This is a genomic window from Pseudomonas sp. B392_1p (assembly GCF_052245235.1).
GTDB classification, from domain to species: domain Bacteria; phylum Pseudomonadota; class Gammaproteobacteria; order Pseudomonadales; family Pseudomonadaceae; genus Serpens; species Serpens gallinarum.
Map to the genome: position 1 here is coordinate 1 of NZ_JBQPXM010000008.1, position 56378 is coordinate 56378.

Below are 56378 nucleotides of genomic sequence, written 5' to 3' on the forward strand. Positions count from 1 at the left end.
CACAAGCCGCTGATGATCACCAAGGTGTTCGACAAGTCCTCGCCGCTGATCTTCAACGCCCTGACCTCCGGCGAGCGCCTGAACAAGTGCCGCCTGGAGTGGTACCGCACCTCGGCCACCGGCACTCAGGAGCACTACTTCACCATCGAGCTGGAAGATGCGGTGATCGTCGACGTGCAGTCGCGCATGCCCAACTGCCAGGACCCGGCCATGTCCCATTTCACCCACTTGGAAGACGTCTACTTCACCTACCGCAAGATCGTCTGGACTCACGAAGTTGCCGGCACCTCCGGTTCCGACGACTGGCGCACAGCGAACGTCGGCTAAAGCCAGGCACCCTTCGGCCCCAGGCCGAAGGGGTTTCACGGACGATTCATTCACGGACGATCACGAGGTACCGCCCATGTTCGCGCCCGCCAATCACGCCCAGTTTCGCCTGAGCCTTCCCGGTGTCGAGCACGACTTCCAGGTGCTGGCCTTCACCGGCTTTGAGGCCATCAGCCAGCCCTATGCCTTCGAGCTGGAACTGGTCAGCGAGCGCGCCGATCTCGACCTGCACAGCCTGCTGCATCAGCCGGCGTTTCTGGCCTTTGCTGCAGACGGCAACGGCATACATGGGCTGATCTATCGCATCGCCCAGGGCGACTCCGGGGAGCGCCTGACCCGTTATCAGCTCGGCTTGCGCCCGCACCTCGCGTACCTGGCCCACAGTTATACACAGCGCATCTTTCAGCAGCTGACGGTGGAGGAGATTATCCGTCAGGTGTTCGATGCCCACAGCATGCAAGCCGACGCGTATCGTTTTCAGCTCGGCGCCACCTATCCCGAGCGTACGTACTGCGTGCAGTACGGTGAATCCGATCTGCACTTCGTGCAGCGCCTGTGTGAGGAGGAGGGCATCCATTACCACTTCCAGCACAGTTCAGGCGGGCATGTTCTGGTCTTCGGCGACGATCAGACGCCCTTTCCGAAACTGGCGCCCACCCTGTACCAACCTGGCAGCGGGCAGGTTGCCGACGAGCCGGCCATAAAACAATTCGGCGTACGTGTGGCGACGCGTACCAACCATGTGATTCGTCGCGATTACGATTTTGAAAAACCTCGCCTGCTGCTGGCCGGCGAGGCCGCCGTTGAGACCGGCCCCGCGCTGGAGGATTACGGTTTTCCCGGTCGTTTCGTTGACCGCGAACGCGGCAGACACCTCAGCCAGCGCGCCTTGGAACGCCATCGCCACGATGCTGAGGTGGCGCAGGGTGAAAGCGATCAGCCGCTACTGGCCAGCGGGCATTTCCTCGCCCTGGCCGATCACCCCCGTACTGACTGGAACGATCTCTGGCTGCTTACCGAGCTGCATCACGAGGGTAAACAGCCCCAGGTTTTGGGCGAAATGGGCAGCGACAGTCCGTCGCTCGATGGTTTTATCCAAGGCTATCGCAACCGCTTCAGCGCCACGCCGTGGGACGCCCCGTATCGGCCCGCGTTGCAGCATCCCAAGCCGCGCGTGCTGGGCAGCCAAAGCGCTGTGGTCACCGGGCCAGAGGGCGAAGAGATCCACTGCGATGCCTATGGCCGCATCAAAGTTCAGTTCCATTGGGATCGCGAAGGCCAAGCCGACGACAAGAGCAGTTGCTGGCTGCGGGTAGCCAGCGGCTGGGCCGGCGACCGCTACGGTGCTTTAAGCATTCCCCGCGTGGGCATGGAAGTGCTGGTCAGCTTCCTGGAAGGCGATCCCGACCAGCCGCTGGTCACTGGCTGCCTGTACCACACCGAAAATCCGGTGCCCTACGAGCTGCCGGCCAATAAAACCCGCACAGTGCTCAAAACCCTCAGCTCCCCCGGAGGCGACGGCTTCAATGAACTGCGCATCGAAGATCGCAAAGATGCCGAGCAAATCTATATCCACGCCCAGCGCGACTGGGAGCAGCACATTCAACATGACCAGGTCGTGCACGTCGGCCACGAGCGCCACGACCGCGTCATCGCCAACAGCTACACCGAACTGAGCGCCGAAGAACACCGCATCACCGAGGGCAACCGCCTGGTTGAACTGAAGGCCGATGATCACCTGACCGTTAACGGCAGCCAGCACGTGAAGATCGCCACCGGGCAGTTCATCGATGCCGGTCAGGAAATTCACCTTTCCAGCGGCATGAAAGTGGTCATGGAAGCCGGCAGCGAACTCACCCTCAAGGCCGGCGGCAGCTTCGTCAAGCTAGATGCCAGCGGTGTAACGCTGGTGGGTGGGCAGGTGAAGATTAATTCGGGGGGGAGTGCGGGGAGTGGTTCGGGGGCCAGGCCTATTGTGCCGATTGTTCCCAAACCAACTGATGCCGCCTCTGTGGGTGAACAAATCGGACAAGCCAACATTAATAATCCACAACGGCCGTTGCCCAACCAGGGCGAGCAAGGGCCACAGGCCCTGATCGTCGATGTCTGGGGTGATCCCGAGCAGGGTGGCCAGTTGCAGTTGATCGACGCGGAGGAGAGGGCATGAGTGGGCTGAAGGATCAGCCAATCGCACAGGGCATGCGCAAACGTGCCGAGTACGACAATGCGCGATGGGAACGTTTGGCGCTGAATATCGAGCGCACTGACGGCGGCATGCTGCAGATCGTCATTGAAACGGAGATGCGCAGCCACGAGGAAGAGCCGGAGATTCAGCAGAATACCTTGCTCGGTGTGGTGCCCATGGCGCGTTTGCCCGGGCATGACCGGCACGATAAACCGCCGAAAGGTGCATTGCCTCGGCCGGGGCGCCTCTACGTATTCCAGAACGGCAAGCTGTGGCGAGAGCTGGCCTGCGATGGTCAGGGCAATCTGGCTGATGTGGATGTAGCCCACTGGCGTGAACAAGCGGCGCAAGGCAAACAAGCGGATAACCGCGAGCCCGTGGGCAAGCCCTTGGCGCTGACGCTGGTGCCCATGCTGCTTAAGGGCCGTTTTGTCGGTGATCAGTACAGCATGGCCTACAGCGAAATGGTCTGGACCTGGGAATACATTGCGTGGCTGGAAACCCATGGCGGCAGGGTCAAAAGTCGTTGCCAGAATGTAGCCCCGGCCTGGTCTGCGGCGGTTGTGGGTGGCGAGCAGTGGAAGCCAACCCAGGCCATGCCCGTCGTCGTGATCGACCAGCAAGTCGAGGGGCTGCGCGCACGCGATTTCAATGTGGAAAGCACACTGGTTGATCCGGCAGTCTTTACACCATCGTTTGCTGTATTCGCCGAAACGGAATGGGTCATCAAGCTGCAGCGCATTCAGGAGCAATTGGCCGCTGTTCAGCAAGGCCAACAACCCCATCCTTTGCCCGGGTTGGAAGCAGGCCAGGACGTGCTGGCGCAAAAGAAGCTGCGTGGCTACCCCAAGCTTGTGGGCTTTATGCTCGATGACCCGTTATTTGCATTGCGTCATGCCACGGCACAAGCCCGGCTGGCCGAGGCCTATCTGCTGTCGTTGAATGCCCTGATTGCCCATCGCCCGAACGGTCGTTACGCGCAGGTGGTTTACAGCACTGTCATGCGTCCAGGCGCCAATCCCCTAGCGAAATTCGAGGATCTGCTCGACCAGCCGAGTCTGCTGGAAACCGTGTTCGAGGAAGAGCGCAGGGCAGCGCGCGGACACCTCGAACGTGTGCTCAAGCGGCTGGTTGAACTACTGGAACGACGGATGGAGGTGGTCGTAGCGGATTGGCTGTTCAGTCATGACGAGCGTTTGCTGGAGCCCTACGCCTGGTTGACCGAGGCTCTGGATGCGCTCAACAAAAATCCAGTGCAGTGTGATGCCCTGTGTCATACGTCAACCAGCCCCGAGCTGGACGCCAGCATTGATCGATTGATGCAGGCGCTGCTGCAAGCCAAACATCCCCTGACCCGCAGAATGCTCGCCAGTGTGGACGGCGAACTGCCCGAGGCGGCCAAGCGCGTGCAGGCGCTGCTGATGCAAACGCGTGAGCCCGACCCCGCACGGATGGGCCTGAGCACGCTGTTGCAGGCGGCCAGCATTGATACGCCTGCCGCCGGCACACTCGCCATCTACAAAAATATGACGGCCTTGGTCGGCGAATTTATGGACCTCTTCGCCATCGCCGTGGGCACCCAGCTCAACCGGCTCAGCGGTAGCCTGGTCAATATCGAGCTGTCTCGCCTGTTCGCCCCTTCTTTTGGCATATTGGAAAATCTGTCGCCCTCTTGGAGGGGGCTCAAGCTGATGACCAAGGGCGATGCCACGGCTCAGGGCTGGGTGATTCTTGGGGTTGAGGGCGCGGGCTTGAGGTATGGCCTGACGGCGGAGGAACGCCGCACATTGACCCGTAAGAACTATCGCTACGCCACCCTGCATGACCAGGCTGGGAACTCGATTGGTTCGAGCAGCTCTCGGCATGCAGGGCGTCAGTTGCCTAATCTCGGTCGCATTACCGTGATCGCCGCCCCGGCGGATCATCCCCAGGTGCACAAGCTCAGCGCCTGGAAGCTGCAGTCCAACCGTACCATCCAGGCAACGCTGGAAACCCCAGCGGCGCCCTTGGTGGCGGTGGTATGCGCGCTGTTCAATTTGCAAGCGCAGATTGTGGGGATGAGGGGGTTAAAGGATGAGGAGGGGGATGGCCGCGCTAGATATGCTCTCGGCTTTATAAGTGCTATCTCTGATACCACTGTTGCACTGGGCAATCTGACCAAGCCGATACTGGGTTCTGAAAATGGTTTGGTGAGTGCCCTTAACAAGCCGCGTTTCGATGTGGCGAAAATCTCCAGCAAATGGGCTGCCAACCTGTATGAGCAGACTGGCAGCACCAAGTTGCCTGTATTGAGGCTTGTTTCAGGCTGGGCAATGGTTTTTACCACAGGCCTTGCGACCTGGGATGCCAAGCGCGCTTGGCACCAGGGTGACCATGATGCCGCTCTGGCCTACGGCGTTGCTGCCGCTGGCGGTGCAGCCTGGACGGCCTACACCTTTGGCATGGCCATCAACCCTTTTGTGCTGGTTGCCGGTGGCGTGTTGTTTGTCGGTGGTGGCATCCTGGCCAACTGGCTGGTCGACAGCGATGTCGAAGCGCTGCTGAAAAACGGCCCGTTCGGTCGCGATCACGGCCAGGTCGGTGTGCTCGACGGCCTATTGGGTGATGATCGATGCTTCGCCCACCTGCAAGACCCGCAGGTCGCCTATACCCAGTTGCTCGGTATTCTGGGCAAGCCAGTAATTCAGGTCGTTCGCCTGGAGGACTGGCGTAAACAGGCACTGCCAGTACAACGGGCACTGCTGCAAGGCATCGAAGCCGAACGCCAGGCCAGCGCCCCCGATAGCCACTGGAGTTGCGTCAACCCGGCCCTCCAGGCCTTTGACGACGAGGATTGGGTGCTTACCATTCACTCGCCGCTGCTGGCCATGTTTCGTGGTGAACACGATTTCCAGTTGTTTGCAGAAGAGCAACTCGGCGTGCTGCCGCGCACGGGGGCGTTCAATGTGGAGCGCATTGAACGCCGAGGCATCGACAAGCCCAAATTGAGTGCTTTACCACTGGACGAGGGCACTGTGCTCTATATCCTGCCCCGCCAGTTCGCCCTTATGCAGCTGTCGCCCTTGCAGCGTCATTACACCAGCGTCACCCATCGGCTCAAGGTCAGCGCCCAGTTTCACCTGTGGCAAGCGGGCAGCACTACCCATGCGCTGGTCTTGCCGCAGCCTACGCCCAAGCGCTGGCAAGCTTATGACCCGGCCTTCAGAAACCGTCCGGCGGCAAAGGCCCAAGCGGATGACGTACCCTATTGGCAGATCGAGATCAGCGAGTTCAAGGCATGAGTGTGCAGGAGCAGAACATCCCCTATGGCCCCGGTGCCTACCGTGCCGACGGCATACCGGACCTGCCGCCGAGCAAGGACGAGCATGCCGGGTTTATGCACAGCGCTCTGCACTGGGGTCACTATGCCGGGCTGGACCCTACCACTGAAGTGGAATATCAACTCAACGCCGAGTTGCATAAAGCGTATGAGCGACAGGAGCAGGAGAAACGCGAACAGCGGATATTTTGCGATGCCCAGCGCTGGCGCTTTGAAAATATCAGCAAGATTCCGCATCTCTTATTCGTAATTAAGTGGTGTTGCTTTGGTTTTCCTTGGGTGTTTTGGTTTGTAAAACTTGAAGAGTGTTTGAATCTGACAGTCACTGTCAGTACTACATTTTTCTCAGGTGTTTTTACGGTTGCCATTGCTTTTGGCTCAATGTTCCTCTTTGGCACCCGCAAACAGCACTATGCCTACTGGTTGATGGCCGTAGGTGTCGTAATCACCGCTGCGGTGATCAGTTGGCATGAAGGTGCGCTCTGGGGCTTCTGGGCCGAGCAGACCGCGTTCTGGTGGGGGATGTTTTTGTTCTTTATGGCCTTGATCGGGGCCGATGCCTTGCTCGGGCTCTATGCCCGTTTTTATGAACATGACGGCAGCGAGTTCAACCGCCAGACAGGCACGCTGACCATTGCCCGGCGCTTGCGTAAACCCTTCGTGGCACCATTCTACGAGTTCGATCCGGTGATGCAGCTGATGGTCACGCCCCACGGTGGTCACGACTACGGCCTGTGGCTGCACCATCGGTATACCGGTGCCAAGGTCTGCCTGGCCGGCCGACTGCATAGCCTGGGCCTGGACAAGGCCAACCTGTTGGCCTTCTGGGACTGCCTGCAGCGCTATATGGATGTACAACAGCCCTTGCCGGATCTGCCGATGCTCGAACAGAACCGCCACCTCGATCCGGTGACCGCCGCCCACGATGCCGCGACCAATCGCCCGCCACGCTATTGGCGTGATATCGATGCCAAGGCCTGGCTGCGCACGGAGGGCAAACGACTGCGCGAGAAACTGGTGGCCTACCCCTGGCAGGAGAAGACCTGCATCCTCCAGGCAAAGATCGATCCCGGTCTGAGCATCGAGACCTACTATCGCAGTCAGGAAGCCCAAGGTATCCAGGCCACGCCCAAGGGGGATGACTTCGACAAAGTCCATCGGAGGTAAGGGGCATTTGGGGTAGTTACGCCAAGCATGCGGCATCACGCTACAGAGCAGCGATTTGCCCGCACCGCCGGCAATGCTAGAGTTCGCCACATGCCTTTCTTCCGCCATCCCCATCCGTTGCTCGCCTGGACGCTGTGCATGGGCGTGCTGCTCAGCCTGCACTTTTGTGGCCTGCACCATGGCCAGGCGAGTGGTTTGGCACTGAGTGGGCTGAAAACGGCGTTTTGTACGGCCAGTGGAGCAGGGCCGAGTGATGGGCGAATGGCGGATGAAGGGGCGGACGATTGGCGATGCCCGCTGTGTCAAACGCCGGCTCTCAGCGATACAGGCCAGAATGCGGGATGGCGACTACTGACAGCCCGCCGCGCACCCGTTATAGCGCGCAGGCTCGGCAAGCGTTCGCCACGTCGGCGCTGGCCGATGAAACATCCTCGAGCCCCGTAAGTGGCAATGAAGACACCGGCCGTCAGGCCTCCTTCCTTCTTGCCACTCCTTGAGGAATTTCCATGTCGCTGAAAAAATGTTTGTTGAGCGTTGTTTTCCTAGTCGCGGGCGGTCTGGCGCAGGCCCACAGCTATGAAGCCGGTGCTATCCATATCGACCATCCCTGGTCGCGAGCCATGCCGCCGACGGCGGCCGCCGCGGCCGCCTATTTCGTCTTGCAGAACGCCGGGGCCGAGGCAGATCGTTTGCTGGGGGCCAGTACACCTGTGGCCGGCAAGGCTGAGCTGCACGAGCACGCCCATGTGGATGGCCTGATGAAGATGCGCCACGTGCCTGTCGTGGATATCGGGCCAGGCGAACAGGTGGATTTTGTACCGGGGGGCTACCATGTGATGCTCTTTGAGCTGTCGCGGCAGATGCAGGCCGGGGAGCGTTTTCCCCTGACGCTGCGTTTTGAGAAAGCAGGCGAGGTAACCGTCGAGGTTGCCGTGCAAGCCGACGCACCGCAGTCCGCTCCCGCGCAGCATGGGATGATGCACCACGCCCATTAAAAACGAGGGCTCCCGTACTCACGGGGGCCCTCTTCGTTTTTGCGTTGTGCAATCGAGCCGTTCCAGCCGCCTAGCCGTAGCGCTTGAAGGCTTCCAAGGCCAGGCCGCTGCCGATACCGCCGAAACTATCGCCATCCACCAGTCGTGCATTGGGCAGCAGGCTGGCGATATTGCCACGCAGAGCCGGCACGCTGCTGGAACCGCCGGTGAAAAACAGCGTGTCGACTTGGCCAGCGTTCACGCCTGCATGAGTCAGCAATTCCTCGATACCCGTACGGATGCGTTGCAGTTGGGCATCAATGGCCTGTTCGAACAGCGGTCGGCTGAGCGTGGCATTTAGGCTAGGCTCGAGGCGTGACAGGTCGATGGATCGTTGATCCCGATGGGTGAGTTCGATCTTGCTGTCTTCCACCTGGATTGCCAGCCAATGCCCGGCGCGTTGTTCGATTAGGCGGAACAGGCGGTCGATGCCGGTAGTGTCGACGATGTCGTAGCGCATGTTCTTCAGTGCCAACTGGTGCTTCTGCGCATACACCGCATTGATGGTGTGCCAGGTGGCCAGGTTCATGTGGGTGCTGGTGGGCATCGGCGCATCGCTCTTCATCCGGCTGCCGTAGCCGAACAGGGGCATTACGCCCTGCAGGCTGAGCTGCTTGTCGAAGTCAGTACCACCGATGTGCACACCGCCAGTGGCGAGAATGTCGTCCTGACGTTCGGCGCTGTGCCGGCGTTGCGGGGACAGACGTACCAGAGAGAAGTCCGAGGTGCCGCCGCCAATGTCGACGATCAGAACCAACTCTTCCTTCTGGATGCCTGACTCGTAGTCGAAGGCTGCAGCGAGCGGTTCGTATTGAAAAGACACGTCCTTGAAGCCGAGCGTGCGGGCAACGGCTACCAGGGTGTCTTCAGCCTCCTGATCGGCCTTGGGGTCGTCATCGACGAAGAACACCGGACGGCCCAATACCACCTGATCGAAGCTGCGGCCAGCGACGATTTCGGTGCGTTTTTTCAACTCGCCAATGAATAGAGCGAGGATCTGTTTGAAGGGCACGGCGCTGCCGAGCACGGTGGTCTCGCTTTTCAGCAGTTTGGAGCCCAGCAGGCTTTTCAGCGAGCGCATCAGACGGCCCTCGTAGCCGTCCAGGTATTCGTGCAGAGCCAGGCGGCCAAACGCGGGACGACGCTCTTCCTGATTGAAGAACACCACCGAGGGCAGCGTGAACTTGCCGTCTTCCAACGCGATCAGGGGCGACTGATCAGGACGTAGCCAGCCGACGGTGGAGTTAGAGGTGCCAAAATCGATGCCGCAGGCACGGGCGGGTAGGGCGAGAGTCATGGATCAACAGTCTGTGCAGTCAAACGGGCGCGCAGTGTAGGCGAGAGTGATGTTCAGACGAAGCGGGCACGCGCTCGATTATTGGTTGTTCTTTTCAGCAGACCCCGAGAGGCTGTCATCCCGCTTCTGATGCCATTGCGACCACTCGAAGCCCAGCACCACCAGCAGCGACAGGGCAAAGGGCAGCAGCAAATAGAAACCGCGGAACACGATCAGCGCGGCCAGGACATCGGTCGTGCTGAACTCGGGCATGGCGGCCAGAAAGGTGACTTCCAGGACGCCCAGACCACCCGGTGCATGGGAAAGAAGAGCCAGCGAGAAGGAAGCAAGGAAGACGCCGAGCACCGTCAGGTAACCGGGATTGGCTTCGCTAGGCAGAGCGAAATAGATGATTGCCGCTGCACAGGCCAGTTCCAGCGGGCCGGCTATCAACTGCTTGCGCACAATGCTCAGTCGCGGGTATTCGATATTGAACTTGCCGATGCGTAGCGGTTTGAGCTGGCGCCAGGCACCAAGCACGTACAAGCCGACCAGCCCGACCAGGCTCAGGCCGATGACAATCGACAACCACGAGTCGACATCTGCGACGCGGTGGATCAATTCCGGGCGGATGATCAGCACCACGCCACCGGCGAAGAGGGCGCCCAGGGTGAAGGTGAAGGAGCAGAACACGATCAGCAGACCGATTTCTTGCGGGCTGAGGTTCTTGGTCCGGTAGGCACGGTAACGCACCAGTGCGCCGGAAAACACCGATGCGCCGATGTTGTGGGCCAGCGCGTAGGTGGTAAACGAGCAGAGGGTGATGAACCACCAGGAAATCTTCTTGCCCAGGTGGGCGATGGCGATGCGGTCGTACCAGGCCAGAGCATAGTAAGCGCCGGCGGTGGCCAGGGCGGCGAGCAACCATTTACTCAGCGGAATGGCCAGTAGGCTATCGGCCAGATCATCCAGGGAGATGTCGCGAATTTCTTGGTAAAGCAAAAAGCAGGACAGGGCTACCGCACCAAGGCCTACGAGGCTCCAGACAACATCGCTCCTCTTTAGCATTGGTTTGGCTCCACGGCATGCAATGGTAACGGACAGGTAGGCCTGTCAAAAGACAGTTGGCAGGAGGAAGACCCCTCGTAGAGTGGGGGATCGCGGCGCAGTATTACCAAGCATGCGCCGATCCTCAACCGTTGATGACGACCGGGACGTAACCACGTGTGTCCTGCGGTCAGACACTTCAATTGAGATGGCACACCATGTACGTAGCGGGAATGCAGTAGCTGGCCAGATGCTCGGCATGGGGTGGGTCCAGCTCAGCGTGTTCGGCATACCCCAGGCGCGACCAGAACGGCTGGGAATCCTGTACCGAGACTAGCGCGGAATAGCGCAGCTGGTGATGTCGCGCTCGTTGCAGGGCTTGTTTGACCAATGCGGGGCCAATGCCACGCCCGACTGCACGAGAAGCCACCGCCAGATCGTGCAGGTATAAGCAGTCGGCATCCGCCGGGCTGTTGAAGTCGCCATCCAATGGGGTGACCTGGCCAACCTGCGACGGGTAGCAGAACAGGTAGGCACATACCCCGCTCGCATCCTCGGCAACCCAGGCCAGCTGTGGACTGCTACTGCGGCGCGCACGGATTACGCTTTCGCTTTCCAGCACGGCGGTCTCGTAGGCTTGCTGTTGGATTTTCATAACCTGGGGCAGGTCGTTTTCGGTCATCAATCGTATCGAGTACATCGTAATCTCGGTCAGCCGGTGTCGTGAGCTGGCGTTGTTTCGCGGGCCAGGCATTCTACGGTGCGCCGTGCGACTTGTCGCATGATCCATGGCAAGCCTTGGGAGTTTGCCTGTGTGAAGACTGGCAATCAGCACCGCGCAGCGCCTATACTTAGCTAGCTAACTATAACCCTGCTTGCTTTCTTCCTGAGTCATTTTCCATGAGTTCTTCGAAAAATCCGTTGATCGGCGTTTTGCTGATTCTCGGTTCTGGCCTCTTGCTGGCCAGCCACGACGGCATTTCCAAGCAAATGAGTTTGTTGTATCCGGTCTTTCTTATCGTCTGGGCGCGGTACTTCGCCCAGTTCTTTCTAATGACGCTGATTTTCGCGCCACGCAAGGGCCTGAATATGGTGCGCACCCAACGCCCTTGGTTGCAGTTGGCCCGCGGTTTGTGCCTAACCGGGGTGAGTGGTTTGCTGCTTACGGGGCTGCGCTACATCCCGCTGGGCGAAGCCACGGCGGTGATGTTTCTATCGCCCTTGGTGGTGACCGTACTGTCGGTGCTACTGCTTAAGGAGACGATCAGTCTTGGCCAATGGGGCGCGGTGCTGCTGGGCTTGGTAGGCGTGTTGATCATCGTGCGTCCCGGTGGTGCGCTGTTTACCCCGGCTATCCTGCTGCCATTGGGCGCCGCCATCTGCTTCGGCGTGTATCAGCTGCTGACCCGACGCTTGAATGCCACCGACAATCCGGTGACCAGCAATTACCTCTCCAGCCTGGTCGGCACACTGTTGTTCGGAGCGACCTTGCCCTTTGTCTGGGAAACCCCGGAGCTCATCCACGGCCTGATGATCCTTTCGCTTGGCGCGTTGGCCATGGTTGCCCACCTGATGTTGAGCGTTGCCTACAACTATGCCAGCGCAGCCACCCTGGCACCCTTTACCTACGGGCAGATCGTCTTCGCCGCACTGGTTGGCCTCGTTACCTTTGGTCATGTTCCTGACCTGGGTGGGCTGATTGGGATGGGGGTAATCATTGCCAGTGGCGTGTTCTCGGTATGGGTCCAGCGTCGCGCCGCGACGGCCTGATCCCTGACTGCGATCCATCGCTGCGCTTGCCAGGCGGGCTGGTTTCGGCCATACCTGCCAAGGCATTGATCGTTGTGGAGGGTGTTATGGCCGGTGGGTGGACCAACGACGGGGCGGTGCAAGAGCAGATCGATAACAGCATCGAGGATGCAATCCAGCGTGCCCGCAGCCAACTGCCACGGGGCGAGAGTCGCCGTGACTGCGAAGAGTGCGGCGCGCCCATTCCCCAGGCGCGACGTGAAGCTATACCTGGCGTGCAGCTGTGCATCGCTTGCCAGAGCGAGCACGACAAAGAGCAAGCGGCGTTCAGCCTGTATAACCGCCGCGCGAGCAAGGACAGTCAGCTGCGCTGAGCGCTGATTGGCGGGCTGGTTCAGGGTGTAAGGCGCGAGCTAGTCTCTACGTGATCACATCACGCTGGAGATGCGCAATGACCATTTTTGAAGCCCTGCGCCAGAGTCACGAAATACAGCGCGCCTTGTGTGCCGAGCTGCTCGCCACGCAGGGCGACAGTCCCGAGCGGCATGTGCTGTTCGGACGGCTCAAGCAGGAACTCGCCGCTCATGCGATGGCCGAAGAGCGTCATTTCTACATTCCTTTGTTACAGGCCGACCTGACCCAGACGCTTTCCCGCCATGCGATTGCCGAACACCATGAAATGGATGAACAGGTCGAGTCGTTGGAACAGACCGACCCGAGCAGTTCCAGTTGGCTGGTTCAGGCGAAAAAGCTCGCGGAGAAGGTTCACCATCACCTGGACGAAGAAGAGCATTCCTTCTTTCAGATGGCCGGCAAGGTGCTCGAGGCGCAGCAGAAACTGCTGCTCGCCGGTGACTACCTGGAGGAATATGGCGCGTACCTCAACCAGGCCTGATCAGCCCAGCAGATAGTTTTTCACCCCGGTGAAGATGATTTGAGCGGCCAGGGCGCACACGAACAGACCCATCAAGCGACTGACTATCTGCAGCCCCTGATCGCCGAGCAGCCGCTCGAACTGGTTCGACAGATAAAGAATCGCGCCGACAGTGAATGCAGACAGGCCCAGGGCAGCGATGGTGATCAGCTTCTGGTCCCAGAGCTGATCACCCGCGCCCATAACCAGCAGAGCACCGATGGTGCCCGGTCCTACAGTCAGCGGAATGGTCAGCGGCACTATGGTCACGTCCTGCTGCACGTTGTCGCTGGTCGCCACAGCCTTGCCCTGGGCCATGCCCAGCGCCGAAATGAACAATACCGTGCCGGCCCCGATGCGGAAGGCATCGATGGTGATGCCGAACAGATCGAAAATGTACCGGCCAAACAGGTACAGCAGTAAGCTTGAAATCAGCACGCCAGCGGCCACGCGCCAGGCCAGGTGCTTGCGTTCCTTGACGGTATAGCCACGGGACAGGCTGATGAAGCAGGACAGCACGAAGAAGGGGCTGTAAAGCACCAGCATCCTCAAGTAAACACTGAACAGCTCGGCGAGCATTGCGAGAGTCTCGGGGGAGGGGGACGGGAAAAAATAGCCGCGATTTTAGCCCAGGAGCTAGACAAAAGCTCGGGCTGTCCATCGTTGCCGTAAAGGTCTGCGCGCTACCGGCAACTCGCGGTTCAAGAGCCATAAGAACTGCCGGAACGGCATCAAGACAGTGCGCTGCGGTGCAGGTTCCGTTCAAGCACCCAGTGCTCGATGGTTTCGCGCAACTGCGAAAGCTCCACAGGCTTGGCCATGTGGCCGTCCATGCCGGCCTGGCGGGCGCGTTCCTTGTGCTCATTGAGGATATGCGCGGTGAGGGCTACCACGGGCGTGCGGGGGCGTTGTTCGCGGCGTTCCCATTCACGCAGTTGTTCGGTGGCGGAAAAACCGTCAAGTACCGGCATTTCGCAGTCCATCAAGACCAAGTCGTAATGACCCTCCTTGATCGCCTGCAGGGCTTCAGCGCCGTTACTGGCGGTATCCGGTTGCAGGTTGAGCTTGCCCAGCATGCCGCGGATCACCTTGGTGGAAATACTGTTGTCTTCCGCCACCAGAATGCGGAAATCCGCAGGCAATGGCAGGGCGTCGCTCGCCTGGGTAAATCCGCGTGCACGATTCCCGCCGTTGCGTCGAATCAGCTCTTCGGCAATGGTGGTTTTCAAGGTGTAGCCGGCCACGGGCTTGGTCAGGACGCGTTTGATGCCGGCGTTGCGAGCGATGATCTTGCTTGGCGCGTTGCTCAGGCCCGTAAGCATGATCAGCAGAATATCGCGGTTGAGGAAAGGATCTTCCTTGATTCGCGCAGCCAGTTGCATGCCCGTCATGCCTGGCATGTCCTGATCGAGCAGCACCACATCGAAATCGTCCTGCAAATGGGCCCGGGTACGCAGCAAGGCCAAGGCCTCGGTGCCGGTGGCCACGGCGCTGACGTTCATGCCCCAGGCGCTGCACTGCTGAACCAGCACCTTGCGGCAGGTTTCGTTGTCGTCCACCACCAGGAGGCGAATGTTCTGCAGGGGTGCTTCCAGGTTGGCGTTCGGCTGCTCCAGATGCTCTTCATCCAGAGGCAAGGACAGCCACAGCGTATTGCCCCGCTCTATGCCGCCCTGGATACCGTATTGGCCTTGCATGAGCTGCACCAACTGACGAGCGATGAGCAGGCCGAAGTGTCCGTCCACCTTATGGGTTGAAAGCAGGTCATGACTCAGCAACGGGGTCGTGAGCAAGTAGTCTTGTTCTTCTGGTGAATAGGGCCGACCGCTGTCCTGTACGGCGATGCGTAGGCGCGGTGTCGGACCGTCATCATCCAGGGCAGCCACCAACAGGACTTCGCCCGTATCGGTTTGTTTGAATGCATTGTGCAGCAAGCTCACCAGCACCTGACGCAATCGGGTGGGGTCGCCGGAGATGACCTGTGGCACGCGTGGCTGCACAAAGCTGATCAGCTCGACTTGCTGCTGTTCAGCCTGGTTGCGGAAGATTGTCAGGCAATCATCGAGTAGGGCATGGAGATCGAATTGCACGTCTTCCAGCTCGATGCTGCCCGTTTCCAGTCGTGTGATGTCCAGAATTTCGTTGATCAGGATGAGCAGCTCATTGCCCGCACTGTGCAGGGTTTGCACATAGTCGCGTTGCCGGGTCGATAGCTGGGTGCCAAGCAGCAGCTCGCTCATACCCAGGACGCCATTCATGGGCGTGCGGATTTCATGGCTGACCTTGGCGAGAAAGTCTGCTTTGGTACGCAGCTCTGCATCGGTGACGGCTGTCCTCGTATGCGCAGTGGCGGCGGTTTGCTCAACCAGCCGCTGTTGTTCTACCAAGGCGTGGTACAGCATGAGATTGCTGAGCGCGGCGACACCATAGATGGCCACGATCAGTACCCCGAAGGGCAGTTGCAGATAGCCAAGAAGCGCAGGAATGAAAAACATCAGCGTGCCGCTGAACAGCAGCATGGCAAAAAACACCAACCGTGCCGGCTGATGGCCCCTGTGCCAGTGTGAAGCACCCAGACTGCACACGCTCAACGAAACCACCAAGAGCAATCCGTGCAGCAGGGATGAGTGCCAGGGCCGGGTCTCGAAACACATGAGCACGGCCAGAGCGAGGCCGATCACCAGTTCTACTTTTAACACCGTGCGCCAGGGACTCCGGCGTGGAGCGAAGGCGGTCAGGGCAAGGCTCAGCAAGCTCAGTGAGCCGACTAATTTGGTAAAGGCATTCACCTGCGTTTGCCAGCCAGTACCGGGAAGCAGGTGTAGCAGGCCCAGATGAGCGGCCAGTCCCAGCAGCAGGCTTGCCTGCAGCGCGACCAGGCAGCCATAGGCGGCCGTGCGGGTACTCAGGCCACGAATCAGGCAGTAGACCAGCAATATGGCCAACGCGCCAAACAAGGCGCCAAACAGCAATAGGGGATGCCCTTGATCACGCACCATAGGCCCGTCCAAAATGTTGAACCAGGCCATCAAGGTGTGCTGGGAGGTGATGCGCAGGTAGATGTCGCGTGGCCTGGAGTCGTCGGGCAAGGAAAAATAATAGGGATGGGTGTCGTATATCTGCCCAGTGCCCGACCGATGCTCACCCGTGCGGATTTCTTGTTGCAGATGACCGCCTTCCAGTAGGTAGAAGTCGACATGCTGCAAATAAGGCGCAAATAACCACAGCCAATGAGGTTGGTTGAGTGGCGGAACGGAGGCGTGCAGCCATACCGCGCTCTTTGTGGGCGGATGGGTCAGGGCTTGCAGTTTTAACGGCCGGAACTGTGAACTTCGCGCAATGACCTGCTCCAGGTCCAGTTCAGCGGTGGCGTCGATGAACAATTCCCAGGTTTCACGGGCAGGTTGCGAAGGCGCCCCAGGCGCATCGCTGAAAGAGGTGCTGGCATTCGCCATGGCTGGCCCTGACAGGCCCAGTGATGCCCAAGCAATTAGCAGCAGGCCGAAGAGAAATGCAGTGGCGGTCCTGAGCCTGGGCACTAAGAGAGTATCCAGCAAAAAATTTGACCGATTATAGCCGCGACAAGAATCGGTGTAACAAGGGAAAGGTAGATATAAATCCGCCTTAAGGGCAGTTTTTAGCGTAGTCGCGCGTATCTTGATACTTACCAACCTAAGGTTAGGTGGAGGAAATACTGCCTGTACGCAGGTGCCTGAGCCGTTTGGTTCGATATTTTCAGCGTTCGCTCGAAGCACGTGTCTGCCAGGCGCTTGCTCGGCACGTTGCACCGTTTGGCTGATTTTTTGAGCTGCCGTCTTTAATGAGAACACAAAGTAGTGTGGCGTTTTTGCCTCGCCTGTTTTCTTGAAACGAGTAGCTTTTTCGGCAAACACTCTTAAAAGACGTCCGGCACAGGGCGATCACGCGCTTGCCCGTTGGCGTCCTGGAGGCACCATGAGCGACGCAACGCTGGAGGCCGATCACCCACCGGCCAGAGCCATGACGGCGGAGGAAAGGAAAGTCATTTTCGCTTCTTCCTTGGGTACCGTTTTTGAATGGTACGACTTCTATCTGTACGGATCGCTCTCAGCGATCATCGCGGCGCAGTTCTTCTCAGGGATCAACCCTACGGCAGCCTTCATCTTCGCACTCGGGGCCTTTGCGGCCGGTTTTGCCGTGCGGCCATTCGGTGCGATCTTCTTCGGTCGGCTAGGCGATCTGGTCGGACGCAAGTACACCTTCCTCATCACCATTACGATCATGGGTCTGTCGACTTTTATCGTCGGTGTGTTGCCCAGTTATGCGACATGGGGTATGGCAGCGCCTGTCATCCTCATTGCCCTTCGTCTGTTTCAGGGGTTGGCGCTCGGCGGGGAATACGGAGGCGCCGCGACCTATGTAGCCGAACACGCACCGCACGGCCGGCGGGGGTTCTATACATCATGGATCCAGACGACCGCGACGCTCGGCTTGTTCCTCTCGCTGCTGATCATCCTTGGCACGCGCACCTGGCTTGGCGAGGAAGAATTTGCGGCCTGGGGCTGGCGTATTCCCTTCCTGCTGTCCATCGTGCTGCTGATTATTTCGGTGTGGATTCGTCTGAGCCTGAGCGAGAGTCCGGCCTTCAAGAAAATGAAGGCCGAGGGCAAGATTTCCAAAGCGCCTCTCACCGAGGCCTTTGGCCGCTGGGAAAACGCCAAGGTGGCGCTGATTGCCCTGTTTGGCGGGACGGCGGGACAGGCAGTGGTGTGGTACACCGGCCAGTTCTATGCTTTGTTCTTCCTGACGCAGACGTTGAAGGTGGACGGTGCGACGGCCAACATCCTGATCGCGCTCTCGCTGCTAATCGGCACGCCCTTCTTTATCGTGTTCGGCTGGCTGTCCGACAAGATCGGCCGCAAGCCGATCATCTTGGGCGGCTGCCTTATCGCGGCGTTGACCTACTTCCCGCTGTTCGGCCTGATCACTCACTATGCCAACCCTGCGCTCGAACAGGCCCAAGCCAGCGCGCCGGTGACGGTGGTGGCGGACCCCCGCGAGTGTTCGTTCCAGTTCAACCCGGTCGGCACCTCGAAGTTCGTGACGTCCTGCGATATCGCCAAGAGCTTTCTGGCCCGCAACTCGGTGAATTATTCCAACGAAGCGGCGCCGGCAGGCACTATCGCGAGCATCACAATCGGCGAGGAAACGATTGCATCGTTTTCTGGAGCCGGCCTACCTGCAGACGAGTTCAAGGCACGAGGCGATGCTTTCAACGCGAGCATGACCGAGACGATTCGCAGCCACGGCTATCCCGCCAAGGCGGATCCGGAGCAGATCAACAAACCGATGCTGGTTGTGCTGCTGACGGTTCTGGTGCTGTTTGTGACGATGGTCTACGGTCCCATCGCGGCTATGCTGGTCGAGTTGTTCCCCACGCGCATCCGCTATTCGGCCATGTCGCTGCCTTACCATATCGGCAACGGCTGGTTCGGCGGCTTCCTGCCGACGACCGCCTTCGCCATGGTGGCGGCAACGGGCGATATCTATTACGGACTTTGGTATCCAATCATCGTGGCGGTGATGACGTTCTTCATTGGCCTGTTCCTGATGCCGGAAACCAAGGACAGGGACCTGCGCAACTGGCACTGAGTGCCCGCAAATGAAAAAGGCCCCGCTGATGCGGGGCCTGTTTTTTCTGGGGGACTCAGCCTTCTCCTCGCTCGCGAGCAATGGCGCGGTAGCCAATGTCGCTGCGGTAGAAGCACCCGTTCCAGCGGATTTTTTCTGCCAGACGATACGCCTGCTGCTGGGCATCGGCCACGCTGCTGCCAATTGCCGTGGCGCACAGTACACGACCGCCGGCGGTGATCACCTGATTTTGTGCATTCAGCGCCGTGCCAGCATGGAACACCTTGCCGTCCAGCTGGGCGGCAGCATCCAGGCCTTCGATCACGTCACCCTTGGCGTAGTCGCCTGGGTAGCCGCCGGCAGCGAGGACCACGCCAACTGTCGGACGTGGGTCCCAGGTAGCCTCGACCTTGTCCAGCGCCTTGGCCAGTGCGGCCTCGACCAGCAGGACCAGCGAAGACTCCAGGCGGATCATGATCGGCTGGGTTTCCGGGTCGCCGAAGCGGCAGTTGAACTCGATGACCTTGGGCGTTCCGGCCTTATCGATCATCAGGCCGGCGTACAGGAAGCCGGTGTAGACATTGCCTTCGCCAGCCATGCCGCGCACGGTCGGGTAAATGACTTCGTCCATCACACGCTGGTGGATGGCATCGGTGACCACCGGAGCGGGGGAGTAGGCGCCCATGCCGCCGGTGTTCGGGCCGCTGTCGCCATTGCCGACGCGCTTGTGGTCCTGGCTGGTAGCCATGGGCAACACGTTTTCGCCGTCCACCATGACGATGAAGCTGGCCTCTTCGCCATCGAGAAATTCCTCGATGACCACGCGCGAACCGGCCTCACCGAAGGCATTGCCGGACAGCATGTCACGCACGGCATCTTCGGCCTCGGCCAGGGTCATGGCGACGATCACGCCCTTGCCGGCGGCCAGGCCGTCGGCCTTGATGACAATCGGTGCGCCCTTTTCACGCAGGTAGGCCAGCGCCGGTTCCACTTCGGTGAAGTTCTGGTAATCGGCGGTGGGAATCTTGTGGCGAGCCAGGAAGTCCTTGGTGAACGCCTTGGAGCCTTCCAGCTGGGCGGCGGCTGCAGTCGGGCCAAAGATGTCCAGCTTGCGGGTGCGGAACAGGTCGACCACGCCCTTCACCAGCGGCGCCTCCGGGCCGACGATGGTGAGTTGCACGTTCTTCTCGGCGAAATCGGCCAGCGCCTCAATGTCGAGCACGTCGATGGCGACATTCTCGCATTTCGCCTCGGTGGCGGTGCCGGCGTTACCGGGTGCGACGAAAACCTTCTCGACGCGCTTGTCCTGCGCGACCTTCCAGGCCAGGGCGTGCTCACGACCGCCGCTGCCGATGATCAATACGTTCATTTCTTTCTCCCGTTGGGGGCGGGCCTGTGGCCCGCGGTGGATAAGCAGAGCGTTATCCACCCTACGATGTCTGGCGTTCCCGGTAGAGTGGAGGCCGAAGCCATCCACCAGCGGATCAATGGCGGAAGTGACGCATTCCCGTAAAGACCATCGCAATTCCGGCTTCGTTGGCCGCATCGATGACTTCTGCATCGCGCATCGAGCCACCCGGCTGGATCACGGCGGTGATGCCGACGGCGGCGGCGTTGTCCAGGCCGTCGCGGAACGGGAAGAAGGCATCGGAGGCCATTACGGCACCCTGAACCTGCAGGCCGGCGTGTTCGGCCTTGATTGCGGCGATGCGGGCGGAGTTGACGCGGCTCATTTGCCCGGCGCCTACGCCCACGGTCTGGCGGTTCTTGGCATAGACGATGGCGTTGGACTTGACGAACTTGGCTACTTTCCAGGCGAAGATCAGGTCATGGATTTCCTGCTCGCTCGGCGCGCGCTTGGTCACGACCTTGAGGTCGGCTTCGGTGATCATGCCGATGTCGCGGCTCTGCACCAGCAAGCCGCCGTTGACGCGCTTGTAGTCCAGGCCATTGACGCGCTCGGCAGGCCACTGGCCGCACTCAAGCAGGCGAATGTTGGCCTTGGCGGCGACCACAGCACGAGCGTCGGCGGAAATGCTTGGGGCGATGATCACTTCGACGAACTGACGCTCGACGATAGCTTGAGCGGTAGCACCGTCCAGCTCGCGGTTGAAGGCGATGATGCCGCCGAACGCCGACTCGCTGTCGGTGGCATAGGCCAGGTCATAGGCCTTGCGGATGCCGCCCTCGGCTTCCGGTACCACGGCGACGCCGCACGGGTTGGCGTGCTTGACGATCACACAGGCCGGCTTGGTGAAGCTCTTCACGCACTCCAGCGCAGCGTCGGTGTCGGCCACGTTGTTGTAGGACAGCTCCTTGCCCTGCAGTTGCGTGGCGGTGGCGATACAGGCTTCGGCGGGCTGGGCTTCGACGTAGAAGGCTGCCTGCTGGTGCGGGTTTTCGCCGTAGCGCATGTCCTGCGCCTTGATGAACTGGCTGTTGAAGGTGCGCGGGAATTCGCCGCGACCTGATGTGGACAGGGTCTCGGTGGTCTGGTCGATAGTGCCCAGGTAGTTGGCGATCATGCCGTCGTATGCCGCCGTGTGCTCAAAGGCCTTGAGGGCCAGGTCGAAGCGCTGCGCGTAGCTGAGGCCACCGGCCTTGAGGGATTCGACGATGCCGGCATAGTCGCTGGCGTTGACCACGATGGCCACGTCCTTATGATTTTTCGCGGCGGAACGCACCATGGTCGGCCCGCCGATGTCGATGTTCTCGATGGCGTCGGGCAGCGTGCAGTCCGGCTTGCTCACGGTGGCCGCAAAGGGGTAGAGGTTGACCGCCACCAAGTCGATCGGCTGGATGCCGTGCTCGGCCATCACCGCGCCGTCCAGGTCACGACGGCCAAGAATGCCGCCGTGGATCTTCGGGTGCAGGGTCTTGACCCGGCCATCCATCATTTCCGGAAAACCGGTGTAGTCGGCAACTTCCACAGCGGCAATTCCGCTGTCCTGGAGCAGCTTGAAGGTGCCACCCGTGGAGAGAATCTCGACGCCCAGGGCGGCGAGTTCACGGGCGAAGTCGACGACGCCGGATTTGTCGGACACGCTGATCAGCGCGCGGCGGACGGAAAGACGGGTGGTTTGGTCGGTCATAGCGATTCCATCAAAGGTTTAGCTGACAGCACAAGCCGCAAGTACAGGGAAAACGCATCTGCTTGCGGCTTGGAGCCTGCGGCTTGTGGCTTAAAGAAGGTCGTACTGCTTGAGTTTCTTGCGCAGGGTGCCGCGGTTCAGGCCGAGCAGCTCGGAAGCTTTGGTCTGGTTGCCCTTCACATGATTCATCACAGTTTCCAGCAGCGGGGCTTCCACTTCGGAAAGCACCAGGTTGTACACATCCGTGACGGAGGCGCCCTCGAGATGGGCGAAATAATTTTTCAGCGCCTGCTCCACGCTGCCGCGCAGGGTCGGTTGACCCTCCTCAATAGGCGTGTTCAGGTGCTGTTTCAGGTTGGCTTGCTCACTCACGGGTGTTGTTCCACTTAAAAAGGTCTCGGTCATCGTCGTCATGCGGCCACCTCTTCTTCAGCGTCGATTCGCGCGGCGAAGAATTCTCGAATGCTGGCGCGCTGCGCGTCCGTGTTGTCCAAACGATTGAATTGAGCACGGAACTCCTTGGCGCCCGGCAGGGTTGCCAGGTACCAGCCGACATGCTTGCGGGCGATGCGAACGCCCATGACATCTCCATAGAAAACATGCAGTGCGGCCAGGTGTTCCAGCAGTATGTGTTGCACCTCGATCAGACCTGGTCCCGGCAACTGCTCGCCGGTTTCCAGAAAATGGGCGATTTCACGAAAAATCCACGGGCGGCCCTGAGCAGCCCGGCCAATCAGCAATCCATCGGCGCCTGTGTGTGCGAGCACCGCGTGGGCCTTGTGCGGTGAGTCGATGTCGCCATTGGCGAACACCGGCATCGACACGGCCTGCTTGATGCTTGCGATGCTGTCGTATTCGGCCTCGCCGGTGTACAGGTCGGCGCGGGTGCGGCCATGCACCGCCAGGGCGGCTATGCCTGCCTGCTCAGCGATCCTCCCTATTGTGATGCCGTTTTTGTTCTGACGATCCCATCCCGTACGTATTTTAAGCGTCACCGGTACATCGACCGCGGCTACCACGGCGGCGAGAATCTCAGCCACCAGTCGCTCGTCTTTCATCAGCGCGGACCCAGCGGCCTTGTTACAGACCTTCTTGGCCGGGCAGCCCATATTGATGTCGATGATCTGCGCGCCCAATGCGACATTGGCGCGCGCCGCTTCAGCGAGCATGAGCGCGTCGCCGCCGGCGATCTGCACCGAACGCGGCTCGGGATCATCTTCATGAGGCAGGCGCAGGCGTGACTTGCGGCTGTTCCACAGCCGTACGTCGCTGGTGACCATCTCAGACACCACCAGCCCCGCGCCAAAACGCCGGCAAAGCTGGCGGAATGGCTGATCCGTCACGCCCGCCATGGGCGCCAGGATCAAACGGTTGGGCAATGTGTAGGGGCCGATACGTAGCGCTGACATAGGACTTCCCTGCATGGGGCCTGCTGGTTCAGGTCGAATCGGGGACTGCAAAAAAGGGTGGGCATAATACCCGCTCTTCATGAACGGATAAAGGTCGAACTGAACAAATTCTGAGCAGCTTGGGGCTTATCGCCAAGGGTTGTTTTGTGATAAGCGCAGCCCGAAATTGGCTTTAACCACCATCATTCCGGCGAATGAAAGCCCAGGCTGTAGTTCACTGCCTTAGCGCCGGGGTCCAGGATGTCCAGCGAAATGTGGATCGGCGTTTGCGGTGGCATTTCCCGCTGACCGGCCAATTCGCCACTCAGGTACTCGCTGGGCTTGAAGCGCCGGCTGGCCAGCAATTGGCCGTTGATATCGGAGAAGCGCATTTCCAGCAGTGGGAAGGGTTGTGCGAAGGCGGCGCGGTTATACAGGATCGCATCCACAATCAGCGCGCCGGTATAACGCGGGTGGCTGCGCACCACCAGGTTGCTGCTCTTGATCTGGGTAATGTCCACCTTGGACGGCACGCTGCAACCCACCAGCGGACACAGCTGCTCGAACCAGGGGCGGTAGCGGTCCTGACGTGCCAGTTCTGCATAGTGGTAGTAGGCATACTGCGCGGCCAGACCCAACAGGGCGAGCAGGATCAACAAGCTCCAGCCAATCCAGCGTCCCCAGGGTTTCTTCGGGCGTTGCCATTCCAGTTGCAAGGGAGGTTCATTGAGCTGATCCAGGCCGCCCTCGTAGTGGCGGGCGGACAAATCGCCGTCAGGCTGGGCGTGCATGGACTCGAGCTTGGGCGTGGTGGCGCTGGAGCGCGCACCACGTGTGGGTGCCTCAGGTTCCAGCTCGCCCAGAGCAGGCTCGATGTGCAACTCGTGGCGGGCTTTGCTGTCGGTCGTTTCGTCGAGCAGGGCCTCGGCCCACGCCTCGTCGTCCGTTATCGGGGCGTCCGGCGCGTCATCGAATGAGGGCTCGTCGGTGGCGTGCAGAGAGAGGAACTGCTGAGAAAGTTGATGTTCCTCCTGTTCCAGGCGCTCCAGCTCTCGATCCAGGTCCATGTCGCCCAGGTCTAGGTCATCATGGATGCGCAGGTCATCCTCCACGGGATTGCGGGGTGCTGCCGGGGTGGCCGTCGGGGCAGTCGGGGAAACGCCCGGAGCGGCTGGTTTGGTTTGCGCAGCGGGCTTGGCCGTGGTCGTCGTGGTAGGTCTGGACGCCAAAGCTGGGACTTGAATCGCAGCGTCGCCGAGGACCTGGCGGGCGGCATTGAACACATGTAGACATGCGCCGCAGCGAACCGCGCCATGGGCAGCGCCCAACTGCGCGCGGCTGACGCGAAAGCTGGTTCGGCAATGGGGGCACTGGGCGACAAATGTCTCGGTCATGGAACAATCCGCTGAAAACAGGGGCGTCTAGTCTAGCGCAAGCTCCCAGGCTGGTGGTCAGGGCCTGGGGGAACATCTGATCGTTCAGCCGTGACGCACGCCGCTGATCCGCACCCAGCCGTCTTGTTCGGCGGTGGGATCGAGATTGAAGGCTGCAGCATAGGCGGCGCGCACCTCTTCGGCCTGTTCGGCGAGGATGCCGGACAGCGCCAGCCGCCCGCCCGTCTTGACCAGGGAGGTGATCTGCGGCGCCAAGGCGACCAGCGGCCCGGCAAGAATGTTGGCGACGACGACGTCAGCCTGTTCTTGGGGCAGGTTCTCGGGCAGGTAGACCGGGAAGCGCGCCGGGTCGATGCCGTTACGGGTGGCGTTGTCGCGCGAGGCTTCTACGGCTTGCGGATCGATGTCCGTGCCGACTGCGTGCTCTGCGCCCAAAAGCAGGGCGGCAATGGCCAGGATGCCCGAGCCACAACCGAAGTCGAGCACCGTACAACCCTCCAGTGCCTGACTGTCCAACCATTGCAGGCACAGTGCAGTGGTCGGATGGGTGCCGGTGCCAAAGGCCAGTCCTGGATCGAGCAGCAGGTTGACGGCGTCGGGCTCGGGTGCTTCGTGCCAGCTCGGTATGATCCACAGGCGACGACCGAAGCGCATGGGCTGGAAATTGTCCATCCAGCTGCGTTCCCAGTCCTGATCCTCTATGCGTTCGATCTGGTGCTCCGGAAGCGGATCACCGGACAGCAGGCGCAGGTGGGCGACGACCTGGTCAGCGTCGGCATCGCCTTCGAACAGCGCGAGCAGGTGGGTGTGGCTCCACAGCGGCGTGGTACCCAGGTCCGGTTCGAAGATCGGCTGATCCTCGGCGTCCATGAAGGTGACCGAGACGGCGCCGACTTCGAGTAGCGCATCCTCGTAGATCTCCGCCTGGTCAGGGGTGATGGCGAGACGGACTTGTAGCCAGGGCATAAAAACCTCGTTGTAAAACGGCTGAAGGCTGGAAAGCTGGACGAAAGGGGGATTATCCGCTTTTCCGTCCGGCCATCCAGCCTTCAGCGCTTTTGTCGACTTTTGCTTAGTGCTTGTCCATCCCCAGCTTCTTTTCCAGGTAGTGGATATTCACACCACCCTTGCAGAAGCCTTCGTCACGGGTCAGATCGCGGTGCAGCGGCACGTTGGTCTTGATCCCGTCGATTACAATTTCGTCCAGGGCATTGCGCATGCGCGCCATGGCTTCGTCGCGGGTGGCACCGTAGGTGATGATCTTGCCGATCAGCGAGTCGTAGTTCGGCGGTACGGCATAGCCGCTGTACAGGTGCGAGTCGACGCGCACGCCGTTGCCGCCTGGCGCGTGGTAGTGCTTGATCTTGCCCGGGCTGGGCATGAAGGTCGCCGGGTCTTCGGCGTTGATCCGGCACTCCAGCGCATGGCCACGAATGACCACGTCTTCCTGCTTGATCGACAGCTTGTTGCCGGCGGCGATGCTGAGCATCTCCTTGACGATGTCGAAGCCGGTGACCATTTCGGTGATCGGGTGCTCGACCTGCACGCGCGTATTCATCTCGATGAAGTAGAAACGGCCGTCTTCATAGAGGAACTCGAACGTGCCAGCGCCCCGGTAGCCGATCTCGATGCAGGCATCGACACAGCGCTTGAGCACTTCGGCGCGGGCCTTTTCGTCGATGAACGGCGCAGGCGCTTCTTCCAGAACCTTCTGGTGACGACGCTGCAGCGAGCAGTCGCGATCGCCCAGGTGAATGGCGTTGCCCTGACCGTCGGAGAGTACCTGGATTTCCACGTGACGCGGATTGCCGAGGAACTTCTCCAAGTAGACCATCGGGTTGCCGAACGCGGCACCGGCTTCGGTGCGGGTCAGCTTGGCCGATTTGATCAGGTCTTCTTCCTTGTGCACCACGCGCATGCCGCGACCACCGCCGCCGCCGGCGGCCTTGATGATCACCGGATAGCCGACTTCACGGGCGATGCGCAGGGCTTCCTGCTCATCTTCCGGCAGCGGGCCGTCGGAGCCGGGCACCACCGGTACGCCGGATTTGATCATCGCGTTCTTGGCGGACACCTTGTCGCCCATCAGGCGGATGGTCTCGGCTTTCGGCCCAACGAAGGCGAAGCCGGAGCGTTCGACCTGTTCGGCAAAGTCGGCGTTTTCAGCCAGGAAGCCGTACCCCGGGTGGATCGCCGTGGCGCCGGTGACTTCGGCGGCCGCGATGATGGCCGGGATGGACAGGTAAGACTGGGCAGCGTTTGCCGGGCCGATGCATACCGACTCGTCGGCCAGCGACAAGTGCATCAGCTCACGGTCCGCGGTGGAGTGTACCGCCACGGTCTTGATACCCAGTTCCTTGCAGGCACGCAGGATACGCAGGGCGATCTCGCCGCGGTTGGCAATCAGAACTTTTTCCAGCTGCATCGCAGGTTCCCCGCGCATCAAACGATGGTGAACAGCGGCTGGTCGAATTCTACCGGCTGACCGTTCTCCATCAGGATGGATTCAATGACGCCACTGGCTTCAGCTTCGATGTGGTTCATCATTTTCATCGCTTCGACGATGCACAGGATGTCGCCCTTCTTCACGGTCTGGCCGACTTCAACGAAGTTGGCCGAGGTCGGCGAAGAGGCGCGATAGAAGGTGCCGACCATGGGCGAGCGGACCACGTGGCCGTTCAGCTTGGGTGCGGCCGGCGCAGCGTCGGCAACCGGAGCGGCGGCCGGCGCAGCGGCCGGAGCGGCTACTTGAGCAGGCGCTTGAGCGTAGACGGTCTGAGCGACCTTGTTGTTGTGGCGACTGATGCGGACGGACTCTTCGCCTTCGCGAATTTCCAGTTCGTCGATACCGGACTCTTCCAGCAGCTCGATCAGTTTCTTGACTTTACGGATATCCATTAAGCAATCACTCCCAAGTGGGGTCAGGGGCGTTCAAGGTGTTCTAGTGCCGCCTCCAGGGCCAAGCGATAACCGCTGGCGCCGAGACCGCAAATCACTCCCACCGCAATGTCGGAGAAGTAGGAGTGATGCCGGAAAGGTTCACGTTTATGTACGTTGGACAGGTGAACTTCGATGAATGGGATGCTCACCGCCAGCAGCGCGTCACGTAATGCGACGCTTGTGTGCGTAAAAGCGGCCGGGTTGATGATGATGAACTGCACGCCTTCGCCTTGGGCGGCGTGGATGCGGTCGATCAACTGATACTCGGCATTGCTCTGCAGATGGCTGAGGGTATGGCCGGCGCTGTGAGCGCGTTGCTCGAGGTCCTGATTGATCTGCTCGAGGGTGACAGCCCCATAAAGCCCGGGCTCACGCGTGCCGAGCAGGTTGAGATTGGGGCCGTGCAGCACCAGTAAGCTGGCCATGGGAATCCTTGTCACGGTGGAAAGCGGTGAAATATGCCGGCAAAGGTGGGTGGCTGTCTAGATAAGAACAGTAAGCCGCCGATTGGTGGGGTTTTGCCGAAATTGTCAGGAAAATGGATCTTTTGTCGAAGGGCGCGACCGCCTGGTCAGCGATGCGCCGGTGACGATGTGTCAATGACCGCCTCACTCAGAAGCGGCTATTCGCCTGGCGCAGACGTGCGGCAAAGCTGGCCGCGTCGGTTTCGCCGACGGTGCGCAAATCCTGCCATTCCTCTCCGGTAGGCGCGAACAATTGCAGCGCCGGTGGGCCAAACAGCTGGTAGCGATCGAGTAGTGCACGTTGTGACGCATCGCTGCGGGTAATGTCGAAGCGCACCAGTTGATAGCCGGTGAGGTGCTCGCGGACCTTTGGCGCTTCCAGCACTTCCCGCTCTATAACCTTGCAACTGATGCACCAGTCGGCATACCAGTCGAGCAGCAGTGGCTGATCGGCATTCTTCGCCGCGAGCAGGGCAGCGTCGAGCGCAGCCGGCGTGTCCAGCATTTGCCAGCCATTGCCCGGGGACGAAAGCGTGGCGGTCTGTATCTCCATGCGACCAAGCGGACGCAGGGGATCAGACTCGCCCTGCAGGGCGCCGATCCAGGCACTCAGGCCGTACACCAGCAGTGCCAGGCCGGCCAGTTGGGCGATTTTCTGCTTGCCCGGCTTGGGGATGAACTCCAGCGCGCCCAGCCACAGCGCCGTGCCGGCCGCCAGCAAACCCCACAGTGCCAAGGCCGCTGGGCCGGGTAGCACGCGCTCCAGCAGCCATACCGAAACCGTTAGCAGTAGCACGCCAAAGGCATTGCGCACGGTCACCATCCAGGTGCCGGACTTGGGCAGAAGGGCACCGCCGCCCACGGCGAACAGCACCAGCGGTGTGCCCATTCCCAAGCCCAGGGCGAACAGCTTGAGCCCGCCACCAAGGGCATCGCCACTGGCGCTGATGTAGAGCAGGGCGGCGACCAGTGGAGCGGATACACAAGGCGACACCAGCAGACTGGACAACACGCCCAGCAGCGCAGCGCCCCACAACGAGCCGCCGCGGGTATTGCTGGCCAGTTTATCCAGCGGTTCGCTGATGACGCGGGGCAGGCGCAGCTCGAACGTGCCGAACATGGCCAGGGCGAAGGCTGCGAAAAAAGCAGCAAAGGGCACGAGAATCCAGGGAGATTGCAGGCGCGCCTGCAAATTCAGGCCGGCACCAAACACACCCATCAACGCGCCAAGCAAGGCGAAACAGGCCGCCATCGGCAACACATAAGCTACCGACAGGCTGAGGCCGCGCATCCCGCCGATCTGCCCGCGCAAAACGACACCGGAGAGAATGGGCAGCATCGGCAGTACGCACGGGGTGAAGGTCAGGCCCAAGCCGGCCAGAAAGAACAACGCCAAATCGCCCCAGCTCCAGGCCTGTGCCTCACCCGCTGCGTCGGCTGGGGCATCGCCGATGCTGAACGCACGGATTTCCGGGGGATAACACAGGCCCAAATCGGCGCAGCCCTGATAGCCCACGCTGAGGGTAAACGGCAGGCTTTGCGGGTTGTCCACAGGCACGACAATGTCCGTCACGCCGTAATACACCTCGACATCGCCAAAAAATTCATCTGTCTTGGCAGTTCCGGCAGGCAATTGCGGGTTGCCAATCGTCACGCCTGGCTGGTCACTGTTGAACGTGAAGCGATGCTGGTACAGGTAATAGCCATCGGCATTGATAAAGCGCAGGTGAGCGCTGCCGTCATCGGCCTCGCTAAGCTCAAGTCGAAAGGCTTTGTCCACCGGCAGAAAATCCTGGCTATTGTTCAGTGCGCCACCGGACAAAGCGGAGGGTGGGCGAGGGGCGTCGAACAGGCCGGCACTGGCGGGCAGGGTGAACAGCAGTAGCAGGCATAACAGCAGGCGGGGCATGGGGATCTCGCAGGCGGAAACTGCCGGCATGATAACCAACTTGTTCGTCAGCGTCAGATGACTGCTGGCCGCAGGGCGTGACAACTATTGCGAAATGCTGCTTACAGTGGGTCGCAATCAGCGTCTGGCGCTAAGATGATGGGCGTGTGCACGGCGCGCTGTGCTTGACAAGCCGGCACGGCTATAATCTGCCGCTTTCTCCGACTCTTTCCAGATCCGAAGCCATGACCGACTCCGTGCTCGACTATATGACCCGCCTGGGCCGCGCCGCGCGCGAGGCCTCGCGAGTGACTGCGCGTGCTACTACGGCGCAGAAGAATAATGCCCTGTTGGCCGTCGCGCGCGCCCTTGATGACGCCCGTGTCGAGTTGCTGGCTGCCAATGAGAAGGATTTGGCTGCCGGTCGTGCTTCCGGCCTGGACGACGCCATGCTCGACCGCCTGGCGCTGACGCCGGCACGTATCGACGAGATGATCGAAGGCCTGCGCCAAGTTGCTGCGCTGCCTGATCCGATCGGTGCGATCCGTGACATGCGCTATATGCCGTCCGGCATTCAGGTCGGCAAGATGCGTGTCCCATTGGGAGTGATCGGCATCGTCTACGAGTCGCGGCCCAACGTGACCATTGACGCTGCCAGCCTGTGTCTGAAGTCAGGCAATGCCACCATTCTGCGGGGCGGCTCCGAGGCGATTCATTCCAATCAGGCGATTGCCCGCTGCATTCAGCTGGGCTTGGCCGAGGTTGGCCTACCGGCGGCGTGCGTGCAGGTAGTGGAAACCACGGACCGTGCCGCCGTGGGCGCGCTGATCACCATGCCGGAGTTCGTCGACGTCATCGTGCCGCGCGGCGGCAAGGGGCTGATCGAGCGCATCAGTCGCGATGCCAAGGTGCCGGTGATCAAACATCTGGACGGTGTCTGCCACGTGTACATCGACGTCGCTGCCGACCTGGACAAGGCCATTCGCGTCGCTGACAACGCCAAGACTCAGCGCTATGCGCCGTGCAATGCCATGGAAACCCTGTTGGTGCATGCCGATGTAGCGGACCGGGTATTGCCGCCGCTGGCTTCGGTCTATCGCGATAAGCAGGTTGAGTTGCGCGGGTGCGAACGTACCCGCGAATTGCTGGGCAGCGATGTGCGGGAAGCCGTTGAGGACGACTGGTTCGCCGAATACAACGCACCGATTCTGGCGATTCGCGTGGTCGATTCGCTTGAGCAGGCCGTCGAGCACATCAACCATTACGGCTCGCACCATACCGATTCGATCATCACCGAAAATTTCAGCGATGCGCGGCGTTTTCTCACTGAGGTGGATTCCAGTTCGGTGATGATCAATGCTTCGACCCGTTTTGCCGACGGCTTCGAATATGGCCTGGGGGCGGAGATCGGCATTTCCACCGATAAGCTGCATGCGCGTGGTCCGGTCGGCCTGGACGGCCTGACCAGTGAAAAATACGTGGTCTTTGGCGACGGGCATACCCGCAGCTGATGACACGGCGCATCGGTATTCTGGGCGGCACCTTTGATCCGGTGCACATAGGACACCTGCGCGGAGCGCTAGAGGTCGCGGAGCTGCTCGACCTCGATGAGGTGCGGTTGACTCCCAGCGCCCGCCCGCCCCATCGGGGTACGCCGCAGGTGTCTGCCGAAGACCGGCTGGCCATGGTGCAATGTGCCGTCCAGGGCGTCACGCCACTGACGGTGGATGACCGTGAACTGCGCAGGGACAAGCCGTCCTATACCGTTGATACGCTGCTTTCACTGCGCCAGGAGTTGGCGGTCCACGATCAACTGTTTCTCCTGCTGGGCTGGGATGCCTTTTGCGGGCTGCCCAGCTGGCATCGCTGGGAAGAACTGCTCGACCATTGCCATATCCTCGTGTTGCAACGGCCGGACGCCGACAGCGAGGCGCCCGATGAACTGCGCAACTTGCTGGCTGGGCGCAGTGTCAGTGACCCGCTGACGCTGAATGGTCCGGGCGGGCAAATCTCGTTTATCTGGCAAACGCCGCTGGAAGTCTCCGCCACGCAATTGCGTGAGCGGCTGGCCAGCGGCAGATCGATCCGTTTTCTGGTGCCCGATGCGGTACTGGCATACATACACGCGCATGGGCTGTACCCTGCGTCGAACTGAACCTTAAGTGAAGAGTTTCCGAATGCAAAACGAACAACTGGTCCAGCTGGCGGTCGCCGCCCTGGAAGATATGAAGGCCCAGGACGTCACCGTTATCGATGTGCGCGGCAAGACCAGCGTCACCGACTTCATGGTGATTGCCAGTGGTTCTTCCAGCCGTCACGTCAAGTCGCTGGCCGACAATGTCCTTGAGAAGGTCAAGGAGCAAGGTGTGCGCCCGATCGGCTGTGAAGGCATGGAAGGCGGCGAGTGGGTGCTGCTCGATCTGGGCGATGTGGTAGTGCATACCATGCAAACGGCCACGCGCGAGTTCTACGACCTGGAGCGCCTGTGGCGCGGTGCGGAGCAAAGCCGCGCACAGCACGGCACCGACGCGGAATAAGTCGCAGCCGTGCGAATCAAACTGATTGCGGTCGGCTCGCGCATGCCGCGCTGGGTGGAAGATGGCTGGCATGAATATGCCAAGCGCCTGCCGCCCGAACTGCCGCTGGAACTGGTGGAGATTCCGTTGCACACCCGCGGCAAGAATGCCGACGTGGCGCGGCTGATCCGTCAGGAAGGCGAGGCCATGTTGGCCAAGGTACAACCGGGCGAACGCATCGTCACCCTTGAGGTACATGGCAAGCCCTGGAGTACCGAGCAATTGGCGGCTGAGCTGGAACGCTGGCGTCTCGAAGCGCGCAATGTCAATCTGATGGTTGGTGGGCCCGAAGGCCTGGCGCCAGAAGTGCGCGCGCGCAGTGAGCAGCGTTGGTCGTTGTCGCCCTTGACCTTGCCGCATCCGCTGGTGCGCATTCTGCTCGGCGAGCAGATCTATCGCGCCTGGACCGTCCTCAACGGGCATCCTTATCACAAGTAGTCAGCCGTAACGATGCCGCACTCGATCCCCCTGCATGACCACGAACGCAACACCCGCCTGGTGCGGCGGCGCATGCTCGTGGGCGCCGCCTGTGTCGTGGTGCTGACCCTGCTGCTAATTGCACGAATGTTTTATCTGCAGGTGATCCAGTTTGAGCATCACACTACCCTGTCGGAGAACAACCGTGTTCACGTGCAGCCCGTGCCGCCAACGCGCGGGCTGATTTATGACCGTAACGGGATTTTGCTGGCTGATAACCGACCGAGTTTCAGCCTGACGGTCACTCGTGAGCGGGCCGGTGACTGGGAAGATGTGTTGGACCGCATCGTCGCGGTGCTGCAGCTGGGCGATGAAGAACGTCAGCTGTTCGAGAAGCGCGTGCGCCAGGGGCGCCGGCCCTTCGAGCCGGTGCCGATCATGTTCGAGCTGTCCGAAGAGCAGATTGCCCGCATCGCGGTCGATCAGTTCCGTTTGCCTGGAGTCGAAGTCGCCGCGCAATTGGTTCGTTATTACCCCCAGCAAGAACACTTCGCTCATTCGGTCGGCTATGTCGGGCGCATCAACGAGCAGGAACTCAAGCGTCTCGACACGGTTAATTACAGCGGCACGCACCATATCGGCAAAACCGGCATCGAGCGTTTTTACGAGGATCAGTTGCACGGTCAGGTCGGCTACGAAGAAGTCGAAACCAATGCCCGTGGGCGTGTGTTGCGCGTGCTCAAGCGCACCCCGCCGCAGCCCGGCAAGGATCTGGTGCTCAGTCTGGATGTGCACCTGCAGGCCGCAGCCGAAGGGGCGCTGGCCGGGCGCCGAGGCGCAGTGGTGGCTCTGGAGCCGGCTACCGGTGAAGTGTTGGCCATCGTCAGTCAGCCCAGCTTTGACCCCAACCTGTTCGTCACCGGCATCAGTTTCAAGAAATACGCGGAGCTCAGCGAGTCCATTGATCGTCCGCTGTACAACCGCGTGTTGCGTGGTCTGTATCCGCCAGGCTCGACCATCAAGCCGATGGTGGCAGTCGCCGGGCTGGACAGCGGCACAGTTACGTCGGACACCAAGATATTCGACCCCGGTTATTTCCAGTTGCCCAATCACAGTCACCGTTACCGTAACTGGAACCGTTATGGGGATGGTTGGGTCAGTCTGGAGCTGGCGGTTGCCCGCTCCAATGACACCTATTTTTATGAGTTGGCCCACAAGATGGGCATCGACGAGTTACATCGTTACATGTCGGCTTTCGGCTTCGGCAAGCGCGTGTCCCTGGACATGTTCGAAGAAACCGCAGGCTTGATGCCGTCGCGCGAATGGAAACAGGCGCGCTATCGCCAGGTCTGGTTCCCGGGTGAAACCGTCATTCTCGGCATCGGTCAGGGCTACATGCAGTCCACACCCCTGCAGCTGGCTCAGGCGACTGCGCTGATGGCCACGCGAGGCAAGTGGATTCGACCGCATCTGGCAAAAAGTGTCGGTGGTGTGCCAACGGTGGATCCCAATCCATTTCCGGACATCGAATTGAAAAATCCCCGCTTCTGGGAAGAGGGGCGTCGCGCCATGGAGGCGGTGGTCCACGGGGCCCGTGGCACTGCCCGCAGAGTGGGCCTGGATGCGCCTTACCGGATCGCCGGCAAAAGCGGTACGGTTCAGGTGGTGGCCATTGCACAAGGCGAAAAATATGACCGAGAAAAGCTTGATGAACGGCATCGTGACCACGCACTGTTTGTCGCCTACGCACCGGCTGACGACCCACAGATCGCCGTGGCGGTAATGGTCGAGAACGGCGAGTCGGGCTCTGGGGTGGCCGGTCCGGTGGCGCGCCAGGTGATGGATGCCTGGCTGCTGGGTGAAGACGGTCGCCTCAAGCCTCAGTTTGCCCCGCCGCAACCCGCCGAGGTGGTTCGCCGTGTTCAATGAGTTTGACCGTACCCTGTCCAATCAGGATGCGCTGCGTCGCCGGGCCAGTCCGCTGCAGCGTCTGCATATCGACGGCATCCTGCTGTTGCTGTTGCTGGTTCTGGCGGCCGTCAGCCTGTTCGTGCTGTATTCGGCCAGCGGCAAGAACCTCGAGTTGCTCGCCAAGCAGGCCAGCTCCTTCGGCTTGGGCCTAGCGGCCATGTTGGTTATCGCCCAGTTGGAACCGCGCTTCATGGCCCGTTGGGTGCCGTTTGCATATGTTGTCGGAGTGGGGCTGCTCGTGGTGGTGGACGTAATGGGCCACAACGCCATGGGCGCGACTCGCTGGATCTATATCCCCGGAGTGATTCGCTTCCAGCCGGCGGAATTCATGAAAATCATCATGCCGGCCACCATTGCCTGGTATCTGGCCAGCCGCAGTTTGCCGCCGGGCCTCAAGCACACCAGCATCAGTCTGCTGCTGATCGTTATCCCCTTCGTATTGATCCTGCGTCAGCCTGATCTGGGTACGTCCTTGCTGATTCTCGCCTCAGGTGCCTTTGTATTGTTCATTGCCGGATTGCGCTGGCGCTGGATTATCGGTGCGGTGGCAGCCGTGGTGCCGATTGCCGTGTTCATGTGGTACTTCGTGATGCACCAGTACCAGAAGCAGCGGGTGCTGACCTTCCTTGATCCGGAGAGCGATCCGCTGGGCTCGGGCTGGAACATCATCCAGTCCAAGGCGGCCATTGGTTCGGGCGGTGTGTATGGCAAGGGCTGGCTGCTCGGTACCCAATCACACCTGGACTTTTTGCCGGAAAGCCATACCGACTTTATCATTGCCGTGCTCAGCGAAGAGTTTGGTCTGGTGGGTGTTTGCCTGCTTCTTCTTCTTTATCTGTTGCTGATTGCCCGTGGTACGGTAATTACGCTGCAGGCGCAGACGCTATTTGGCAAACTCCTCGCCGGAAGCATGACGTTAACGTTCTTTGTGTATGTATTCGTCAATATCGGCATGGTCAGCGGTCTCCTGCCGGTGGTGGGAGTACCCCTGCCGTTTATCAGTTACGGTGGTACCTCGTTGGTGACCCTGCTGTCAGGGTTTGGAGTTTTGATGGCCATTCACACCCATCGCAAATGGATCGCACCCCAATGAAGAACACGTTGCAGACTGTACAGGGCTGGCTGACCGCAACCTTTGCCGCGGCGATGCTGGCCGCCTCGGGTGTTGCCAGCGCTACGACTTACCAAGGTTCGCCTCATGCACAGGCGATGATTGACGAACTGACCCGCAGCTATGGTTTCGCCGAAGAACAGCTCCAGGCCCTGTTCGCCGAAGCCGAGCGCAAGCAGGCCATTCTGGATGCCATCTCCAAGCCAGCCGAGCGGGTAAAGCCCTGGAAAGAATACCGGCCGATCTTCATCACCGAGGCGCGTATCGCCCGTGGTGTGGATTTCTGGCGCGAACACCAGGAGGCACTGAGCCGCGCCGAGCGCGAATACGGCGTGCCGGCCTCGGTGATCGTGTCGATCATCGGCGTGGAAACTTTCTATGGCCGCAACACCGGCAACTACCGGGTGCTCGATGCCTTGTCCACCCTGTGCTTCGATTACCCGCCGCGTGCACCATTTTTCTGTCAGCAACTGCGCGAATTCCTGCAACTGACGCGTGAAGAGCAGGTCGATCCGCTGCAGCTCAAGGGCTCCTATGCGGGCGCCATGGGTCTGCCGCAATTCATGCCGGGCAGCTTCCGCGCCTATGCGGTGGACTTCGACGGCGATGGCCGTATCGATATCTGGAATAATCCCGTAGACGCCATCGGCAGCGTGGCCAGTTACTTCAAGCGTCATGGCTGGGCCAGCGGCGAAGCGGTGGTCAGTCGGGCTGAGGTCCAAGGCGAGCGCATCGAGGAGGGTCTCAACACGACCCTTGACCCACAGCACACGGTGGCTCAACTGCGTGTGCTGGGTTGGCAGCCGACTACCGCCTTGGCGGACGATTTGCCGGTCCTCGCCTTTCGTTTCGAGGGCGAGGCGGGTGATGAATACTGGTTCGGACTGCATAATTTTTCAGTGATCACCCGCTATAACCGCAGCACCATGTACGCCATGGCCGTGCATCAACTGGCCGGCGAACTAAGCCGCGTGCGGGGCATGAAGTGATGGTCAGGATGGGGTTGCCGCTGGCTTTGTCTAGCCTGCTGATCGTGGCCGGGTGCTCCAGCCCGCCCGTGTCCAAGCCCACTGCAAGTACGCCAGGGCTGAGCGGGCCGACGAGCTACTCCCGTCCGCACCAGGATGGCGCGCCCTGGTGGGATGTGGATGTCTCGCAGATTCCCGACGCCACGCCGATGCCGCATTACGGCCGCTTCAAGGCCAATCCCTATACGGTGCTGGGCAAGAGCTACTACCCCATGCCCGACGGGCGTAATTACCGCGAGACGGGTACAGCCTCCTGGTACGGCACCAAGTTCCATGGCCAGGCCACCGCCAACGGCGAGTCCTATGATCTTTACGGGATGACCGCCGCACACAAAACCCTGCCGCTGCCTAGTTACGTGAAAGTCACCAACCTGGACAACGGTCGCCAGGTGACGCTGCGGGTCAACGATCGCGGGCCGTTTTATTCCGACCGCATCATCGATTTGTCCTTCGCTGCGGCCAAGAAGCTCGGCTTCGCCGAGAGCGGTACGGCGCGCGTGCGGGTTGAGGGAATCGATCCCCATGAATGGTGGGCCGCGCGCGGCCAGCCAGTGCCTGGCGTGCTGGCACAGCCCGCTGTGGCTGCACCAGCTTCCAGGCTGAGCACCCAGCCCATGGAGCAGTACACACCGCCGCCACAGCAGCATGCCGCGGCCGTGCTGCCCGTGCAGGTCGCCTCGGCGTATCCTCAGGCGGTTCAAAACGGTGCGCTGTACTTACAGGTAGGGGCTTTTGCCAATCCGGATGCGGCAGAGCTGCTCAAGGCCAAGTTGTCTGAAACTGTTTCAGTGCCCGTTTTCCTAAGCTCCGTGTTGCACAATAACCAGATTCTGCACCGTGTTCGCCTGGGGCCGATTGGCAGCCAGAGCGAGGCCCAGCAAGTGCAGGACAGTGTGCGTCTGGCCAATCTTGGTCAGCCCCGTCTAGTGCGTCCCGATTAGGCTGCGCACCTGAATCACGACTGATTCGGTTTGTATCGCTGGCCCACCTGCAGAATATTGGCTCGTGCTGCTATTATCGGGCAATCATGCATCCCCCTCGGTGAACTTAGTCACTCGCTCAGGGTCTGAAGCACGCCCTACGGGCGGCAATCCAGCATTGGGCTGCGTTCCTATTAAAAAATGTCAGGGAGAAGAATGAAAATCTTCAGTTTTGCGCCTTGCTTGCTCGTTTCCGTCTTGAGTTTTGTGACCCCGGCGGCAATGGCCGTCGAGCAGGCTATCCCAGCTCCACCTCAGCTGGCAGCCAAGTCGTATGTATTGATGGATGCGGCCAGCGGCAAAGTGCTGGTGGACAATAATGGCAACGAACGTTTGCCGCCGGCCAGTCTGACCAAACTGATGACGGCCTACATTGCCACGCTGGAAATCAACCGCGGGCAGATTAGCGAGCAAGACCTGGTGACTGTCAGCGAAAAGGCCTGGCGCACCGGCGGCTCGCGCATGTTCATTCAGGTCGGTAGCCAGGTAACGGTGGATGACCTGTTGCATGGCGTGATCATCCAGTCCGGCAACGATGCCAGTGTAGCGCTGGCCGAGCACATCGCCGGCAGTGAAGAATCCTTTGCCGAGATGATGAACCAAAGCGCTACGCGTTTGGGCCTGCAGAATACTCATTTTCGCAATGCAACCGGCCTGCCGGACCCGGAGCATTACTCTTCGGCCCATGACATGGCCAAGCTGGCGCGGGCGATCATCTATCAGGACCCGGAGCATTACGCTGTCTACGCGCAGAAGGAATTCCTCTGGAACAACATCAAACAGCCCAACCGCAACCTTCTGCTGTGGCGCGACAAATCCGTGGATGGCCTGAAAACCGGACATACCGATGAAGCAGGTTATTGCCTGGTGGCCTCAGCGGTGCGTGATGGCCAGCGACTGATTTCGGTGGTGTTTGGCACGAGCAGCGAAGAGGCCCGTTCGGCGGAGACCCAAAAGCTGCTCACCTATGGTTTCCGCTTCTTTGAAACGGAGACCTTCTACAAGCGTGGCGACGAACTGGCGAAGGCGAAGGTCTGGAAGGGCGAGCAGGGTGAGGTGAAGGCAGGTCTGGCCGAGGATCTGACCCTGACCGTGCCGCGTGGCCAGGGCAAGAATCTGAAGGCGAGCATGAGTCTGGATCCTACGCTGGTTGCGCCCATTGAACAGGGCCAGGTGATTGGCGTGGTTGAGGTGCGCAATGGCGAAGAGCTGGTGCACAGCGCCGATTTGATTGCCATGCAAAGCGTTGCCGAGGGTGGCATTTTCCGCCAGCTCTGGGATAGTATCCGACTGTTTTTCTACGGTTTGTTCAACTGATTTTTCCACCGTGATAAACGCCCGCCTATCCGCGGGCTTTTGTCCTTGCGGATCACAAGTCCGCCATAGAAGCTGTCCATGACTGATTCCGATATCAAAGCTCCGAAAATTGAATTTCCCTGCGAGCGCTATCCCATCAAGGTGATCGGTGACGCTGGCGAAGGCTTCGCTGCTCAGGTCATTGAGGTGATGCAGCGCCACTGCCCGGATTTCGACGAAACCACCCTGGTGCTGCGCGACAGCAGTAAGGGCCGATTCATGACCGTGCAGGTGCTAATTACCGCGACCGGTGAAGAGCAATTGCAAGCGATCCACATCGACTTGCGAGCGACCGGCCGCGTACACATGGTGCTGTAATGGCCCAAGACCTTCTCGGCGTACGCGAACTCGGCCTGGTCGACTACTTGCCGACCTGGCAGGCCATGCAGCGCTTTACCAACGAGCGGGATGCCACGCACGGCGATGAAATCTGGATGCTGCAACACCCGCCGGTGTTCACCCAGGGCCAGGCAGGCAAGGCCGAGCATGTGCTGTTTCCTGGTGACATTCCGGTGGTGCAGGCAGATCGCGGCGGCCAGGTGACCTATCACGGCCCAGGCCAACTGGTGGTCTACCTGCTGATCGACGTCAAGCGCCACAAGTTGGGTGTTCGTGAATTGGTCAGTCGCATCGAGCAAAGTCTGGTCGATTTGCTCGCCAGCTATGGCGTTGGCGCGACGGCCAAGCCTGACGCACCCGGTGTTTACGTCAATGGCGCCAAGATCGCTTCCCTCGGCCTGCGCATCCGTCGCGGCTGTTCTTTCCATGGCCTGGCCTTGAACCTGGATATGGACCTGGCGCCGTTCCAGCGGATCAACCCGTGCGGCTATGCTGGGCTGGCCATGACTCAGTTGCGCGACCTGGTTGGGCCCATCGATTTTGCTGAGGTGAGTGGCCGACTGCGCACTCAGCTCGTCTCACACCTCGACTATGTGGATTACAAGACCCTGACGGGCGGGATCGAATCATTATGAGCACCGTTGAAAACACCGGTAAGCCGGCCAAATTGGAAGCTGGCGTCAAGCTGCGCGGAGCCGAGAAGGTCGCGCGGATCCCGGTGAAAGTCATTCCCACCGAAGAACTGCCGAAGAAGCCGGACTGGATCCGCGTACGCATCCCGGTCTCTCCTGAGGTCGATCAGATCAAGCAAACCCTGCGCAAGCACAAGCTGCACAGCGTGTGCGAAGAGGCTTCCTGCCCGAACCTGGGCGAATGCTTTTCCAGCGGCACCGCCACTTTCATGATCATGGGTGACATCTGTACCCGTCGTTGCCCGTTCTGCGACGTCGGCCATGGCCGGCCCAAGCCGCTCGATGTCGACGAGCCGAAGAACCTGGCCCTGGCCATTGCCGACATGCGCCTGAAGTATGTGGTGATTACCTCGGTGGACCGCGACGACCTGCGCGACGGTGGTGCCCAGCATTTTGCCGACTGCCTGCGCGAGATTCGCCAGCTCAGCCCCGGCATTCAATTGGAAACCCTGGTGCCGGATTACCGTGGCCGTATGGACATCGCTCTGGACATCACCGCGACCCAGCCGCCGGATGTGTTCAACCACAACCTGGAAACGGTACCGCGCCTGTACAAATCCTCGCGGCCGGGCTCGGACTTCGAGTGGTCGCTGGACCTGCTGGAAAAGTTCAAGCAGCGCGTACCCGGCGTGCCGACCAAGTCCGGCCTGATGCTGGGTCTGGGCGAGACCGATGAGGAAGTCATCGAAGTCATGCACCGCATGCGCGAGCACGATATCGACATGCTCACCCTCGGCCAGTACCTGCAGCCATCGCGCAACCACTTGCCAGTCAGTCGCTTCGTGCACCCGGATATGTTCGCGTGGTTCGCTGAAGAGGGCATGAAGATGGGCTTCAAGAACGTCGCCTCCGGTCCGTTGGTGCGTTCCTCTTATCATGCCGATCAGCAGGCTCATGGTAATAAGATCGGCTGAGCCTGAGCGCTAAGCAAAAAAACCGGCCCAACGGCCGGGTTTTTTTATGGTTTCGGTTAACGGCAATCGCCGTAGGAAAGTGGCGTGCTGAGTAGACGAGCAACACGTATATCCAAACGACGGTCTGCCGGTGGCTCTGTGGTTACAGCAGGGCGACGCCGCCGGTTATGTCAGCCGCTGCAGCAACAGTGACGTACTGAGCAGCAGGGTGTTGATCGCCCAGGCGGTGGTCAGGAAGCGGGCCATGACGCCGAATAGGGGATTCTTCACATTGTCGGCGCACAGCCAGATCTGGATAAGGATCCAGGTGGTGTAGATCATCAGCGCGGCGAACAGCAGAACCAAGGTGCCGAGCGAGGCGCCGCGCTGGAAGAGAAACAGGATGCTGGCCCAGAACAGGTTGCTGGGCACAGCCCCATAGAGCCAGAACACCTCACGGAGCGGGCGGTTAAGCGACAACATGGCAAGACGGCTGAGTTTCATGGGAAACCTCCGCATGCAAGCTAGCCGCGCGCTGTGGTGGGTATCGTCAACCAGGGCGTTAACGGGTCCTCGGCGCGTTAGGCTTGAACAGGTGCTCCAGAAGCTTTTGGCTGGCATAACCATCGGCGGGCAGGCCACGGCTTTGCTGGAACGCTCGCACCGCTTGGCGAGTATTGGCGCCGATGATGCCGTCGGCACTGCCTGGGTCAAACCCCTGGGCTGCCAAGCGCTCCTGCAGCGCGATACGTTCGCTGCGACTGAGTGGTGGATCATTGCGTGGCCAATCGGCGGCAATCAACCCACGGCCTTGCAGGCGCTCGGAGAGCAGGCCGATGGCCAGAGCGTAGGACGTCGAATTGTTGTATTTGAGGACGGCGCGAAAATTGGTGAATACCAGAAACGCCGGGCCACGGTGGCCGGCGGGCAACAGCAGAGAAGCCGGTTCCTCGCTGGGTGCCGACGTCGTCCTGATCCGTACGCCCAGATGGCGCCACTCGCTGAGGGGCTTCTGGATCTGGAGGTCGGCCTGGGCGTAATCGAACTGCTCTGGCAGTTCCACCTCGAAGCCCCACGGCACTCCAGCACGCCAGCCAGATCTGCCCAGATAATGAGCGCTTGATGCCAGGGCATCAGCTGAAGAATCCCAAATATCGCGACGCCCATCGCCGTCGAAATCCACCGCGTGAACTTGATAGGTGGTGGGAATGAATTGGGTCTGCCCCATAGCGCCGGCCCAGGAGCCAATCATGCGCTCAGGGCGCACATCGCCGTTCTGAAGAATTTTAAGCGCAGCCAGCAACTGGTCATGGGCAAAGCCGGGGCGCCGCCCCTGGTGCGCCAATGTCGCCAGGGAGCGGATGACGGATTTATTGCCTTGGGTCTGACCAAAGTTGCTTTCCAGTCCCCAGATCGCGACCAGGATTTCAGGGGGCACGCCGTAGCGGTGCTCAATGCGGCCCAGCGTGCTGAGGTGCCGGCGCAGCAGGATACGCCCACGAATGACGCGCTGGGACGCCAGGGCATTATCAAGGTATTCCCAGACGGGGCGTGTGAACTCGGGCTGTCCTTGATCCGCTTGAATGATGCTGGGGTCCAGTGTGACGCCGGCAAAAGCCTGGTCGAAGGTGGTCTCGCTGATCCCTGCCTGAAGGGCTTCCTGGCGAAAAGAGGCCAGCCAGGCGGCAAAGGATGGGTCTTGTGCGTCAGCCGGATAGATGTGCGGCTCGCTCGCCATGGATTCAGCCTGGGGAGAGTTCTCGATACAGGCGGTGAGCACGAAAATGGCCGTGAAGGCGAACAGGAATTGCTTGAGGCGGCGTGAGGCCGGGATGAACGGCATGCGAAGCGATCTCGGTCTGTGGCTAAACAGTACCTGACATTATCACGGGCTCGCAGTTTTAGGCGGCCAGAACGACGGAAGCCCCCCAGTTTTGCTGGGAGGCTTCGCGGCGGTAGCTGCCTTTACCCTTCTTGGGGCGTTCCTGACGGCAGCGGAACAGGGGTTGGGCGATCAGGCTTTTGGCCTTGTTGGGGCGAGTCTTGCCGGTTTTTGCCATAAAAAATTCCTCTGTTGGCCTGGAGTCGCCAGGCGCGCCCATCATCGGTGCTTGTTCAAAAAATGTCCAGCCTCTGAAGCGTCCCCCGTGAGAGGCAGCAGGGGATATTCAGTGCCCGTTGTGCTGCAGTCGACGTCAGGTCTCGCGGGGCAACGACAGGTGTTTGCCGGCAATGGCCAATGTCAGACCCGCCAGGCCGCTCCAAGGGCTGCCAGCAGCCTGGCCTTTGATCTGCGCGTCGATGCGCTGGGCATCGAGCAACAGCAGACCCCAGCGCTCGGCGGAGTGACGTTGCAGGGCCTTGCTGAGCAACGGTCGGCGTTTGTCCCAAACCGGGGGGCGGCATTGGCTGAAGGCACGATCCAAGGGAATTCCCTGCTCGTACTGCTGGGCGAGGTTGGCCAGTTGGCGCAGCTCGCGGGCCAGCGCCCAAAGAATCACCGGGGTTTCCACGCCTTCGCCGCGCAGACCTTCAAGCATGCGCAGGGCGTGGGCGGCGTCGCCGTTGAGGGCGGCATCGATCAGGCCGAACACATCGAAGCGCGCGCTGTCGGCCACCGCGGCCTGCACCGTCTCGGCGCTGATCTGGTTATCTTCGGCGAGCAGCTTGAGTTTCTCGATTTCCTGGGCGGCGGCCAGCAAGTTGCCTTCTACGCGCGAGCAGATCATTTCCAGCGCCTCGGGACTCGCCGACAGACCGGCCTGGGCCAGACGCTGACGTACCCAGTTGGGCAACTGATGTATATCCACAGGCCAAATCTGGATGAACTGCACGGCGCCCCCTTCGATCAGCGCCTTGGCCCATTTGGTGCGTTGGGTGCTGGCGTCCAGCTTGGGCAAATCGATCAGCAGCACAGTGTCTTCGGCGGGGCGCGCCAGGTAGTCGAGCAGCGCAGCGGAGCCTTTGTCGCCCGGCTTACCGTTAGGAATGCGCAACTCGATCAGGCGCTTCTGGGCAAACAGCGACAGGCTGGCGCCGGCTTCGTAGAGCTGGCCCCAGTCGAAACTGGCGTCAACGCTGAACACCTGACGCTCATCGAACCCCTGCTGGCGGGCGGCGGCGCGGATCGCATCGCTGGCCTCCTGGCACAGCAACGGCTCATCGCCGCTGATGGCATAAACCGGGGCGAGGTTACCTTGCAGGTGTTTGGCGAGTTGGGAGGGGTTGAGCTTCATGATCTGGCGCTGTCGCGCACCTGCCCCTCAGGGCGTGGGAGGTGAGAGCGGAGAGTCATTATCTGCTGCTGGAGCTTGGGCTTCGGCTTTCGCTTCGGCATCGCGGCGCAGACGATCCAACTGATCGGGCGTCAGCGCTTGTAGGCGGCGGGCCAGTTGCTGGACCAGATCGCGGCGCATTTCCTGAGTCAGTTGCACGCGCTCCTGTTCCGAACCCACCAAGTTGTTCAGGTCGACGGCGTAGATCTTCTGCGCTTCCAGGCGGTTCTCCAGGAGAGGGAGTTGCTGGGTGCGAATTTGATAGGCCAGTGAGGTGCTGAGTTCGTATTCGGCGCTGCGCGCTGCGCTGGTGAAGCTGGCAGTGCGCTGTGATTGCTGTTCGTCGAGCAGCACCAGTTGATAAGGCGCTCCGGCATGCACACGCACGCCGCTGCTGGTCAGCAGGTCTTCCAGTTGCCGGGCGGTTTCGCCAAAGGCATCGCGAGCCTGCAGATCGATTTCCGTGAGTGCAAAGGTTTGCGTGCCACTACCGCGCAGCTGGAAGCCGCAGGCACCGAGCAGCAGTGCCAGGGCAATGACCATCAGGTTGCGGTGCAGCATCTCGGCGATCTCCTGTCTATCGGCCCGGCGCACGCGCCGGGCTCGAGTCGTTTAGTTGGCGACGATATTGACCAGTTTGCCCGGCACCACGATCACTTTGCGAATCGTCAGGCCTTCAGTGAAGCGCACAACGTTCTCGTTGGCACGTGCAGTGGCTTCGACCTCTTCACGGCTGGCGCTGGCCGGCACGTCGATTTGGCCACGCAGCTTGCCGTTGACCTGCACCACCAGGGTCAGGTTGTCTTGGACCAGGGCACTTTCGTCGACGCGCGGCCACTGGGCATCGATGATCGCCCCCTGCTTGCCAAGCTGCCGCCAGAGTTCGTGGCAGATGTGCGGGGTGATCGGCGCAAGCAGCAGAGCCACGGTTTCCAGGCCCTCTTGTAGCAGGGCGCGGTCCTGCTCGCTGGCAGTGGCGGCTTTTTCCAGCACGTTCATCAGCGTCATCACCTGGGCGATGGCGGTGTTGAATTTGTGGTGCTGGCCGACATCGATGCTGGCCTGCTTGATCGCCAGATGAATGGCGCGACGCACGGCTTTCTGCGCGTCATTCAGGCTGGCCATCTGCACAGTGCCAGGCAGGCCGGCGCTGACATGGCTGTGGGCCAGGCGCCAGACGCGGCGCAGGAAACGGTTTGCACCTTCGACGCCGGCGTCCGACCATTCCAGGCTGAGGTCCGGCGGCGAGGCGAACATCATGAACAGTCGGCACGTATCGGCGCCGTACTGGTCGATCATCGCTTGCGGGTCGACACCGTTGTTCTTCGACTTGGACATCTTCTCGGTGCCGCCGATGATCACCGGCAAGCCGTCGGACTTGAGGGTGGCGCCAATGATCTTGGCCTTCGCGTCACGCTCAATGTCCACTTCGGCCGGGTTGAACCACTGGCGGCTGCCATTGGGCTGCAGGCGGTAGTAGGTGTCGGCCACCACCATGCCCTGGGTCAGCAGGTTCTTGAACGGCTCGTTGGACGTCACCAAGCCTTCGTCACGCATCAGTTTGTGGAAGAACCGCGCATACAGCAGGTGCAGGATGGCATGCTCGATGCCGCCGATGTACTGATCTACCGGCAGCCAGTGATTGGCTGCGACCGGGTCGACCAGGCCCTGGTCGTACTGTGGCGAGGCGTAGCGGGCGTAATACCAGGACGATTCGACGAAGGTGTCCATGGTGTCGGTTTCACGCTTGGCCGCGCCGCCGCATTGTGGGCAGCTGCACTCATAGAATTCCGGCATCTTGGCCAGCGGGCTGCCGGCGCCGTCCGGGACTACGTCTTCGGGCAGCACCACCGGCAGTTGGTCTTCGGGCACCGGCACATCGCCACAGCTCGGGCAATGGATAATCGGGATCGGGCAGCCCCAGTAACGCTGACGGCTGATGCCCCAGTCGCGCAGGCGGAACTGGGTGCGGGCCTGGCCGAGACCTTTCGTCTGCAACACGGCTTCGATGGCGTCAAAGGCGCCGACAAAGTCCAGGCCGTCGAAGTCGCCGGAATTGATCAGGGTGCCGTGCTCGCCGTAGGCGTCCTGCCAGGGCGCAGGCGTTTCGTCGCCCGCACTGGTGCGGACTACTGCCTTGATCGGCAACTGGTACTTGTTGGCAAATTCGAAATCGCGCTCGTCGTGGGCCGGAACGGCCATCACCGCGCCTTCGCCGTAAGTCATCAGCACGTAGTTGGCGACCCACACCGGCAGCAGTTCGCCGGTCAGCGGGTGCTGCACACGCAGGGCAGTGGCAATGCCTTTCTTTTCCTGGGTGGCGATGTCGGCTTCAGCCACACCACCGCGCTTGCATTCATCGATGAACGCCTGCAGCTCAGGGCTGGTCTGGGCAGCCAGGGTGGCCAGCGGATGCTCGGCGGCTACGGCCACGTATGTGGCACCCATCAGCGTGTCGGGACGGGTGGTGTAAACCTTGAGTGCGCCTTCGCTGCCAATGGAGGCCGGATCGTAGGGGAAGCTGATCTCCATGCCACGCGACTTGCCGATCCAGTTGCGCTGCATGGTCTTGACCTGCTCGGGCCAGCCCGGCAGTTCGTCGAGACTCTCCAGCAGCTCGTCGGCGTAAGCCGTGATCTTGAAGTAGTACATGGGAATTTCGCGCTTTTCCACCAGCGCGTCGGAGCGCCAGCCGCGACCGTCGATGACCTGCTCGTTGGCCAGTACGGTCTGGTCCACCGGGTCCCAATTCACGGTGCCGTTCTTGCGGTAGATCACACCCTTTTTGTACAGGCGGGTAAACAGCCACTGCTCCCAACGGTAGTAGTCCGGCTTGCAGGTGGTGATCTCGCGGGACCAGTCGATGGCAAGACCCAGGCGCTGGAACTGCGCCTTCATGTAGGCCATGTTGGCATAGGTCCACTTGGCGGGCGCGACCTGGTTCTGGATGGCAGCGTTTTCCGCCGGCATGCCGAACGCGTCCCAGCCCATGGGCTGCAGTACGTTCTTGCCCTGCATACGCTGGTAGCGTGCGATCACGTCGCCGATGGTGTAGTTGCGCACGTGCCCCATGTGCAGCTTGCCGCTGGGGTAGGGGAACATCGACAGGCAATAGAACGTGTCCTTGCCAGGCTGTTCACTCACTTCAAAGGATTTCTGCGCGTCCCAGTGGGACTGCGCGGCGGCTTCGATTTCGCGGGGCTGATACTGTTCGTGCATGGCTTCTGGCGCTAGGAAAGGGGGACTTACGGAAGCCCGCTAGCATACATGACCCCCCTCGGCATAGGGAAACTCTGTTGGCCGCGCAGCATTCGTTTGGTTGACCAGGCGAGGCTATTCGATGCGCTAAAGCCCTTTGCCTGGCCGTGGGATGGCGCTCGGTTGCCCGTCCGTTAAGAACCTTGGGCGAACTAATATCGGCGCCATTGGTCGCGGCGAAAAACCCCGGCAAATGGCAACGCTAAGCTTCGGGTAGTAGGGCAGACAGTGCAGGACATGAGGTAAATCGAATGATCGAGGAGCGGCAGGTCGAGGATGAAAACGGGCTTTATGGGCGTTTGCTGCAACGTCTGGGGCGGGTTTTGGAGCAGGCAGATGAGCCGCCTGGGGAGATGGGCCCCGCAGAGGCCGAGCTGCTGGAGTTGCAGGGACTGAGCGACGCCGAACTGGAATTGATTCGCGCCTATCTGGCGCAGGACCTGCAATGGCTGCGGGGTTGGCATGCCGCTGCCGAGGAAATGGAGCTGATCCGTCGCTCGTCGGCAGGGGCGGGAAGTTCACGCTGGCTGCCGCGGCGCAGTCTCAAACGTCGGTTTGTGCGTCATCCCCAGCTACGCTGCGCGTTGTGCGGCGTGCTATCCACTTGGGCGGCGAATCGCAGCTTGATCCGGTGTTCATGCTGCGGCTCGCAGTTGTTTCGCGCAGCGGGCGCGCAGCATTAGGTGCGGGCGTGTGACCGCCGATACAGCGCCCAGCCCAACAGCGCAATCGACAGCAGCGCCATCGGCCAGCCGCGCCAGCGCAGGTAAGGCGTCAGCCCCTGCATGGGTTCTACTTCGCCGTACAGCGTGGCCTGTTCGAACTGCGGAATCTGCACGCTGATTCGCCCGAACGGGTCGATCAAGGCGGTAACCCCGTTATTGGTGGCGCGAATCATCCAGCGTCCGGCTTCCAGGGCGCGCATCTGCGCCATTTGCAGGTGCTGCAGCGGGCCGATCGAACTGCCGAACCAGGTGTCGTTGCTGACCGTGAGCAGAATGTCGCTCTGTGCCGCCAGACTGGCGGCGAATTCCGGGTAGACCACTTCGTAGCAGATATACGGTGCCAGTGTGTAGCCCTTGGCCTGCAGCAGCGGTTGGCCGGACGGGCCGCGGGCGAAGTCGGACATCGGCAGGTCGAAGAAGGCGATCAGCCCGCGCAACAGGTCCTGCAGCGGCACGTATTCGCCAAACGGCACCAGCTTCTGCTTGAGGTAGGTGCCGGCCCCGTCGCCCAGTACCGTCAGGCCGTTGTAGTAGCGCGGCTCGCCATGCTGGTTGAGCTGGCGGATCGGCAGGCCGGTAATCAGTGCTGCACCGCGCTGGGCAGCATGGGCACTCATTCCTTGCAGGTAGGCCAGGGCGTATTTGCGCAATACCGGCACGGCGGTTTCCGGCCAGACGATCAGGTCGACATCGGCCGTCGCCTGGGTCATGCCGCGATACAGGTCCAGTTGCGCCCTGAGCTGTTCGCGCTCCCACTTGAGTTGTTGCGGCACGTTGCCCTGTAGCGCGGCGACCCGCAGCGGCGCACCCGACGACGTCGTCCAGGCGTGCTGCTGCAAGGCCAGGCCAAGCAGCCAGGGGGCGATCATCAGGACCAGGCCGCTGATAAGCAGCGGTGTGCGAACACGTAGGCGCGGCAGATTGATCAGCAGCGCGGCGGTAAGCGCCAGGATAAACGAGGGCAGCCAGACGCCTCCCAGCGGAGCCAGCCCCGCCAGCGGGCCGTACAGCTGACTGTAACCGGCATACAGCCAGGGGAAACCGGTAAGAAACCAACCACGAAAAGCTTCCTGGGCCAGCCACAGGGCGGCGAAGGCCAGGGCGTCGCTCAATGGCGCTTGCTCACGGCGCAGCCAGCGTGCCCAGATCCAGGCACTGAGGGCAAACAGCAGGCCCAATCCGGCAACGAAGGCCAGGGTCAGGAAGATTGCCAAGGGCACCGGCGCGGCGCCGTAATCGTGGATGCTGACATACACCCAGCTGGTGCCGCTGGCGAACAGGCCGAAACCGTAGAACCAGCCGCGCGCAAAAGCCGCCCGACCATTCAGCTGGCGCAAGCCCAGGTAGAACAGGGCAATGGACAGCAGTAACAGCGGCCAGATATCGAAGGGCGAAAAGGCCAGGGGCGTCAGTGCGCCAGCGCCCAAGGCCAGCAAATGGCCCGGCCAGCCGGGTTGGGTAATCCAGCGCAAGCGTGAGTCCTTATGGAAGTGCAATCGCCGCAGGCTAACGGCAGGAGCCATCGACGGCAAGTCGGCGAGCCATGTTATGCGGGTGCGGCTTGTGCCGCACCCGCCGGGCGTCAGGCGTCCATCGCGGTCAGGCGCAACAGGTGGATGCGCCGGCTGTTGGCATTAAGCACGCGGAAGCGGTAACCGCCGATAGTGGCGACTTCGTTGCGCTTGGGCAGATGGCCGAAGGCGTGCATCACCAGACCGCCCACGGTATCGAACTCCTCATCGGAGAATTCACTGTCGAAGAACTCGTTGAAGCTGTCGATCGGGGTGAGTGCCTTGACGATGAAATCACCGCTGGGCAGCGGCTTGATGTAGCTGTCTTCCTCGATATCGTGCTCATCTTCGATATCCCCGACGATCTGCTCGAGCACATCCTCAATGGTGACGATGCCGGCCATGCCGCCGTATTCATCAATGACCACGGCCATATGATTATGGGTGCTGCGGAACTCGCGCAGCAGCACGTTGAGGCGCTTGGACTCGGGCACGAAGGTGGCCGGGCGCAGCAAGTCCTTGAGTTGGATGGGTTGCGCCTCATCGTGCAGCACCATCGGCAGCAGGTCCTTGGCAAGCAGGATGCCCTTTACGTCATCGAGGGTCTCACCGACCACCGGGTAGCGAGAATGTGCCGCCTCGATGATGGTCGGCAGATAGTCCCGAGGCGTGTGATCGGCGCGGATGCTGATCACTTGGGAGCGCGGCACCATGATGTCGCGCACTTGCAGGTCGGCGACCTGGATAGCGCCCTCGACGATGGATAGCGCCTCGCTGTCCAGAAGCTTGTTGTCGTGGGCATCGTGCAGGACTTCCAGTAGTTCTGCACGGTTTCTTGGCTCATGGGCAAAAGCCTGGGTGATTTTTTCCAGCCAGGACTTGTGCCCGTTGCTCTCTCGATCTTCGCTCATATTTCCTTGCTCAGTCATTCATCGCCGGCGTAGGGGTCGGGATGCCCCAGTTCGCCAAGCAGCTCTCGTTCCAGGGCTTCCATTTCTTCGGCTTCGTCATCCTCGAGATGATCGTAGCCAAGCAGATGCAGGCAACCATGGATGACCAAATGGGCCCAATGGGCCTGCAGGGCTTTGCCCTGTTCGGTCGCTTCACGCTCGACCACCGGCACGCAGATCACCAGGTCGCCCAGCAGTGGAATATCCAGCAGACCTTCGGGAATGTCCGCTGGAAAAGACAACACATTGGTGGCGTAATCCTTGTGTCGCCACCTGTGGTTCAGCTCACGGCCTTCCGGCTCGTCGACCAGGCGAATGGTCAGTTCGGAGTCCGCTGTGCGCTGGCGCAGAGCCAGTTCGCACCAGCGGCGAAAGTCGTCTTCGCTGGGATGGTTGCCAGTGGTGGCCAGTTGCAGATCAAGCTCAAGCATCGTCGGCTCGCGCTCCCGGATCGTTGTCCGCCGAGCGGGGCGTTCGCGTTATGGCTTGCTGATCCTCGAAGCGCTCGTAGGCTTCGACGATGCGCTGCACCAGCGGGTGGCGTACCACGTCCTTGGGCTGGAAGTGGGTGAAGCTGATGCCGGGCACGTCCTCCAACACCTTGATGACATGGGCCAGGCCGGATTTGGTGCCGCGCGGCAAGTCGACCTGGGTGATGTCGCCGGTGATCACTGCGGTGGAACCGAAGCCGATGCGCGTCAGGAACATTTTCATCTGTTCCAGCGTGGTGTTCTGGCTCTCGTCGAGAATGATGAAGCTGTTGTTCAGGGTGCGCCCGCGCATGTAGGCCAGCGGTGCGATTTCAATCACCTGTTTTTCGATCAGCCGCGCCACGTGCTCGAAGCCGAACATTTCATACAGCGCGTCGTACAGCGGGCGTAAATAAGGGTCGATCTTCTGCGCCAGGTCACCGGGCAGGAAGCCGAGTTTTTCGCCGGCTTCCACCGCTGGGCGCACCAGCAGGATGCGCCGTACCTGTTCGCGCTCCAGGGCGTCAACCGCGGCGGCGACCGCCAGGTAGGTCTTGCCGGTGCCGGCCGGGCCAATGCCGAAGTTGATGTCATTGTCGAGGATCGCCTGGACGTAGCGCTGCTGGTTGGCGCCGCGCGGGCGAATCAGGCCCTTCTTGGTGCGCAGGGCCAGACGGCTGTCGGCCTTGCCCTGCTCCAGGGCTTCCATGGCGGATTCCTGCAGGTACAGGTGCACGGTTTCTGGGGACAGTTCGTCGTTTTTGGTTTCGCGATACAGGCGGCGCAGGAGATTTTCTGCGTTGTGGGCCTGTTGCGAGTCGCCGATCAGTTCGAATTGATTGCCGCGGTTGCGAATTTCAATGGCCAGGCGCTGCTCGATCATGCGCAGGTGCTCATCAAATTGCCCGCAGAGATTAGCGAAGCGGCGTGCCTCGAAGGGCTCGAGGGTAAAACGGTGTAAATCTGTGGGGGCGTTCAAGGGCTTTGTCAGTAACCGGTTTCATGGTGGAGATTGAAGAATAGCGCTGACAGCAAGATGCGGGAAGCGTGAAGCAAGCAGCTTTAGGTCGAATGGTGTACAGGCTGCTGCACGGCAAGGCCAGCGAAGCTCTTCTCGCCCGTTGCAGCATGCGGGTTGGAATAGGGCGTTATTCGAGCACCCCGCCATGCGCTGCTGGCGGGGTGCTCGTTCAGCTCGCGGACATCCAACCTGTGCGCGTGTAACAAGCGACGCCGTCTTACGCCGCGTACCTTGCTCAGTCGATTAAGGAGCCACGCAGCGAGTGCGGCAGAGCGTCGTCGATGTGCACATTGACGAAATGTCCGATCAGGCGGGGGTTGTCGCAGCGGAAGTTGACGATGCGGTTGTTCTCGGTGCGCCCCTGCAACATGCCCGGGTCTTTTTTCGAGTAATCGCTGACCAGGATGCGCTGGGTGCTGCCGACCATGCGCCGGCTGATTTCAAACCCTTGCTGGCTGATGCGGGTTTGCAGAATCGACAGGCGCTGCTTTTTCACTTCATCGGGCGTGTCATCAGCCATTTCGGCAGCCGGCGTACCGGGGCGCGAGCTGTAAATGAACGAGTAGGAGAAGTCGAAGCCGACATTGTCGATGAGCTTCATGGTCTGCTCGAAGTCCTTTTCCGTTTCGCCAGGGAAGCCAACGATAAAGTCCGAGCTGATGCAAATGTCCGGCACCGCCGCACGCAGCTTGCGGATGCGCGACTTGTATTCCAATGCGGTGTGGTTGCGCTTCATCGCCGCCAATACACGGTCGGCGCCGGATTGCACGGGCAAATGGACGAACTTCACCAGTTCGGGAATCTCGGCGTGGGCCTGGATCAGCGCGTCGGAGAATTCTAGCGGGTGGCTGGTGGTGTAGCGGATGCGTTCGATGCCATCGAGGGCAGCCACCAGGTACAGCAGGTCGGCGAAGTCGCACAGGCTGCCGTCCGGGTTGGTGCCGCGGTAGCCATTGACGTTCTGGCCGAGCAGGGTGACTTCTTTCACGCCGCTTTCAGTCAGGTGAATAATTTCCGCCAGGACATCTTCCACCGGGCGACTGACTTCCTCGCCACGGGTATAAGGCACTACACAGAAGGTGCAGTACTTGCTGCAGCCTTCCATCACCGAGACAAAGGCGCTGGGGCCATCGACGCGCGGCTCGGGCAGGCGGTCGAACTTCTCGATTTCCGGGAAGGAAATATCCACCTGGGCAGTCTTGGTGGTGCGCGCAGCATCAATCATTTCCGGCAGGCGGTGCAGGGTTTGCGGGCCGAACACCACATCGACATAGGGGGCGCGATCGCGAATCGCCGCACCTTCCTGGCTGGCCACACAGCCGCCCACACCGATCACCAGGTCGGGGTTTTCCAGTTTCAGTTCGCGCCAGCGGCCCAATTGCGAGAACACTTTGTCCTGGGCTTTTTCGCGAATCGAGCAGGTATTGAGCAGTATCACGTCGGCATCTTCAGCCTTGCTGGTGATTTCCAGGGCCTGGTGTTCGCCCAGCAGGTCCACCATGCGCGAGCTGTCGTACTCGTTCATCTGGCAACCGTGGGTTTCGATATAAAGCTTCTTGGCCATGAGTGTCTGCGCATCGGGGTGTTCGAAAGGACTGCGGATTATAGGGGAGTGCTGGTCCAGGGGGTAGGTTTGTAGGCAAGCGGCAGGGTTGCGCACGGCAGGTGTGCCTCCGGTCGTGGGCTGCTTGTGGTATCCTCCGCCGCCCGCCTTAACAGCCTTCAGTAGCCGCATCGCCATGAGCAAACATGACACACCCATCTTCAAGGTGATCTTTCTCAACCAGGGTCAGGTGTACGAGATGTACGCCAAGCAGATTTTCCAGAGTGAGCTCTGGGGGTTCCTGGAAATCGAGGAATTCGTCTTCGGCGAGCGCACGCAGATGGTCGTCGATCCCAGTGAGGAAAAACTCAAGGCTCAGTTTGACGGTGTGGTGCGCAGCTTCGTACCCATGCACGCCATCGTGCGCATTGATGAGGTTGAGCGTATTGGTACGCCGAAGATCAGCGAAGCCAAGGGCACCAGCAATGTCATGCCATTTCCCATGCCGATGACGGATAAGTAACGCGCGCCAGCGTTGTCGCACGATTCTTAGATAAATAGAGAAAAGCCCGTCGCCTGACGGGACTGTCGCTCAGGGCAGGGGAGCGAAGGGCGAGTCGCCGTCGAGCGTCTGCAGTTCCAGCAGGTAGTTACGGAAGATGTGTCCGAGTATCTGCGTGGCGACTGCCAGTTCTTCCTTGGTCATCTGTTCGGCGACCAGGTCAGCGCCGTCCAGCGCCTCTTCCGAGCCGTTGACCGCCGACATCTTCAGCACGATGAACGCCTGGATATTACTGGCCGGCACGCCTTCGCCCTTGAAGAACATGGTGCCCAACCGGCGTTGCGCCTCGGCATGCCCTGCCAAGGACGCCTGCTCGTACCAATGCAGGGCTTGTTGCAGATCCTGCTGGGTGTATTGGCCTGTGTAGAAGTATTCGCCCAGTTCGAACTGCGCCTGGTCGTCACCTGCTACGGCCAGTGCCTGGCAGGTATTCAGGGCTTCGCTGAGGTCTTCCGCGGGGACATTCAACACGCAGCGTCCAGTCGCCGGGATCAGCAATGAATTGCCGCTGGCAAATACCTGCAGCGACAGCAGCAGGCAACACAGGCTCAGGATGGATCGGGTGCGAATCATTGCAATCAAGGCGCCTCAAGGATCAGGGCGGGTTCCGACGACCGGCACATTATGGATAAGCGGACCACGGGTGACAAAGCCTTTCGCCCCATGCCTGGACACGTACGGCAAAAAAAGCCATGACCAGACGCAATTTCTTCCATCCCTGAGAGGTGCGTGTCGCCGAAGGGTACCCTGCGTGCCGTGCAAACAGGGCGCCTCGGCGGCGAAGGCGCTTATTTCAACTGCGCAAACGCTTTTTCTGCAGCATCCAGCGTGATTTTCAATTCCGCTTCGCCATGCACGATCGACGTGAAGCCTGCCTCGTAGGCGCTCGGCGCCAGGTAGACGCCGCCATCGAGCATCAGATGGAAGAAGCGATTGAAACGTTCCACATCGCAGGCCATTACGTCGCCAAAGGTCTGGATCGCGTCGGCGCCGCTGAAATACAGGCCGAACATGCCGCCCGCCTGGGTGGTCACGAAGGGGATAGTGGCGGCATCGGCGCGGTCTTGCAGACCTTGCAGCAGGCGGCTGGTGTAGTCGGTCAGTTCGGCATGAAAGCCCGGACGGCTGATCAGCTTGAGCGTGGTCAGGCCGGCAGCCATGGCCAGCGGGTTGCCGGACAGGGTGCCAGCTTGATAAACGGGGCCGAGCGGCGAAATGCATTCCATGATTTCGCGCTTGCCGCCGAACGCGCCGACCGGCATGCCACCGCCGACGATCTTGCCGAAGGTGGACAGGTCCGGCGTCACGCCGTAATGCGCCTGGGCGCCACCGAGCGCGACGCGAAAGCCCGTCATCACTTCGTCAAAGATCAACACCACGCCATGCTCGGTGCATAGCTCGCGCAGGCCTTCGAGAAAGCCCGGTACCGGCGGTACGCAGTTCATATTGCCGGCCACCGGCTCGACGATGATGCAGGCGATGTCCTTGCCGACCTTGGCAAGGGTTTCGCGCACGGCTTCGATGTCGTTGTAGGGCAGGGTCAGCGTGTGCTGGGCAAAGGCCGCCGGCACGCCTGGGGAGCTGGGCACGCCGAAGGTCAGCGCGCCGGAGCCGGCTTTCACCAGCAGGCTGTCGGAATGGCCGTGGTAGCAGCCTTCGAACTTGATGATGGTGTCACGCCCGGTATAGCCACGGGCCAGGCGGATGGCGCTCATGGTCGCCTCGGTGCCGGAGCTGACCATGCGCACCATGTCCATGGACGGCACGATGGAGCACACCAGCTCGGCCATCTCGGTTTCCATGGCGGTCGGTGCGCCGAAGGACAGGCCATGGTCCAGCTGACGACGTACCGCATCGAGCACATCCGGATGGCCGTGGCCGAGAATCATCGGGCCCCAGGAGCCGAC

At 60.8% G+C, this 56378-nt stretch carries 52 protein-coding genes (1 of these 52 running past the window's edge); 24 read left to right on the top strand and 28 right to left on the bottom strand.

The annotated features are described in order from the left end of the window. The 6 genes from tssD to ACTV8E_RS12470 all read left to right on the top strand — a co-directional run. Positions 1 to 327 (top strand): type VI secretion system tube protein TssD (gene tssD, locus ACTV8E_RS12445; RefSeq protein WP_443198980.1); only part of this gene is annotated, 327 nt, incomplete at its 5' end. Between the two features lie 76 nt (positions 328 to 403). Next, a complete protein-coding gene (locus ACTV8E_RS12450) occupies positions 404 to 2494 on the top strand; it encodes a type VI secretion system Vgr family protein (RefSeq protein ID WP_443199698.1) in 2091 nt (696 codons plus the stop codon). Beyond that, the gene (locus tag ACTV8E_RS12455; RefSeq protein WP_273536504.1) at positions 2491 to 5793 is read left to right on the top strand and encodes a hypothetical protein; all 3303 of its coding nucleotides are present in this window, start codon (positions 2491 to 2493) and stop codon (positions 5791 to 5793) included. The genes ACTV8E_RS12450 and ACTV8E_RS12455 overlap by 4 nt, the downstream gene beginning before the upstream one ends. A 575-nt stretch (positions 5794 to 6368) precedes the next feature. Next, positions 6369 to 6998: a hypothetical protein gene (locus tag ACTV8E_RS12460; protein ID WP_443199792.1), complete on the top strand. Its 630-nt coding sequence runs from the start codon at positions 6369 to 6371 to the stop codon at positions 6996 to 6998. Between the two features lie 138 nt (positions 6999 to 7136). Next, positions 7137 to 7442: a DUF2946 family protein gene (locus ACTV8E_RS12465; protein ID WP_443199793.1), complete on the top strand. Its 306-nt coding sequence runs from the start codon at positions 7137 to 7139 to the stop codon at positions 7440 to 7442. Positions 7443 to 7504: 62 nt separating this feature from the next. Continuing rightward, on the top strand, positions 7505 to 7993 hold the full coding sequence (locus tag ACTV8E_RS12470; protein WP_443199699.1) for a copper chaperone PCu(A)C: 489 nt from the start codon (positions 7505 to 7507) through the stop codon (positions 7991 to 7993). Positions 7994 to 8063: 70 nt separating this feature from the next. On the opposite strand, the gene ACTV8E_RS12475 is transcribed toward ACTV8E_RS12470, so the two are convergent. The 3 genes from ACTV8E_RS12475 to ACTV8E_RS12485 form a co-directional block, all read right to left on the bottom strand. Continuing rightward, positions 8064 to 9329: an Hsp70 family protein gene (locus ACTV8E_RS12475; protein ID WP_443199700.1), complete on the bottom strand. Its 1266-nt coding sequence runs from the start codon at positions 9327 to 9329 to the stop codon at positions 8064 to 8066. Between the two features lie 78 nt (positions 9330 to 9407). Next, positions 9408 to 10376 (bottom strand): lysylphosphatidylglycerol synthase transmembrane domain-containing protein, encoded by a 969-nt coding sequence (locus ACTV8E_RS12480; protein WP_273536509.1) that lies wholly within the window; start codon positions 10374 to 10376, stop codon positions 9408 to 9410. Positions 10377 to 10554: 178 nt separating this feature from the next. Continuing rightward, entirely contained in the window at positions 10555 to 11037 is a 483-nt protein-coding gene (locus tag ACTV8E_RS12485) for a GNAT family N-acetyltransferase (protein ID WP_273536511.1), read from the bottom strand. A 218-nt stretch (positions 11038 to 11255) separates the two neighbouring features. Here ACTV8E_RS12485 and ACTV8E_RS12490 point away from each other — a divergent pair, with 218 nt between their 5' ends. The 3 genes from ACTV8E_RS12490 (at position 11256) to ACTV8E_RS12500 (ending at position 12999) form a co-directional block, all read left to right on the top strand. Further along, a complete protein-coding gene (locus ACTV8E_RS12490; RefSeq protein ID WP_251834765.1) occupies positions 11256 to 12125 on the top strand; it encodes a DMT family transporter in 870 nt (289 codons plus the stop codon). Between the two features lie 86 nt (positions 12126 to 12211). Next, positions 12212 to 12478, top strand: a complete 267-nt coding sequence (locus ACTV8E_RS12495) for a DksA/TraR family C4-type zinc finger protein (protein ID WP_273536514.1) — start codon at positions 12212 to 12214, stop codon at positions 12476 to 12478. 77 nt (positions 12479 to 12555) lie between these two features. After that, entirely contained in the window at positions 12556 to 12999 is a 444-nt protein-coding gene (locus tag ACTV8E_RS12500; RefSeq protein ID WP_443199701.1) for a hemerythrin domain-containing protein, read from the top strand. Here the strand turns inward: ACTV8E_RS12500 and ACTV8E_RS12505 are convergent, their stop codons facing one another. Both ACTV8E_RS12505 and ACTV8E_RS12510 read right to left on the bottom strand, forming a co-directional pair. Next, positions 13000 to 13596 (bottom strand): MarC family protein, encoded by a 597-nt coding sequence (locus ACTV8E_RS12505; RefSeq protein ID WP_273536516.1) that lies wholly within the window; start codon positions 13594 to 13596, stop codon positions 13000 to 13002. A 152-nt stretch (positions 13597 to 13748) separates the two neighbouring features. Beyond that, positions 13749 to 16556, bottom strand: coding sequence for a response regulator (locus tag ACTV8E_RS12510; protein ID WP_443199702.1), 2808 nt, complete (start codon positions 16554 to 16556; stop codon positions 13749 to 13751). A 415-nt stretch (positions 16557 to 16971) separates the two neighbouring features. Between ACTV8E_RS12510 and ACTV8E_RS12515 the strand changes: the two genes are divergently transcribed. Next, positions 16972 to 18648 carry an MFS transporter gene (locus tag ACTV8E_RS12515; protein WP_443199703.1) on the top strand — a complete coding sequence of 559 codons (1677 nt, stop codon included), beginning with the start codon at positions 16972 to 16974 and terminating at the stop codon, positions 18646 to 18648. A 55-nt stretch (positions 18649 to 18703) separates the two neighbouring features. On the opposite strand, the gene purD is transcribed toward ACTV8E_RS12515, so the two are convergent. The 10 genes from purD to dsbD all read right to left on the bottom strand — a co-directional run bounded on the left by purD (position 18704) and on the right by dsbD (position 29814). Continuing rightward, positions 18704 to 19996 (bottom strand): phosphoribosylamine--glycine ligase, encoded by a 1293-nt coding sequence (gene purD, locus ACTV8E_RS12520; protein WP_273536520.1) that lies wholly within the window; start codon positions 19994 to 19996, stop codon positions 18704 to 18706. Between the two features lie 115 nt (positions 19997 to 20111). Beyond that, positions 20112 to 21719, bottom strand: a complete 1608-nt coding sequence (gene purH / locus ACTV8E_RS12525; RefSeq protein WP_443199704.1) for a bifunctional phosphoribosylaminoimidazolecarboxamide formyltransferase/IMP cyclohydrolase — start codon at positions 21717 to 21719, stop codon at positions 20112 to 20114. Positions 21720 to 21809: 90 nt separating this feature from the next. Next, positions 21810 to 22133, bottom strand: coding sequence for a DNA-binding transcriptional regulator Fis (gene fis / locus ACTV8E_RS12530; protein ID WP_251834772.1), 324 nt, complete (start codon positions 22131 to 22133; stop codon positions 21810 to 21812). Beyond that, the gene (dusB, locus tag ACTV8E_RS12535; RefSeq protein ID WP_443199705.1) at positions 22130 to 23128 is read right to left on the bottom strand and encodes a tRNA dihydrouridine synthase DusB; all 999 of its coding nucleotides are present in this window, start codon (positions 23126 to 23128) and stop codon (positions 22130 to 22132) included. The genes fis and dusB overlap by 4 nt, the downstream gene beginning before the upstream one ends. Before the next feature lie 182 nt (positions 23129 to 23310). Then, positions 23311 to 24501, bottom strand: coding sequence for a DUF3426 domain-containing protein (locus ACTV8E_RS12540; protein ID WP_443199706.1), 1191 nt, complete (start codon positions 24499 to 24501; stop codon positions 23311 to 23313). An 84-nt stretch (positions 24502 to 24585) separates the two neighbouring features. After that, a complete protein-coding gene (gene prmA / locus ACTV8E_RS12545; RefSeq protein ID WP_443199707.1) occupies positions 24586 to 25467 on the bottom strand; it encodes a 50S ribosomal protein L11 methyltransferase in 882 nt (293 codons plus the stop codon). A 106-nt stretch (positions 25468 to 25573) separates the two neighbouring features. Next, complete coding sequence (accC, locus tag ACTV8E_RS12550; RefSeq protein ID WP_273536526.1) at positions 25574 to 26926, bottom strand: acetyl-CoA carboxylase biotin carboxylase subunit; 1353 nt, start codon at positions 26924 to 26926, stop codon at positions 25574 to 25576. Between the two features lie 17 nt (positions 26927 to 26943). Beyond that, complete coding sequence (accB, locus tag ACTV8E_RS12555) at positions 26944 to 27399, bottom strand: acetyl-CoA carboxylase biotin carboxyl carrier protein (protein WP_251834777.1); 456 nt, start codon at positions 27397 to 27399, stop codon at positions 26944 to 26946. 23 nt (positions 27400 to 27422) lie between these two features. Further along, positions 27423 to 27866, bottom strand: a complete 444-nt coding sequence (aroQ, locus tag ACTV8E_RS12560; RefSeq protein ID WP_251834778.1) for a type II 3-dehydroquinate dehydratase — start codon at positions 27864 to 27866, stop codon at positions 27423 to 27425. Between the two features lie 187 nt (positions 27867 to 28053). Then, entirely contained in the window at positions 28054 to 29814 is a 1761-nt protein-coding gene (gene dsbD, locus ACTV8E_RS12565; RefSeq protein ID WP_443199708.1) for a protein-disulfide reductase DsbD, read from the bottom strand. A 224-nt stretch (positions 29815 to 30038) separates the two neighbouring features. Between dsbD and ACTV8E_RS12570 the strand changes: the two genes are divergently transcribed. From ACTV8E_RS12570 to lipA, 12 genes are all read left to right on the top strand, one after another. After that, positions 30039 to 31304, top strand: a complete 1266-nt coding sequence (locus ACTV8E_RS12570) for a glutamate-5-semialdehyde dehydrogenase (RefSeq protein WP_443199709.1) — start codon at positions 30039 to 30041, stop codon at positions 31302 to 31304. Then, positions 31304 to 31948 (top strand): nicotinate-nucleotide adenylyltransferase, encoded by a 645-nt coding sequence (gene nadD / locus ACTV8E_RS12575; RefSeq protein WP_251834781.1) that lies wholly within the window; start codon positions 31304 to 31306, stop codon positions 31946 to 31948. Before ACTV8E_RS12570 ends, nadD begins: the two co-directional genes overlap by 1 nt. A gap of 22 nt (positions 31949 to 31970) precedes the next feature. Further along, positions 31971 to 32330, top strand: coding sequence for a ribosome silencing factor (gene rsfS / locus ACTV8E_RS12580; protein ID WP_251834782.1), 360 nt, complete (start codon positions 31971 to 31973; stop codon positions 32328 to 32330). Positions 32331 to 32339: 9 nt separating this feature from the next. Continuing rightward, a complete protein-coding gene (rlmH, locus tag ACTV8E_RS12585; protein WP_443199710.1) occupies positions 32340 to 32807 on the top strand; it encodes a 23S rRNA (pseudouridine(1915)-N(3))-methyltransferase RlmH in 468 nt (155 codons plus the stop codon). Between the two features lie 12 nt (positions 32808 to 32819). Further along, positions 32820 to 34715 (top strand): penicillin-binding protein 2, encoded by a 1896-nt coding sequence (gene mrdA / locus ACTV8E_RS12590; protein WP_443199711.1) that lies wholly within the window; start codon positions 32820 to 32822, stop codon positions 34713 to 34715. 31 nt (positions 34716 to 34746) lie between these two features. Next, positions 34747 to 35850, top strand: a complete 1104-nt coding sequence (gene rodA, locus ACTV8E_RS12595; RefSeq protein ID WP_251835342.1) for a rod shape-determining protein RodA — start codon at positions 34747 to 34749, stop codon at positions 35848 to 35850. Positions 35851 to 35858: 8 nt separating this feature from the next. Then, the gene (mltB, locus tag ACTV8E_RS12600) at positions 35859 to 36857 is read left to right on the top strand and encodes a lytic murein transglycosylase B (RefSeq protein WP_443199794.1); all 999 of its coding nucleotides are present in this window, start codon (positions 35859 to 35861) and stop codon (positions 36855 to 36857) included. Continuing rightward, a complete protein-coding gene (locus ACTV8E_RS12605; RefSeq protein WP_443199795.1) occupies positions 36857 to 37837 on the top strand; it encodes a septal ring lytic transglycosylase RlpA family protein in 981 nt (326 codons plus the stop codon). Before mltB ends, ACTV8E_RS12605 begins: the two co-directional genes overlap by 1 nt. 195 nt (positions 37838 to 38032) lie before the next feature. Next, positions 38033 to 39193 carry a D-alanyl-D-alanine carboxypeptidase family protein gene (locus ACTV8E_RS12610; protein ID WP_443199712.1) on the top strand — a complete coding sequence of 387 codons (1161 nt, stop codon included), beginning with the start codon at positions 38033 to 38035 and terminating at the stop codon, positions 39191 to 39193. Between the two features lie 78 nt (positions 39194 to 39271). Then, a complete protein-coding gene (locus ACTV8E_RS12615; protein WP_251834786.1) occupies positions 39272 to 39550 on the top strand; it encodes a DUF493 domain-containing protein in 279 nt (92 codons plus the stop codon). After that, positions 39550 to 40206 (top strand): lipoyl(octanoyl) transferase LipB, encoded by a 657-nt coding sequence (gene lipB / locus ACTV8E_RS12620; RefSeq protein ID WP_251834787.1) that lies wholly within the window; start codon positions 39550 to 39552, stop codon positions 40204 to 40206. The genes ACTV8E_RS12615 and lipB overlap by 1 nt, the downstream gene beginning before the upstream one ends. After that, on the top strand, positions 40203 to 41177 hold the full coding sequence (lipA, locus tag ACTV8E_RS12625; protein WP_251834788.1) for a lipoyl synthase: 975 nt from the start codon (positions 40203 to 40205) through the stop codon (positions 41175 to 41177). The genes lipB and lipA overlap by 4 nt, the downstream gene beginning before the upstream one ends. A gap of 165 nt (positions 41178 to 41342) precedes the next feature. Here the strand turns inward: lipA and ACTV8E_RS12630 are convergent, their stop codons facing one another. From ACTV8E_RS12630 to leuS, 6 genes are all read right to left on the bottom strand, one after another. Next, on the bottom strand, positions 41343 to 41660 hold the full coding sequence (locus tag ACTV8E_RS12630) for a hypothetical protein (RefSeq protein ID WP_251834789.1): 318 nt from the start codon (positions 41658 to 41660) through the stop codon (positions 41343 to 41345). Between the two features lie 58 nt (positions 41661 to 41718). After that, complete coding sequence (locus tag ACTV8E_RS12635) at positions 41719 to 42999, bottom strand: lytic murein transglycosylase (RefSeq protein ID WP_443199713.1); 1281 nt, start codon at positions 42997 to 42999, stop codon at positions 41719 to 41721. 58 nt (positions 43000 to 43057) lie between these two features. After that, positions 43058 to 43216: an alternative ribosome rescue factor ArfA gene (arfA, locus tag ACTV8E_RS12640; RefSeq protein ID WP_251834791.1), complete on the bottom strand. Its 159-nt coding sequence runs from the start codon at positions 43214 to 43216 to the stop codon at positions 43058 to 43060. Between the two features lie 135 nt (positions 43217 to 43351). Next, a complete protein-coding gene (holA, locus tag ACTV8E_RS12645) occupies positions 43352 to 44392 on the bottom strand; it encodes a DNA polymerase III subunit delta (protein WP_443199714.1) in 1041 nt (346 codons plus the stop codon). A gap of 27 nt (positions 44393 to 44419) precedes the next feature. Next, positions 44420 to 44992, bottom strand: coding sequence for an LPS-assembly lipoprotein LptE (locus ACTV8E_RS12650; RefSeq protein WP_443199715.1), 573 nt, complete (start codon positions 44990 to 44992; stop codon positions 44420 to 44422). Between the two features lie 51 nt (positions 44993 to 45043). After that, entirely contained in the window at positions 45044 to 47650 is a 2607-nt protein-coding gene (leuS, locus tag ACTV8E_RS12655; protein WP_443199716.1) for a leucine--tRNA ligase, read from the bottom strand. Between the two features lie 290 nt (positions 47651 to 47940). Here leuS and ACTV8E_RS12660 point away from each other — a divergent pair, with 290 nt between their 5' ends. Next, a complete protein-coding gene (locus ACTV8E_RS12660; protein WP_443199717.1) occupies positions 47941 to 48372 on the top strand; it encodes a hypothetical protein in 432 nt (143 codons plus the stop codon). Here the strand turns inward: ACTV8E_RS12660 and lnt are convergent. The 5 genes from lnt to miaB all read right to left on the bottom strand — a co-directional run bounded on the left by lnt (position 48369) and on the right by miaB (position 53930). After that, positions 48369 to 49886 carry an apolipoprotein N-acyltransferase gene (gene lnt / locus ACTV8E_RS12665; RefSeq protein WP_443199718.1) on the bottom strand — a complete coding sequence of 506 codons (1518 nt, stop codon included), beginning with the start codon at positions 49884 to 49886 and terminating at the stop codon, positions 48369 to 48371. The genes ACTV8E_RS12660 and lnt overlap by 4 nt on opposite strands. Before the next feature lie 110 nt (positions 49887 to 49996). Then, entirely contained in the window at positions 49997 to 50836 is an 840-nt protein-coding gene (locus ACTV8E_RS12670; protein WP_251834797.1) for an HlyC/CorC family transporter, read from the bottom strand. Between the two features lie 14 nt (positions 50837 to 50850). Then, positions 50851 to 51306, bottom strand: a complete 456-nt coding sequence (ybeY, locus tag ACTV8E_RS12675) for an rRNA maturation RNase YbeY (protein WP_251834798.1) — start codon at positions 51304 to 51306, stop codon at positions 50851 to 50853. Further along, the gene (locus ACTV8E_RS12680; RefSeq protein WP_273536549.1) at positions 51299 to 52324 is read right to left on the bottom strand and encodes a PhoH family protein; all 1026 of its coding nucleotides are present in this window, start codon (positions 52322 to 52324) and stop codon (positions 51299 to 51301) included. Before ACTV8E_RS12680 ends, ybeY begins: the two co-directional genes overlap by 8 nt. Before the next feature lie 277 nt (positions 52325 to 52601). Beyond that, complete coding sequence (miaB, locus tag ACTV8E_RS12685; RefSeq protein ID WP_443199719.1) at positions 52602 to 53930, bottom strand: tRNA (N6-isopentenyl adenosine(37)-C2)-methylthiotransferase MiaB; 1329 nt, start codon at positions 53928 to 53930, stop codon at positions 52602 to 52604. A gap of 175 nt (positions 53931 to 54105) precedes the next feature. Between miaB and ACTV8E_RS12690 the strand changes: the two genes are divergently transcribed. Beyond that, a complete protein-coding gene (locus tag ACTV8E_RS12690; protein ID WP_251834801.1) occupies positions 54106 to 54432 on the top strand; it encodes a DUF1820 family protein in 327 nt (108 codons plus the stop codon). Between the two features lie 69 nt (positions 54433 to 54501). On the opposite strand, the gene ACTV8E_RS12695 is transcribed toward ACTV8E_RS12690, so the two are convergent. Both ACTV8E_RS12695 and hemL read right to left on the bottom strand, forming a co-directional pair. After that, positions 54502 to 55044 carry a tetratricopeptide repeat protein gene (locus ACTV8E_RS12695; RefSeq protein ID WP_251834802.1) on the bottom strand — a complete coding sequence of 181 codons (543 nt, stop codon included), beginning with the start codon at positions 55042 to 55044 and terminating at the stop codon, positions 54502 to 54504. 215 nt (positions 55045 to 55259) lie between these two features. Next, a protein-coding gene (gene hemL, locus ACTV8E_RS12700) for a glutamate-1-semialdehyde 2,1-aminomutase (protein ID WP_443199720.1) crosses the window boundary here: on the bottom strand, positions 55260 to 56378 show its 3' portion. Its footprint extends 165 nt past the window's final position; 1119 of the gene's 1284 nt are visible here — the last part of the coding sequence; its start codon lies off the right edge, out of view; it ends in the stop codon at positions 55260 to 55262.

Excerpts from the sequence above, each read along its gene's own strand:
- ACTV8E_RS12450 (WP_443199698.1), top strand. The coding sequence starts at position 404 with ATGTTCGCGCCCGCCAATCACGCCCAGTTTCGCCTGAGCCTTCCCGGT.
- ACTV8E_RS12455 (WP_273536504.1), top strand. The coding sequence starts at position 2,491 with ATGAGTGGGCTGAAGGATCAGCCAATCGCACAGGGCATGCGCAAACGT.
- ACTV8E_RS12460 (WP_443199792.1), top strand. The coding sequence starts at position 6,369 with ATGGCCTTGATCGGGGCCGATGCCTTGCTCGGGCTCTATGCCCGTTTT.
- ACTV8E_RS12465 (WP_443199793.1), top strand. The coding sequence starts at position 7,137 with ATGGGCGTGCTGCTCAGCCTGCACTTTTGTGGCCTGCACCATGGCCAG.
- ACTV8E_RS12470 (WP_443199699.1), top strand. The coding sequence starts at position 7,505 with ATGTCGCTGAAAAAATGTTTGTTGAGCGTTGTTTTCCTAGTCGCGGGC.
- ACTV8E_RS12475 (WP_443199700.1), bottom strand. The coding sequence starts at position 9,329 with ATGACTCTCGCCCTACCCGCCCGTGCCTGCGGCATCGATTTTGGCACC.
- ACTV8E_RS12480 (WP_273536509.1), bottom strand. The coding sequence starts at position 10,376 with ATGCTAAAGAGGAGCGATGTTGTCTGGAGCCTCGTAGGCCTTGGTGCG.
- ACTV8E_RS12485 (WP_273536511.1), bottom strand. The coding sequence starts at position 11,037 with ATGACCGAAAACGACCTGCCCCAGGTTATGAAAATCCAACAGCAAGCC.
- ACTV8E_RS12490 (WP_251834765.1), top strand. The coding sequence starts at position 11,256 with ATGAGTTCTTCGAAAAATCCGTTGATCGGCGTTTTGCTGATTCTCGGT.
- ACTV8E_RS12495 (WP_273536514.1), top strand. The coding sequence starts at position 12,212 with ATGGCCGGTGGGTGGACCAACGACGGGGCGGTGCAAGAGCAGATCGAT.
- ACTV8E_RS12500 (WP_443199701.1), top strand. The coding sequence starts at position 12,556 with ATGACCATTTTTGAAGCCCTGCGCCAGAGTCACGAAATACAGCGCGCC.
- ACTV8E_RS12505 (WP_273536516.1), bottom strand. The coding sequence starts at position 13,596 with ATGCTCGCCGAGCTGTTCAGTGTTTACTTGAGGATGCTGGTGCTTTAC.
- ACTV8E_RS12515 (WP_443199703.1), top strand. The coding sequence starts at position 16,972 with ATGAGCGACGCAACGCTGGAGGCCGATCACCCACCGGCCAGAGCCATG.
- purD (WP_273536520.1), bottom strand. The coding sequence starts at position 19,996 with ATGAACGTATTGATCATCGGCAGCGGCGGTCGTGAGCACGCCCTGGCC.
- purH (WP_443199704.1), bottom strand. The coding sequence starts at position 21,719 with ATGACCGACCAAACCACCCGTCTTTCCGTCCGCCGCGCGCTGATCAGC.
- fis (WP_251834772.1), bottom strand. The coding sequence starts at position 22,133 with ATGACGACGATGACCGAGACCTTTTTAAGTGGAACAACACCCGTGAGT.
- dusB (WP_443199705.1), bottom strand. The coding sequence starts at position 23,128 with ATGTCAGCGCTACGTATCGGCCCCTACACATTGCCCAACCGTTTGATC.
- ACTV8E_RS12540 (WP_443199706.1), bottom strand. The coding sequence starts at position 24,501 with ATGACCGAGACATTTGTCGCCCAGTGCCCCCATTGCCGAACCAGCTTT.
- prmA (WP_443199707.1), bottom strand. The coding sequence starts at position 25,467 with ATGCCCTGGCTACAAGTCCGTCTCGCCATCACCCCTGACCAGGCGGAG.
- accC (WP_273536526.1), bottom strand. The coding sequence starts at position 26,926 with ATGCAGCTGGAAAAAGTTCTGATTGCCAACCGCGGCGAGATCGCCCTG.
- accB (WP_251834777.1), bottom strand. The coding sequence starts at position 27,399 with ATGGATATCCGTAAAGTCAAGAAACTGATCGAGCTGCTGGAAGAGTCC.
- aroQ (WP_251834778.1), bottom strand. The coding sequence starts at position 27,866 with ATGGCCAGCTTACTGGTGCTGCACGGCCCCAATCTCAACCTGCTCGGC.
- dsbD (WP_443199708.1), bottom strand. The coding sequence starts at position 29,814 with ATGCCCCGCCTGCTGTTATGCCTGCTACTGCTGTTCACCCTGCCCGCC.
- ACTV8E_RS12570 (WP_443199709.1), top strand. The coding sequence starts at position 30,039 with ATGACCGACTCCGTGCTCGACTATATGACCCGCCTGGGCCGCGCCGCG.
- nadD (WP_251834781.1), top strand. The coding sequence starts at position 31,304 with ATGACACGGCGCATCGGTATTCTGGGCGGCACCTTTGATCCGGTGCAC.
- rsfS (WP_251834782.1), top strand. The coding sequence starts at position 31,971 with ATGCAAAACGAACAACTGGTCCAGCTGGCGGTCGCCGCCCTGGAAGAT.
- mrdA (WP_443199711.1), top strand. The coding sequence starts at position 32,820 with ATGCCGCACTCGATCCCCCTGCATGACCACGAACGCAACACCCGCCTG.
- ACTV8E_RS12605 (WP_443199795.1), top strand. The coding sequence starts at position 36,857 with ATGGTCAGGATGGGGTTGCCGCTGGCTTTGTCTAGCCTGCTGATCGTG.
- ACTV8E_RS12610 (WP_443199712.1), top strand. The coding sequence starts at position 38,033 with ATGAAAATCTTCAGTTTTGCGCCTTGCTTGCTCGTTTCCGTCTTGAGT.
- ACTV8E_RS12615 (WP_251834786.1), top strand. The coding sequence starts at position 39,272 with ATGACTGATTCCGATATCAAAGCTCCGAAAATTGAATTTCCCTGCGAG.
- lipB (WP_251834787.1), top strand. The coding sequence starts at position 39,550 with ATGGCCCAAGACCTTCTCGGCGTACGCGAACTCGGCCTGGTCGACTAC.
- lipA (WP_251834788.1), top strand. The coding sequence starts at position 40,203 with ATGAGCACCGTTGAAAACACCGGTAAGCCGGCCAAATTGGAAGCTGGC.
- ACTV8E_RS12630 (WP_251834789.1), bottom strand. The coding sequence starts at position 41,660 with ATGAAACTCAGCCGTCTTGCCATGTTGTCGCTTAACCGCCCGCTCCGT.
- ACTV8E_RS12635 (WP_443199713.1), bottom strand. The coding sequence starts at position 42,999 with ATGCCGTTCATCCCGGCCTCACGCCGCCTCAAGCAATTCCTGTTCGCC.
- arfA (WP_251834791.1), bottom strand. The coding sequence starts at position 43,216 with ATGGCAAAAACCGGCAAGACTCGCCCCAACAAGGCCAAAAGCCTGATC.
- holA (WP_443199714.1), bottom strand. The coding sequence starts at position 44,392 with ATGAAGCTCAACCCCTCCCAACTCGCCAAACACCTGCAAGGTAACCTC.
- ACTV8E_RS12650 (WP_443199715.1), bottom strand. The coding sequence starts at position 44,992 with ATGCTGCACCGCAACCTGATGGTCATTGCCCTGGCACTGCTGCTCGGT.
- leuS (WP_443199716.1), bottom strand. The coding sequence starts at position 47,650 with ATGCACGAACAGTATCAGCCCCGCGAAATCGAAGCCGCCGCGCAGTCC.
- ACTV8E_RS12660 (WP_443199717.1), top strand. The coding sequence starts at position 47,941 with ATGATCGAGGAGCGGCAGGTCGAGGATGAAAACGGGCTTTATGGGCGT.
- ACTV8E_RS12670 (WP_251834797.1), bottom strand. The coding sequence starts at position 50,836 with ATGAGCGAAGATCGAGAGAGCAACGGGCACAAGTCCTGGCTGGAAAAA.
- ybeY (WP_251834798.1), bottom strand. The coding sequence starts at position 51,306 with ATGCTTGAGCTTGATCTGCAACTGGCCACCACTGGCAACCATCCCAGC.
- miaB (WP_443199719.1), bottom strand. The coding sequence starts at position 53,930 with ATGGCCAAGAAGCTTTATATCGAAACCCACGGTTGCCAGATGAACGAG.
- ACTV8E_RS12690 (WP_251834801.1), top strand. The coding sequence starts at position 54,106 with ATGAGCAAACATGACACACCCATCTTCAAGGTGATCTTTCTCAACCAG.
- ACTV8E_RS12695 (WP_251834802.1), bottom strand. The coding sequence starts at position 55,044 with ATGATTCGCACCCGATCCATCCTGAGCCTGTGTTGCCTGCTGCTGTCG.